This is a genomic window from Celeribacter baekdonensis (assembly GCF_900102315.1).
Classification (GTDB): Bacteria; Pseudomonadota; Alphaproteobacteria; order Rhodobacterales; family Rhodobacteraceae; genus Celeribacter; species Celeribacter baekdonensis.
In genome coordinates this window covers 1-57671 of sequence record NZ_FNBL01000018.1, presented here as the reverse complement: position 1 = coordinate 57671, position 57671 = coordinate 1, and the positions used below count along the sequence as shown (strand labels likewise).

Here is a 57671-nt window from a genome sequence, read left to right as displayed (position 1 = left end):
AGGGAGTTCGTTTGAAAGAAGTGTATGCGGTACCTAAGATGTTTCGTACAGCGTCCCTATCTGCGCCGAATTCGATATCAACAACTCCTCTGAGCGGCAGGAATTCAAAGATCATAATTTAGCAGTATCCTCCAGTTCATCCGTATAATCCTTCATGCCTTGGATTGCATCATCATATTTGTCTCCAAATTTCTCCTGCAGATCATCTATATCCATCTGTTGCGCAGCTCTGAAATCGCCGCCTTCAATTAGCTCCCTCTGAGCCTCTCTATACTGTCTGGCTTCTCGAGAGCTACCCCAGCTGGCAGTCTCAGAGTGATCAGGCTTTTCCATTTGTATGCCTGGCCCAGAACCGTCACTAAGAGGGGACGCTGAGTTTGATGAGCAATGATGGCATTCAATCCCCCTTGCTTCATTACCCCCTCCTCGAAGCGTGCTAATTTTTCCACCTAAAAATTCAGAGGCTTCATCTGCATTTTTCCCAAGCAAATCGCTGGCAGCATTTTTAGCCGCTTTTGCATCACGCAATGAGACAGGCGATACAACTTCGCTTACCAAGGATACCGTAGCTGCAGCGCGCCGCCCTAAAGATACACTTTTCCCTGTAGCGGTTTTAAAGTCTGCAACCGCTCCGGCAAAAGTTGCCGCAATGTCGCCGCCTTTGATCGCGAGCTTCACAAGCTTTGACGCAAGCCCCCAAGCATTCCCACTCGGATCGCGCAAATTCACCGGATCATTTGCGGAATAGGCGAACCTGTTCAGCCCCACGCCTTGCTGAGTTGGGTCGAGCCAGTCGGGCTGGATGAACATGCCTAGGCGGGGGTCATAGTAGCGGGCGTTGAGGTATTGCAGGCCTGCGTCGGCATCAAAGCGTTCGCGGGTGTTGCCCTTGGTCTCGTCGGCACGGGTCAGGCTGAGCATTTCGTCCGTGGCTTCGCCGAAGGGCGCGTAGGTCGAGCGTTTGACCAGTGTGCCGTCTGCTGCGGTGATCAGTTTGACCGAGCCAAGTTGGTCCTTGTGCAGGTATTCAACCGCCCCGTTCACCCGGCGCGCGTTGGGGTGTTGGTAGGTGAGGATGGTTTCGCCTTCGCCCCAGCCGCATTAAAAACCACCGATTTCCCCAAACTGATCGTTCGAGTAACTCCGCACCCTCGTTTGAGGTTGGAATTGTGCAAACCTCTTAACCCCCCATTGCTCCATCTCTTTGTGGAAATCGGTGATATATTGTCCTTCTCTTAGACCGTTTTCTGTAGGCCCTAGGCCATGAGTACATGCTGTATGGACAGTTAAACTGCTTAGCCCGCTTGGTCTGACATAGATACCAATATCCGTGGCGCAAGCTTTCCCTCTCTGTTCAGGAAAACGGCAAACCACATGGCTCTCCCGTTCAATGCAAGTGCCGCCAATTTCAGGCATTTCTTCAAGAAGAGAAGCTCGCCCGTAACCATATATTTTATCTGCTTCCCCAGAACTATCAAAAATGATCCGTGAGTGAAGATCAGACCGCGCCAAGCACCCAGTTAAAAAGAATAGAAAGAGCGCACCAGAAATCCTAGTCAAACCCATCAATCTGCCCTCTAAAAGCCTCAAGGCTGTGATTTGCAAGTGGATTCCAGCCGGAAACACTTTCATAATAAATATGACGGCCTGGGGAAACCATAGCTGGCAATTTTGACGACATGATCGAAGCACCATTCAAAGCCCCCAAAGGATCGCCATGAACCCTATGTGTTACAATGTTCGTATTTTTTCCCGCGAGGCCGCCATATACTATCGATTTAAAATTTGAAGACAAATGCAATCCTGCTGGGTCAAATGCATGAGCGTATCTGCGGTCTTTGCTTGGAAAGGACAGTGCTGCAGCTGTTGCTAAGCCGCCACCCAAGGAATGACCTGCAAAGGAAAGCCCCTCAGCCCGACTTGCTACTCCTCCGGATGCAGCAACGGCCTGAGCAAGTGCGATCGCTTGATCATATTGTGAGGACCTCCCCACCAAACCTTGGCCCACATTGTCATCCATGTCTGTACCGTCGAAATCATCAGTGCCACGGTAGCCTAATATAATTTCGCCAGTTTTAACATCGAGATACGCTCGTGCGTAAAAACCTGTCTTAGGGTCATCCCAAACTAGACCTTCCCCAAAACGTTCCTTTCTTTCCTCTTCAGTGAGCCTTTTTATGTGATTAGGCAGTTCATGGTTGTCATGATCTTCACTATAGGAATCAGCCGAAACTTTAGCACCGACTCCAGCTGACGCATTCCCACTCGGATCGCGCAAATTCACCGGATCATTTGCGGAATAGGCGAACCTGTTCAGCCCGACGCCCGGCTGAGTAGGATCAAGCCAATCGGGCTGGATGAACAACCCCAACCTCGGGTCATAGTAGCGGGCGTTGAGGTATTGCAGGCCTGCGTCGGCGTCGAAGCGTGCGGGGTGTGACCTGCCCCCCGCTGGTCCCTCATTCGTAACGAGAGTCTGCGGGTTTGGTTTTGATAGTCATAGGTTTCGGTTTGGGCAAGCGGCTAAAGGCACCGTGTCTGTCAGTCGGCTATTCTGCTAAGGATTCGATCAATAAGCCCTGCTGGTTCGGGAGGAATTGCAGCGTCTAGGATATTGAACTCAGGAACATCATCTAACTGACTTCCGAGTGCATACTGGCACCATACCCTGTAGTCAGTACGCCCAAGAATAATTTGAAATCTTGCCGACAGGTTATCTGTCGCGCAGCTCAGGTGGAAATAGACTTGATCAAGTTCAGGTTTGTTAGGGCTTGCGCTTATTATTTGCTCATCAATATAAGTGTGCGAAAAACATATTCCAATTGCTAACGGTGTATCATCTATCGGCGATTGTCCTGTTTCGTCCGTTAATCCTGATGGATCGCACTTGGGTAAATTTCCAGTCTCTACCCAACTTTCAACCATCAGTCGTTGTTGATCTGGAAACCGAGAGATCTGGAGATATGAAACAGCTGTATCGGTTGCAAGCAGGGCAGCCAGAATAAATCCGATACTGTATAATAACTTCATACGTGTCATATTGCTCAATAATTCCCCCAAGCGCGGAAGCTATAACTTCTGTTTGTTTCAGTAATGATGTTTGCGTCATTGTACATAGATGTTGGACCATTTGCCCACAGTCCGTTAGGACCTTGTTCGTTTGGCCGACCAGCAGCTACGCCAATTGCGAAGTTGACAGCTCGCTGCCTGAACTTGTCCTTCCGGCCCCTTCCTCCCAGGGCATCACGTGCAAACTCGTATCGCTGTCCGACAACTGATGCCGTAGCGTCTTCTATGGAATACCCACCGTTTCCATCAACCGATACTGTGCCTGTGACATCAACGAGAAAATCTCCATAAATTCTTCCAGCTTCTGTAAACACCTTATTTGGCAAGCTCACACCAATTCCCAATCCCTTGATAGTAAAAGCGGCTGGTTTGCCTGAAAGGTTTGCCTCTTGCATAGCGCGGTTTAGATCGCTTATTTGGTAGGCGTCCCCGTTTGCAGAGATATAGCTTTGTAAAGCGCTGCCGATATTAAGAAGCTCATCGAGCTTTAGATCTTTGGGATCCAGAACATAGGTATCTCTACCGTCATAAATAGAAGCGTCGGCAACTCCATCCTCGGACTGTCGGGCGTCCGCAGTTTTGCTTGGGTTGTCCCAATCACCTTCGCAGTTGGAATCATTTGTACAATTCCCATTCGGGTCGCTGAGGTTCACCGGATCATTAAAGCTGTAGCTGTACCGATTTGTGCCGACGCCTTGCTGTGTTGGATTGAGCCAGTCGGGCTGGATGAACAGGCCGAGGCGGGGGTCATAGTAGCGGGCATTGAGGTATTGCAGCCCTGCGTCGGCGTCGAAACGCTCGCCGATGAAGCCCTTGGTCTCGTCGGCACGGGTGAGGCTGAGCATCTCGTCAAAAGCCTCACCAAAGGGCGCGTAGGTGGAGGTTTTGACCAGCGTGCCATCCGCTGCGGTGATCAGTTTGATCGAGCCGAGTTGGTCCTTGTGCAGGTATTCCACCGCCCCGTTCACCCGGCGCGCGTTGGGGTGTTGGTAGGTGAGGATGGTTTCGCCTGTGCCGGTGCCAAAATCACGGATTTCGACCGGGCCGAAGTAGACGGTTTTGGCCTCTGTCGGCGCGCCGCTGTCTTCGGTTTTGAACGCGCGCGATCCATCGGGCCAGTAGCCATAGGCCGTGGTCTGCCCCGAGGCGGTGACGCTCAGCGGGCGGTTTTCACCGTCATAGGCCATGGTGCGCCCATCGAACGAGGTGAGCATATTGCCGTTGGCGTCACACTCAATGTCTCGACAGAAAACACTCTATCTTAGAAAAGCCTGTTCAGAAATGAAGTCCAAAATGCCTTTCCCTTGAATTTCAACCAGTTCACCATCGGGATTAAAATAGAACACTTTCTCATCGCCCAATTTATTAAACATATACCATCCACCACTTTGGTCATCGTTAAACACTAGGAAGCCTGACGGCAGAATCTGAGCCCACTTCTGGTTTTGCTTAACTAAACTGTACTCACTGGCCGCATCTGCTGAGAAAAACTCAGAAGCACCGAATTCTCCACCACCAAATTGCGATAAGAAAAACTTATAACTATCAGGAAGTACTGCAGAAAGTTCGCTTTCGACGCGTGAGATATTTTCGTCATCAGCGAATTCATCGGATGACCTCATTTCCAACATCATCGGCTTTCTCTCAAAAAAGTCTGTCGCTGCTTTGATAAACTCACTTCTTTGCATCTGCTTCCCCCTAGTCATCGTAAACTTCATCCGGATACTTTTCGTCCGCGTCTTTTTCCCTCGCTCTGTACCAACAGTGCGTTTTTCTGTCACTGTCTCTCATTTGTGGTGTGACACCTTGATTGTTTCTATTCCTATGAGCATCTCGTCAAAAGCCTCATCAAACGGCGCGTAGCTGGAGGTTTTGACCAGGCTGCCGTCTGCTGCGGTGATCAGTTTTATTGTGTTGTTTCTATCCGTAGTTGATTGGCGTTAATCAGCAAATTCCCAAAAAGAACGCGTTCCGCCATGCTCTTCGCAAACACTCAGCAATTCCGCCTCAATTTGAGAAATTGCGTCAGCGGTCATTGGTAGAACTATGTCATAACGATAATATACCGTCTTTTGTGGTTCAGTGTGTGTAACGCTTCCGTGGAAGGCTTTTCTTTTGAATTGGCACCGCATCTCAGAAGAACACTTAAAAACATCGTCTTTTGATGGCATTTCAATAAAAAATGCGACTTCTTTTTCAGACGATATGTCAACACCATCCGCCGCAAATCTTGCCAAGACAGCTGCATTTTCTGGTTGGAGACGCTTCTTTAGCTCAACGATCCTGTTCTTCATATTTTTTCCCCCCGGTGAGTTTATGCGATTATGATTATCTTCGTTCTCTTTTCCCCCATCCGCTTCAAGGCGTTCATGTTCATCCTTAAAGGCTTCAAAGGCTTCAAAGGCTTCAAAGGCTTCTCGATGGCTATCCGCAGAGGTCCAGTCGATATCAGCTTCAGCGACCTCATAACCGTGTTCACGGGCTGACTGTTTCGCGCGACTATAATCACCTTTCCCATGGTGGCGAGTGCCATCCGGGAATCTCAAAGTATAACTAAGGTAGCCAGCCGTCCTTGGCCTCCAAGTGAAAGGCAAACTTCTGTATGTTCGTCATTTGGGTTTGCCCTCAATTCCCTTCATCATCCGAACTACGCTCACTTTGACGTCTGGAATTCTCTTCCGAAGTTTTTTCTGTGGAGTGCAGTCACAGGAGTTGGTGATTGTGCCTTGTGACGCTTGCGGTGGGGCGGGCAAAGGTTGCGGTTAGAGCCATTGAGATCTATGAGCTAAATTTCTACAAAAGCATGCCCGCGTGAAGTGTCCACTACGCTGTTCGACTTTTATTTCTTTTGGAAATTCGCTCCCAAACATATTCCGACAAGAGTGACGAACAAAGACCGCCCCACACAAGGGGAGCACCAACAAAAATCGAAGTCCTGACCCAAACCAGAACATCAAAATCAGCTTCGATAAGCTCCACGTGAACAAAGAGACCTAGCCACGAAATGAAAGTGCCCAAACGAACAACGGCCCTTCGCCTTACATTCAGTTTGCGAGATAACAAAATCGTAATGATGGATATGATGCCGTAGAGAGCGAATAAGTATGCCAGGAGCACCAAAGCACAGGAGTATTTGTAATAGTGCCAAACTCCATCGCCCGGGGGAATGTCGTTTGAAAATGGATCCGAGATATTAAAGCCAAAGATAAAAATGATTGCAATGAACGGCGCCAAAAAGATATCGACCAAAGCTAAAGTCAATAATCGCTGTAAAAACCGCCATAGTCCTCTCAACGACATCTTCGTTTTTTTACTTTGTTCTCTCATTTAGTCACTGCCTCAGATTGTCTTTTCTGGCGTCTCGGGCAGCCCTTCTGGCCTCACGATCAGATTGTCGCGCGAAATCACTATCGCGCCCAAGTTCGTCACGCACTTTGCCAAAGTCTCCAAATATTGCCTGTCACGGCGAGAAAACTCCCAACAAGTTTCCCCATGCCTCCTGCAATATTCATTTTAGCATTCAATTTGTCTACAAGTGCTTGAGCGCCGACAGGATCTTTTGCAAATAGGCTGTCCAAGTGTTTTTGAACGTAATTCTGTTCCATCCGGATCATTTTTGAATCAAGCTTTGGGCAGGACAATGTTTCCATGCCATTCAGAATATCAGAGAAAGCCGCCGAATTTTTCTGTTCAAGCCCCGCACTTATACTTTCCATAAAGTCATAGTCGCTCCTATTAATCGATGAATAACCCAAGTGCAGTGGTTTCATTCTGGTGTTGTAGGTGGCGAATACCCTTTCGAAACCCAAACAGTTTCAAGCGGACAGTCTGGGTATACCCATGATGACCAATTTTCTTTCAGCCAATCAGAACTGATCCAATGCTCACCAGCTTCAACTGGCAAATTCACTAGAATTAAGCCTCCTTTATGGCCAGTCGTCACCATGAGCGACATTCCTCCATTTTCTTGGAAAGTCTCAGCAACCATTAGATCTACATATTCTTCATGAGGCCAAACGCCCTTAAGGCGAATGATTGTACCATGGGCTAAGCGTGCAGATGGCTCAAGGTGAAGCAAGGGTTCAAAGCTCAAACTCATCATTCAGTCCTTATGTCATGCCTACCGCTTTATCCGTTTTCTCTTGCGGCGGTAGTGGAGTGTCAACCTCATCGACATGTCTTTCACGCTTGTCTAACATCTTTAGTCTACCATGCTGGCTATGCAGCCGACGGACAGCGGCCACGAGGACACCGTTAGCCGTTTGCGTAACCGGGCCAGCCCCGCGCGCATAGGTGAGCTACTCCCCATCGGTTGGACAGGATCTGTCGTAAATTAAGCCATGATTTGCAGTCTGCTGATCTTCGACGAGAAGGAGATCAGAGATGTCGAAACGCAAACAACATGCGCCCGAGTTCAAGGCCAAGCTCGTGCTGGAATCCCTGAAGAGTGAGGAGACCGCGATTGAAACGTCACAGTTCCGATACTTTGGATTTAAGAAAAGCTTCACAATTTTTGAGCAGTTTTTTAGAGGCAAAAATAAATATGAAGACATAAGTTATCGCCATAAGGCAGGAGCAAACAAGCATAAGAAGGCTATCCGACCACAAACCTCCTTCAACCTTCACCATAATTGCGGCACAGGTCCAACCAACGATAAAGTATAGCATCACCTCTGCAAAATAGGCTGTCGGCTGTACGCGTAGTTCAGGATTTTCTTCATCCGTTATATAGGCAGTGTGCCGGCTCATACGGAGAAGAAACATTTCAAATGAAACTGAGTGGATGTGCTGGCGCAATATATGATTGAGTTGCACGTTGCCCACCCCCAACAACCGTGGGTCAATATTCCTCAGAGGTTTTGAGTACCTTCCCAAGATACGATTTACTTTGCACTTAACCCGCAAGAAACGACTTCTCATTTATCGATCTCACTCATCATCTTGCTTCTGCTCTTCTGCGACTCTTCTACTCACCTGCTCTTGTCGCTTCAAGCCAGTCGGGCTGGATGAACAGCCCCAACCTCGGATCGTAATACCGCGCGTTGAGGTTGAAGCAGGATCAGAAAAGGCTGCACGGTGACATTGGTTGCGAAACGCGCTTGGGGCTCACACAAACGCTAGTCATTTCCATCATTGATGGACCATCCGGCTTCTAGCCTTGCTTGGCGCACCTTTTTTTTAAACTCTTCAAGCTCGTCTGCGCTTGAATAAGTTTCGTTGTGAAAGACCAAATCTTCGACAAAATGGGTAAAGCTATCCGACAATGCATGGATTGCGTGGCGAAGCGGCTCCGAGCTTTCATGTTCGACATCTTCTGGCTGGAAAACGCTAACGCCTTTTGTCTTCAAATCCAAAAGGAGTAAGCTACCAGTCGAAGTGTCTGCAAAAACAAAGTATCTATCAAGGCTCATAGAAAACTCATCTAAGTCATAATACTTAGAAAGTCTGAAGCCTTCTTGTAATCGCGCATGCTCTGGACCTTGATGCAACCCCAGCATGTGATGAACGTCGCCATCTACGTCCGGCTCGCTTTTTGACACAAAATCCCTGCGAGAAAATTTTCCACCATTATGGTGAAGCAAGTAGTGACGGTAATCATCAGGAAGCACGAAGCGATTTAGCTTCTCAAACGCTAACACGTTTTCAAGGGTTACAGCTCCGTAAGGATTAGAGTTAACAACAAAATTTTTACTCATTTTACCAGGTCCTGTTGACGTTCATCGGAGCTGAATGATTGTTGCCGCGAGTGAGATGAAAGCGGCGAAGCTCTGATCTGTTTTACATGACCGCATGGCGATGCCCCTGTACTCTTTGAGCTTCCATGTTGCGACTAAGCACGCACCCAATACTCGTTTATCTTCCGCGTCAATTTGGTCGTCAATTATAAAAAGAATGCTTCGCCCCCCGAGTATAAACCATTTTACTTTATGGCGAAGGCTTGGGATGCAAAGCGACAACTCACATTCATCTAATGCTTGGCCACCCCGGAAACGCTCAAATGCGAGCGCGACAGCCCTTTCGCTACGATGGTCAAGTGGGCCAAAACCGTCTTCTTCTAAAATATCTAGATCATTTTCTACTGCAAAATAATTCATCTAACTTCGCCCGCTCGACTGATATGATCGTTTTCACGTTGCGCAAAATTTCGAAGTGCATCGGCAGCCTGTTCCAGAGTCGCATCATCCATCTTTCTGGCCATTGCCTCACCTCCCGCGATTGCGGTCAGGCTGTCGTCTTGATAAGCTGATTGTGCAGAAAGATTTGCATTGCCGTTGAGGTGGGTGGCCGCCCCCTCAGCAGTTTTTCTTTGGTCGGATTGCCCCGTGGATGGGTTTGACAAACAGCGACCAAGCCTTTGATGTTTGGCAGCCGGTTTGACATTTTGTTCTGAGTTAACTTCGTGAAAAATCTTATTTAGTTCTGGATTAAAAATCCTCGTGTCGGTGGTTCCTTGCAGCCCTTGGGCACCAAACACGTTTCCTTGAAAACGTGCAGACCGTCCCCGAAATTGGCCCATGGCCTTTGGGCGCGTTCGACCTTAGTTGGATCGGGTGCACCATTTAAATCCCATAGCATCTCAGAACTCGGGCAGCACAGGCGTGTCATCCGGCACCTCCACCACAATTCAGCTTTGCGCGTCTTTGTTGCCAAGTCGCGCAAAAAGACATGTTTTGCGGTGGGATCAGCGTTAACCCCATTGAAACACTCCCAGAAATAGACGAGTCTGAGAGGGTATTTCTTAAACAGTCACCGGCAGGCACCACATGTACGCGTATGACGAGACACTGACGGTTCACGGTATAAAAGTGGCCTTTGTCACCGACATCATCACCCCAACGATCGAAAAACCCATGCGAAAGGGCAAATACGAAAAGGGGGAGGTTGAGATCATGCGGGCCATTTTGCAGCCCGGAGATCGGCTTTTGGAACTTGGTGCCGGTGTCGGAGTGGTGTCAAGCGCGGCGGCCTCTGTTAAGGGGGTCGAGGCGGTTTTGTCGATTGAGGCCGACCCGAACCTTGTGCCGATGATCAAAGAAACCTGGCGGCTTAATGGCATTGAAATCGCTGAGCTGCGCAATGGCGTGGCGATGGCAAAGGCCGGCGATCCGGTGAAATTTTACATCCGCGACAATTATTGGGCCAGTTCAATGGAGCCGGATTCGCGGCCTTATTCGCGCATCGCAGACGTGCCCTCAGCGGGTATGGACGAGCTGTTCCAAGAGTTCCGCCCCACCGTATTGTCCTGTGACATCGAAGGCGGGGAACTTGGGCTTTTGGATGAGGTGGACCTGTCCGGGCTGCGCCATATCGTGATGGAAGTGCATCCAAAGGTCTATGGCCAAGAGGGGCTGCGCAAGATCGTTGAAATGCTTGGAGCCAAAGGGTTTTTACCCTCTCCCGACACCAAACCCGACTCGTCGGTCAAACGCTTTGATCGCGTCTTGGTCGAGGGGCAAATGATCGCAGGAGCGGCCCTGCCTCGGCGGCCATACCGGCCTTGGGGGGCTGAGGCCCCGCGCATTCTGATCCCGACCTGCATGAAAAACGAAGGCCCCTTTATCCTTGAATGGATCGCGTGGCATCGCGCCGTTGGGGTCACGGATTTTCTGGTGTTCACCAATGATTGCACCGATGGTACGGACAAGTTGCTCGACCGGCTCGATGACATGGGGATTGTGCGGCATATGGCCAACCCGGCTCTGGGATCGGATACGGCGAATTTCCAACCCGTGGCCCTGCGCTATTTGCCTTACACCCGCGAAATGCGGGAGGCCGATTACGTTATCTCCATGGATGTGGACGAGTTTATCAACATCCGTGTGGGTGAGGGTCGCTTAGAGGATTTGTTTGCTGCCGCCGGGGAATTCGACGTGTTGTCGATGTCCGAAATCAATCACGGCTCCAACAACAAGCTGGCCTACGAACGCAAATGGGTGACCGAAGCCTATCCGGGTCATCAGTCCACCACACCGGGCAAACAAAAAGCGCACCGCGGCGTCAAAAGCATCACCCGCCTCAGCCCCCGCGTCAATGCGATCCGCAATCACCGCCCGGACATTTCACAAAACTTGGGTCAGGCAATTTGGCGCGATGGGTCGGGACGCGCGCGCCCTGGCTTTCTCAAAGACCCGGAGATGAACGGGTGGGATTGTCGCGGGGCCTATGATCTTGTGTCCCTGGATCATTTCCCGCTGCGCTCACTGGAGTGTTTTCTGGTTAAAATGCATCGTGGGGACGTGGTTGTGGCCGACAAAAGCGTCTCCAACCGCTATTGGCGCACACGCAACTATCATGGCGAAACCAGCTCTGATCTCACCCGGTTTGGTGCGCTGGCCCGCAAGGAATATGACCGCCTCCTGTCTGATCCTGCATTGGCAAGCCTGCACGAAGCCTGCTGCACGGCGCATGAAGCACGGATCGCTTCACTCGCGGGTGTTAAGGAATTTGAAGATCGCAAAAAATGGATTTTCAGCGAGGCGTGGGACGCAGAGGTCCCCGAAGCCTATCGTCAACCGACCGCAGACGCCGCCGAGTAAGCCACAGTTCAGAAGAGATGCGCGCGGGGGCCCCAAGCGACTTGAACCGGACTGCTTTGCTGGGCATAATGGAGTCAACGACCGGAAACCGGCGGTAACGAAAGAGGCAGTATGAGCACCCGACTCCCCCGAGCGATGTCGCCGATGGCTGAAGACCTGCGCGAAAAAATTATTTCCGATCCGGATATGATTTTAGACGATCTGGACGTGATGCGCGCGCTCATCGCCGCCAATGAACGCACCTCGGGTGACAATATCGTGGATTTGCGCGGCATCGCCATGGAGCGGCTTGAGGATCGGCTGGATCGCTTAGAGGATACGCATCGCGGGGTGATTGCCGCCGCTTATGAAAACCTTGCCGGCACCAACCAAATCCACCGCGCCGTGTTGCGCCTGTTGGAACCTGCTGATTTCAAATCATTTCTCACCGCATTGTCGGGCGATGTCGCCAACACACTACGCGTCGATGCGGTGCGGCTTTTGTTGGAAACCAAGGTCGAAGACGCCGATCCCGCCGTCAAAAAACTGGGCAATGTGTTGATCACCGCCGAACCGGGGTTCATCGACACCTATGTCACCTTTGGCCGCAACATCCCCGTGCGGCCCGTCACCTTGCGGCAGGTCTCGCCCGAGGCGGACCTGATTTACGGCACCTCGGCGGGCTATATCCATTGCGAAGCCTTGATGAAACTCGACCTTGGTGCGGGCCGCCTGCCCGGCCTGTTGATTTTCGGCTCCGAAGACCCGCATATGTTCCGCCCGGCGCAGGGCACGGATTTGTTAAACTTTTTCTCGGGCGTATTCGAACGCATGATGCGCCGCTGGCTCGGATGAGTCTCGCACTCACAGACGGGATGCGGGAGACGCTCTCCGACTGGCTTGATCGCGAACGCGCGCTCAAAAATGCCTCTGAGCACACGATCACCGCCTATACCCATGACGTCACCGGCTGGCTTGCCTTTCTGGCCAATCATCTGGGCGGAGGGTTTGGTCCCACCCGTCTCAGCACACTGACATTGACCGATATGCGCGCGTGGATGGCACATGAACGCGGGCGCGGCGTCGCCCCTCGCTCGCTGGCCCGTGCGCTGTCTGCGGTGAAAACCTTCACCCGCTTTTTGGCCGAACGCGACGGGTTTGATGCCACCGCGATTCTGTCCACCCGCTCACCGAAATTCCAACGCAAACTGCCCCGCCCCTTGACCGTTGAGGCGGCGCAGTCGTTGCTCTCGACGGTCGAATTGCAATCAGATGAACCATGGATCACGGCGCGCGATGTGGCGGTGATGACTTTGCTTTACGGCTGTGGCTTGCGGATTTCCGAGGCGCTGTCGCTCACCGGCGCAGATGTGCCAATGGGCGAGGTGATCCGCATCATCGGGAAAGGCAACAAAGAACGGATTGTGCCGGTCTTGCCCATAGCGCGGCGTGCCGTTGCGGAATACATCCGAGTGTGCCCACACGAACTGGCGGCGAAAGCCCCCCTGTTTCGCGGCAAACGCGGCGGGCCACTCAATCCGCGTTTGATTTCAAAGGTCACCGAGGCCGCGCGGATGCAGCTTGGCCTGCCCTCAAGCGTGACACCCCACGCGATGCGCCATTCTTTTGCCACCCATTTGCTGAGCGCAGGCGGGGATTTACGGGCGATTCAGGAGCTTTTGGGCCATGCCTCCCTATCCACAACTCAGGCCTACACGGCTGTGGATACGGCGCGTCTGTTGCAAGTGTACGAGGCCGCCCATCCGCGCGCAAAAATCGACTTATCTTGAACCTCCTCCACCTTTTGTTCATCTTCCCTGCTTTAGACTGAGGGACAGTTCAGCCCAAGACTGTCACAGCGAAAAGGGGATGGTACATGACAGACAAAGTGTCGACGTTTTTCTCCCAAAGCCCCGACGGATCGTCCGCACCGCCTTTGACAAAGAGCGGCCCGGAGTTGCGCGAAGTGGCCGTGATCAGCCGCATCACCCAAGAGGATTTCTTGGCGCAACTGTCGCGGGCTTTGGCCGATTATGACAAGGACAGGGATGGGCTTTTGACCGAGGAAGAATGGCGCTGGGTTGAGGACGGGTTGAAAGACGCGGGATGACCGCCCTTAAATCCCCATCAAAGAGTGCACGGGCGAGCGCATTCTTGAACGACACCACCTTGGCACAACAAAAAGGGCACCCAATCGAGTGCCCTTTTAAACAATTTAGATCAACGCCTTAGGTTATCCCAGCGCCTCATCACAACGCGCACAAACACCCGCATGGCTGTGCGTGCCAACGTCAGGCAGGATTTTCCAGCAACGTTGACATTTCTCGCCCTCAGCCTTTTCAAACACAACCCCAACCCCCTCGACCTCACCAAGGCGGAACGCCTCAGACGGAGCAGCATCTTGGGTCAGCGTCAGCGCGGAGGTGATGCAAAGATCGGCAAAATCAATGGATTTGAGCGCGGCAAGTATGCCCGCATCCTCAACATGCACGGTGGGCGCCGCCTCCAAAGATGCCCCGATCATCTTGTCCTGACGTTGGATTTCCAAGGCGGCGGTGACGACACGGCGCGCTTTGCGGATGTCGGCCCATTTCGCCGCCAAATCGCCATCCAACCAGCCAGAAGTGGTTTCCGGGAAATCGACCATATGCACCGAACTGTCCGCGCCCGGGAAGCGTTCCAACCAGACCTCTTCCATGGTGAAGGTCAGGATCGGAGCGAGCCATGTGGTCAGGCGGTGATAGAGAATGTCCAACACGGTACGCGCAGCGCGGCGGCGCGCAGTGTCGCCATCGCAATAGAGCGCATCTTTGCGAATGTCGAAATAGAAGGCCGAGAGATCGACGGTGGCAAAGTTGAACACCGCGGTCCAAACACCGGAGAAATCAAACGTCCGATAGCCTTCGCGCACGGTCTGATCGAGCTGAGCCAAACGGTGCAACACCCAACGCTCAAGCTCGGGCATATCCGCCACATCGACACGATCCGCCTCGGTGAAATCATTCAGCGAGCCCAACATATACCGCATGGTGTTGCGCAAACGGCGGTAGCTGTCGGCCACACCTTTCAGGATTTCCGGCCCAATGCGTTGGTCCGCGGTGTAATCCGCCTGCGCCACCCAAAGGCGCAAAATATCGGCACCATATTGTTTGACGATGGTCTCGGGCACAATGGTATTACCCAAGGATTTGGACATTTTCATGCCCTTCTCATCCAAGGTAAACCCATGTGTTACAACGTTTTTATAGGGCGCACGGCCCTTGGTGCCACAGGCCTGCAACAAGGACGAATGGAACCACCCACGGTGTTGGTCAGTGCCCTCCATATAGACATCCGCGATGCCATCGGGCGTGCCGTCTTCGCGGTCGCGCAGCACAAACGCATGGGTTGAGCCAGAATCAAACCACACGTCCAACACGTCGAACACTTGGTCATAGGCGTCCGGGTCGGCGATGCCATCGAGCATCTTCTCCTTGAACCCATCCTCATACCAAACATCCGCGCCGTTTGCGTCGAACGCGGCTTTGATGCGGGCGTTCAGATCGGCGTTTTTCAACAAGAAATCGGGGTCGGTCGGCAGCGCATCTTTTTTGGTGAAACAGGTCAGCGGCACACCCCACGCGCGTTGACGCGAGAGCACCCAATCCGGGCGGCTTTCGATCATCGAATAGAGCCGGTTGCGGCCGCTTACAGGCGTCCATTTGACCAGTTCGTCGATGGAGCGCAGCGCACGTTCGCGGATGGTGTCGCCATATTCGCCCATGCCATCGTCGAGTTTGCGATCCACAGCGGCAAACCATTGCGGCGTATTGCGGAAAATGATCGGGGCTTTCGAGCGCCACGAATGCGGGTAAGAGTGGGTCACCCGCCCGCGCGCGATGATGCCACCCGCCTCAACGAGTTTCGCGATCACGGCCCCGTTGGCTTTGCCCTCTTTGCCCTTTTGATCGAACACGGTCAGCCCGGCGAAGAACGGCACATGCGGCAGGAACTCGGATTCTTCGCCCACGTTATGGGTCATCCGGTCGATCCAGTTGCGTTTGACGAAACAGTCGTAGTCGTCGGCACCGTGGCTCGGCGCGGTGTGGACAAAGCCCGTACCGGCATCCGCCGTGACATGATCACCGTCAATCATCGGGACGTCATAGTCCCAGAAGCCGTCCGCGCCTTCGATCCCCGCGAAAGGATGCGCCAAAGTCAGCCCGCCAAGCTCTTCGGAGGTGACATCGCGCACACGGGTGAACTCGGTCACACGGGATTTGCCCAACGCGTCCTCTGCCAAAGCATCGGCAAAGACATAAAGCTCGCCGGGGGCGGTCCAGCTTTCGTCCTCAGTGGCTTTCACCTCGTAGAGGCCGTAGTTGATTTTCGGGTTATAGGCGACGGCCTTGTTCGACGGGATGGTCCAAGGGGTCGTGGTCCAGATGACGACGCGGGCCGATAGCAAGTCCGTGTTCATGCACGCCCCTGTATTTGCAAATTCGTCAGCGGATCGAACAGCAAACGGCACCCAAATCGTATGCGACTTGTGATCGTGATACTCGATCTCAGCCTCCGCCAGCGCGGTTTTCTCCACCGGCGACCACATCACGGGCTTGGAGCCCTGATACAACGTGCCGTTCATCAAGAATTTCATGAACTCGTCGGCAATCACCGCCTCGGCATGGAAATTCATCGTCAAATAGGGATCGTCCCAGTTGCCATAAACGCCCAGGCGTTTGAATTCTTCGCGCTGGATGTTCACCCACTCGTCGGCAAAAGCGCGGCATTCCTGGCGGAAATCAATCACAGGCACGTCGTCTTTATTCTTGCCTTTTTGGCGGTATTTTTCCTCGATCTTCCATTCAATCGGCAGGCCGTGACAATCCCAACCCGGCACATAGCGCGCGTCAAAGCCCATCATTTGGTGCGAGCGCGTGATGATGTCTTTGATGGTTTTGTTCAACGCATGGCCGATGTGCAAATGACCGTTGGCATAGGGAGGGCCATCGTGCAGCACGAAAGAGGGGCGGCCCTCGGCTTTGCCCTTTTCACGCAGGCGTTGGTAGAGGCCCATCTCCTCCCAGCGCGCCAACCAATCGGGTTCGCGTTTGGGCAATCCCGCGCGCATCGGAAAGTCGGTTTTGGGCAGATTGAGCGTGTCTTTATACTCGGGCGTGGTCGTCTCGGAACACATATCGGAAGTCCTTGGGGAATGGCATGGATCATTGGGATCATTGGGGCGATCGAAGGGCGGCGCGGGTCACCATACGCCTTGTCCCGGCGGCTCAGTGGATCAGAGCGCCGGGCTGCTAATTCGAATAATCAGGGCAGCCATGAATGTCATATCCGCCTTATAGGCGGGGGGCGGCGCTTGGGCAAGCACACTTGCCTGCGCCTTTGCCGCATTGCAGCTCACTTAAAATCCGCGCAAGATCGGCGGGCTTATACTCAGAGGTTCAGATGTCCAACCGCACAGATGAAACACGCTCCGCCCTGCCCCCGAAATTCGACATCTCGCATGACGATATGGACCGCGTTTTGACCCGGTTTTACGCCAATGTGCGCCGCCACCCTGAACTGGGCGCGGTGTTTGGTGCTCATGTCAAAGACTGGCCTGCGCATGAGGAGAAAATCGGTCGGTTTTGGCGCAATGCGATCCTGCATGAACGGAAATATGACGGGTTTCCTCAACGGGTGCATTTGATGGCCCCGGAGGTAAAAGAACATCATTTCGCCCTGTGGCTCGGCCTGTTTGACGAGGCGCTCACCGCAGAGCTTGACACAGAAACAGCGGCGAAATGGTCAGAAATTGCCCACCGCATCGGCCGGGCGTTTCGTATGGGGATCGTGCAACGCGACCAAGCCAAAGACGCGCCACCGAAATTGTTCTAACCCTCTTTGTTGAACAACCCGGTCAAAGCGCGTTTGACCGTGCCGGAGACGGAGGGCTTGGTACCTTTGGTGAACGGCAGCGGGCGACAGACCTCAATCGCGGCAACGCCGACGCGGGCGGTCAGCGCGCCGTTGACCACGCCCTCGCCAAAGCGGCGCGAGACTTTCGACAAAACGCCGCCCCCCGCCATGGTGCCGATCAAATCATCGCCCACAGCCACGGCCCCGGTCGCAACCAAATGGGTCAAAACGGATTTCGTCACCCGCCAAGACCCCAAGGTGCCCGAGCGCCCGCCGTAAATCTCCGCGATCCGCCGGATCATCCGCAGGTTTGAGGTGAGCGCAGCGAAGACGTCCGCCAACGCGAGCGGCACAAGCGCCGTAACGGTCGCCACCTGGCGCGCGGCGACTTCGACCTCGCGGCGGGCGGCGGCGTCCAAAGGCGCAAGAAGTTCAACTTCCGCCAAGCCCAAAAGCCCATCCGCATCAAAGACTTCGCCTTTGCGTTCATTAAAACGATCTTTGCCCCAATTGATCTCGGGGCGGTGGGCATAAAGCGTTAAAAGCCGATCCGTGACCGCCTTGGCCGCCTGTAAATCATGACGGGTGGCCGCCTCTGCGGCGGCTTTGTGCAGCGTGTCGATGCGTTTGAGCCGGGCAAAGGCGGCCAGTTCTTTCAACGCGATCGCGGCCAAGACCGCCACAAACGCCCCGGTCAACGCCAAGGCGACATAGCCCAAAATTGCGTTGCGTTCGATCAGGCGCAGAATGAAATCATAGGCGGCGAATGAGATCACAAAGGTGAACAGTGCCGCGAACAACCGCCAAAACCACCGCGCCAAAGCCGAAGGCCGGCGCGTGGCCAAAACGGCCATCCGCTCCATCGCCGCCGGGCGCGCAAGCGGGGCAAGGTCCGGCACCGGATCGGCGGTGGACGGCGTGTGCGCGGGCGCATCGTCAATCTCGATCATGACCGGGCCTTTGCGCGAATGTGAGGCGGGGGCCTCTGTCATAACTTATCTCCAATCAAGAAATCAGCGGCGCGATCAAGCCGGATATGCGGCGGGCCTTCGCCGGGGCGCAGGGTCAGGCGCGCGGGTTGAAATCGCATGATTTCATATTCGCCATCCAACCAATTTTGCGCCCCTTGGCGCGCGGGGGCAAGAATATGGCTTGGGTCTTCGGGCAGTTCTCCGGGGTAAAACGCCGCCTGTTTTCCGCTTTCCGTCAGGCCGCGCACACAATCCAAAGGCTTGCCGTCGTGGGTGACGGTTTCCTCAACCGTGGCGCGCAATGCGGCAATGGACATGGCCATCGTGCCCGCCCCGGCATAATCTGCCCGGTCGCGGGCATCGCGCACCAGCGCCTCCATGATCGCGGTCAGGCGCGGGTGTTGCGCATGATGGATGTGGTCGGCCTTCGTGGCGGCAAACAGGATTCTACTGACCCGTTTTTGCCCCAAAAGCGACAGGATACGCCCAACACGACCGGGACGAAACGCGGCCAGAATATCCGCCAATGTCCGGCGCAGGTCTTCGACCGCTTTCGGGCCGGAATGGATCGCGCCCAACGCATCGACCAATACGATCTGACGATCAATTTTGGCGAAATGGTCGCGGAAAAACGGTTTCACCACCTCGCGTTTATAGGCCTCAAACCGACGCTCAAATTCCCGCGACATTGATCCGCGCGGGGCCTCGCCCATGGGCAGCGGCGCAAAGGTCAAAACCGGTGATCCGTCCAATTCACCGGGCAATAAAAACCGCCCCGGCGTGCAATCGGAATACCCCGCCGCCCGCGCCGCTTGCAGATAGGCGGTGAAACTTTGCGCCAGTTTTTTGGCCTCCGGTTCTGCATGTTTTGTGGTTGGGTCAAATGCCGCCAAGGCCTCGGCAAACCCCGCGCCCTCTGGACGCGCAGTGGCGGCGGTCAACGCCTCGGCGGACCACTCGGCAAAGCTCTTTTCCATCAGACCAAGATCCAAAAGCCACTCGCCGGGATAATCGACAATATCGAGATGCACGGTGCGTGGGCCAGACAGAGAGCCCAAAAGCCCAGCTGGGCGCACTTTGAACGACAGGCGCAGCTCGGAGATGGCGCGGGTGCTTTCGGGCCACTGCGGCACAGGCGCCGTGAGGGCGGCAAGATGGGTTTCATAGTCAAACCGCGGCACGGTGTCGTCGGGTTGCGGTTGCAAATAAGCGGCGGTGATTGCGGTGCCCGGACCAAATTGCGGCATCCGGCCCCGGTCCAAAAGATTGGCGACGAGCGAGGTGATGAACACGGTCTTGCCCGCCCGCGACAGGCCGGTGACGCCCAGCCGCACCACGGGCTCAAACAGCGCCTCATGAACGCCGTCCTGAACCGTTTCAACGCCCCGGAAAATCCGGTCTGCAATATCGTTCAGGATCAAATCCCGCCCCTTCTCATATGTTTATGGCATTAAGATAAGCATGAGCGGTCAGGGTTAAAAGGGAGAAAGGCTGGACGCCTTCCCCGTGCCGGGGTAAACGCGCGTTATGCCCAGATATGCCCTCTTGATCGAATACAACGGCGCGCCTTTTTCCGGCTGGCAGCGTCAAAAGGAACACCCCTCGGTTCAGCAGGCGGTGGAAGAGGCGTTGCGCAAATTGGAAGCCGACTGTCCGGGGATCGGCGCGGCGGGGCGCACGGATGCGGGGGTTCATGCCTCGGGTCAGGTCGCGCATTGCGATATGACGAAAGAATGGGACCCGTTTCGATTGTCAGAAGCACTCAATCATCACCTCAAACCCGCGCCTGTGGCGATTTTGCAAGCCGCACGGGTCGATGATGACTGGCATGCCCGGTTTTCGGCTCATGAGCGGCGCTATATGTTTCGGCTGATTTCCCGGCGCGCGCCCTTGGTGCATGAGGCGGGCAAGGCCTGGCACATCAACCATCCGCTCGACCGTGATCTGATGCAGGCGGGGGCGGATCGTCTGATTGGCCTGCATGATTTCACCACCTTTCGCTCGACCATGTGTCAGGCTGATAGCCCTGTGAAAACATTGGATGAATTTCGGGTCGAAGAGCATGTGATCCCCTATGGGACCGAGTATCGGTTTTACCTGCGGGCGCGCTCCTTTTTGCACAATCAAGTGCGGTCTTTTGTCGGGACATTGGAACGCGTTGGCGCGGGATCGTGGACGCCTGAGGATGTCACGACGGCGCTTGAGGCCCGTGACCGCGCCGCCTGTGGGCCGGTCTGTCCGCCACAGGGATTGTATCTGATGGGGGTCGGTTACGCGGATGATCCGTTTGCATCCTCCGCCACGCCCACCTAAGCGACGTCGAAAAGCCGCCCCAACCCTGCCCCATTTCGGCCCGATTCACCTGTCAGCACGTTTTTTGTCGTCTTGTCGTATGAAGGAGCCTTGTCATGGATATCACCGCCATCACCTTTGATCAGTTGGCTTTGGCTATTATGACCACGATCGCGATCCGCGAAGTGATGATCGTGGCATTGCCGGACCGGATTGCTGGGCCGGGTGGCTGGTTGATCGACACGCTCATCGGGGACCGCGTTTAAGGCAAAATATCCCCAAAACGGGTCGGAATTTACCGAAACCGTTTCGTTCGCCGCATTTTTAGGCGAATTTTCAACATCCCCACGCAAAGCGCTCCGTTTTTGTTCAGGAAACTGTCGCTTTGGCCTCTGCTGCATTGAACCTACGCAAGTGGTTTGATCTACCCCAAGGAAAGCAAACAGAGAAGGGGACGCCCATGGCCAAACCGTCTTCGCAATTCAGTACGCGCCTGTGCGGACTTATTGAACAAATCTATCCCGATCTCGATGCGAAAGCGTTGAGCCAACAGATCACTGCGGCCTTTTGGCCCGAAGGCTCCGGGTATCGCTCACGCGCCCGCGCGCCGGGACACAACCTGTGGAATGAGACCGACACATTGGTCATCACCTACGGCAACACATTGGTCGATGGACAACACAAACCATTGGATTTGTTGCGTGATTTCCTAAACCGCTATCTGCGCGGTGTGATCAAGGGCGTGCACATCCTGCCGTTTTTCCCCTTCACCTCTGACGATGGCTTTGCGGTCACCGACTACCGTTTGGTCAACAGTCAACTGGGCGATTGGACCGATATTCAGCGGATCGGCGAAGAATTTCGTTTGATGTCCGATCTGGTGCTCAACCATGTCTCCTCGCTCTCGACCTGGTTTTCAGAGTACCGTCAGGGCCACGCGCCCTATGACACGTTTTTCGTTGAGGCCTCGCCGGACGATGATCTCTCCGAGGTGGTGCGCCCGCGCACCTCGCCATTGCTGCGCGAAGTGATGACGGCGAATGGTCCCAAACATGTCTGGTGCACCTTCAGCCACGACCAGATCGACGTGGATTTCCACAATCCCGAGGTCTTGTTGGAATTTCTACGGATCATGCGGCTGCACATAGACAATGGGGTGCGGATCATTCGGTTGGACGCGGTGGCCTTTGTTTGGAAAGAGCTCGGCACCAATTGTATCCACCTGCCGCAAACCCACGCCATCGTGCGGTTGATGCGACTGCTGTGCGATTATGCCGAAGAGCGCGTGGTTTTGATGACAGAAACCAATGTGCCCAATGCGGAAAACCTGAGCTATTTCGGCAACCGCAACGAAGCGCATATGATCTATAACTTCTCGCTGCCGCCGCTGCTGTTGCATGCGCTGTTGTCGGGCAACTCATTACACCTCAACCAATGGCTGATGCGGATGCCGCCGGCGCAATTGGGCTGTGCCTATCTCAACTTCTCGGCGTCGCATGACGGGATCGGCGTGCGCGGGGCGGAGGGGCTTTTGTCCAATGACGAATTGGATCAGATGATCCAATGTGTGCGCGATGCGGGTGGCTTGGTGTCGATGCGGGCTTTGGCCGATGGATCGCAAAAGCCCTATGAGTTGAACATCACTTATTTCGATGCGCTTAAAGGCACGATTGAGGCGGGTGAGGACGGGCTTCAGGTGGCGCGGTTTATCTGTTCGCAGAGCATCGTGATGGCGCTTGAGGGTGTGCCAGCCTTTTACATTCATTCGCTTTTGGCGACCCATAATGACCACGCGGGCGTCGAGAAAACCGGGGTCAACCGGGCGATCAACCGCCACCGCTGGGATTACCCGGAGCTGCGCGCCCTGCTTGATGATCCCGAAAGCCTCAACGCCCAAGTTCTGGCCGCGCTCAAGGACCGGATCAGTATTCGCACCGCACAAAAGGCGTTTCACCCGAATGCGACACAGTTCACCATGCAGCTTGGCGATGCGTTCTTTGGCATCTGGCGGCAATCCCCGGCCCGCGATCAATCCATTTTCGCCATCAACAACCTGACCAGCCATGATGCCGAAATTCCGCATATTTCGATCAACCTGATCGAGGGCGAGGATTGGTATGATTTGCTTTCTGGCGAAAAGATTGACCTCTCCGTGCCAAATATCCGTTTTGCACCCTATCAAAGCCGTTGGATTTCCAACCTCAAGTGAGGGCGCAAGACAATGAACCAACAAAAGGCCGGACGCATCAGCGCCCGGCCTTTTCAAACACTCACGGTCCGCTGTGCGGTGTCAGTGACCTGTGCGGTTGAGAACCACAGCAAAGGTTTTCCATGTCAATTTCACGTCGGTCGCAAAGCTCAAATCGCGCTCATAGCCCTCATCAAAAGCAACGCGGTCGGCAAAAGTGGTTTCACCACGCCCCGACACTTGCCAAGGCCCAGAGAGACCCGGACGCATGTTAAAATAGGCTTTGCCTTTCGCCGAGGTATAGATCGACATTTGCGACGGCATGAACGGACGCGGACCGATCAGGCTCATATCCCCCCGGAACACGTTCAAAAGCTGTGGCAACTCATCCAGGCTTGTGGCGCGGATGATATGACCGATCCGGGTGATCCGGGGGTCATTGGTGAGCTTTTGAAAGGTGGTCCATTCTTCGGCCACGGCAGGGTCTTCGCGACACAGCCGCTCAAGCACCTCTTCAGCGTCCACACGCATGCTGCGCAGCTTGTAGCATTTAAACACTTTACCATTCATACCCACCCGCTTTTGCGTAAAAAACGCTGGGCCACCGTCGCGTTTGACCAAGAGAGCCAAAACCAAGACCACGGGCACAATGATCGGCGCCGCGATCAAAAGCAGCAGCATATCAAAGATGCGTTTGCCATATTTTCGATAGAATATTCTTGTGGGTTGCGCGGTCTCCTGAGAGATGTAGTGATCCGCTCTCGTCGCGGTGGCTGCGAGCACGGGTGAGCGCAGAGAACTGTTTGACGTATCCAACATAATATTTACGGACCCTTGAACGGCGAAACGCTCGCCGCCTCGAATCCCCCCAAATGGCTGACCATTTCTTCATACATTATTAAGGACGTCATTTCCGTGAAACTTGCTTAGAATTGTTTGGGACTCAAATTTATCCTTTAAAAACGAGCCTTTTCTGCACTTGCACAATAAGCTGCGCGTATTTTTCAAGCAGAGTACGAACAAAAATATTTCAAAACTACGTAAAACCTTACCCGAATCAAAAGCGTAAAAAGTCAACCTTAATTTGTGAATGTAACGTGACGTAAAAATGACACAAACGACTTAGCCTAAGCGGATTTCGTCAACACCACATGCCTGCGTTTGACCAAGGCCACAGCCTTTCTCTACGGTGCGCTACCCAACGCGGCGCAAACCATCGACCCAGACCGTGGCAATATTGGCGCGCGAGGTGGAATAAAGCAGCTTTTCCAACACCAGATCACCGTCGTAACCGGGCCAAAGCCGGATCGTACCCTTGGCGGCTTTCGGGTCAATGGCAATGGCATCAAACTTCATCCCCGGCTCAAAACTCCCAACCGGCAGGCCAAGCGCCTTGGCCCCGCCGCGTGTCGCCAGATAAAAGGCGGTGCGAAAATCAATCCGCGCCGCGCCCCGGCCCCGCGCCTCAGGCACAACAGCGGCGTCCACACCGCTTTCCAACAGTCTAGATGACGCAATCGCCATCCGCGCCGTCTCCCAGATCGAGGCCACAGGCCCGCCGGACATATCCGAGCCAAGCCCGACATTGAGACCGCGTTCCAAGGCGGCGCGCAGCGGAAAGACCGCCCCGGAGAAATAGGCATTGGACAGCGGACAATGGGCCACCCCCGCCTGATGCGCAATCATCAGGTCCATGTCAGAGGAGGACAAATGCGTGCCATGGGCAAAGACCGAATGTGGCACCATAAGACCATGGTCCGCCAGCGCCTCTACATCAGAGCGCCCTGTTCGGGCACGGACATAGTCATGTTCCCAATCGCTTTCTGACACATGGCTTTGCACCCGCGTGCCGGTCTCCTGCGCCAAAGCGCCAAGGCCCGAAAGACACGCATCGGTACAAGACGGCACAAAGCGCGGCGTCACCACCGGATGCACCATCCCGTCATTGCCGGGCATGGCGTTGATATACTCAATCACCGCGCGCGTGCCCGCAATCGCGTCTTCGGCGGAGGGATCGCGATACTCAGGCGGGCATTGATCCGGGTCATCCATCGCCACTTTGCCAATCAACGCGCGCTGTCCTTTGGCCAGACAAAGATCGGCCAAAAGCGTGGTGGCGGGGACATGAACGGTGGCAAAATGCAGCGCGGTGGTGGTGCCAAGGGCAAGCATATCGTCAATCAGAGCGCTGTAGACCTCTTTGGCAAACGCGAGATCGGAAAACCGCGCCTCAAGCGGGAAAGTGTAGGTTTGCAGCCACTCTTCGAGCGGCACATCAAGGGCGGTGCCAAGTTGCGCGTATTGCGGCGCGTGGACATGCAGATCGACAAAGCCCGGCAGGATCAACCAGCCCGAGGGCAGGATCGTCGCCCCGGTCGGATCGCCGTCCGGCTCAAAACCCACAATGCGCCCCGCGTCATCCAATGTCAGAACGGCGTTTTCAAAGCCCTCAACTGTGCCTTGGTTCGGCGCATGATAGCCCGAGACCAAAACCTTTTGTCCGCGCAGATCCTTCATGCCGCAGTGACGGTAAATGTATCCGCCGGCCCCAAAGTTGTACCGTAAACACAGCCCTTTTCTTTCAACCAACGCCGATAAGCGATGGAGGAGGCATCGGCGCGGGTTGGGGTCTCAAACCGCGGCTCTAACGGCAACAGGCGCGGGCGTTGGTTTTCCAAAATGATCCGGTCTTGCAGAAAGATCACCTGTTGAAACCCGATCAGATCGGCATCCGTGCTGGTCTCATCCAGCAAGAACATCACCGGATGTGCGCGACACAGGCCCGGCTCCATCGGTTGCACGAACAGGCAAATCACATCCCAGCGCGTTTCAGACATTGGACAGGTTTTATACAGCAACACGGTAAACGGCGTGGTGATACGGTAGATATAATCGGTGCGGATCGCGCCGCTTGCGGATTTGGCAGCCTGCGGTTGGGTAAAGACGCAATCGGTGGCCCAGACCTCATCCACATCGCGGCGGATTTCGCATTTGTATGTCTCGACCTCCGAATGTTCTTCGGACCCAAGAATGTCGGTATGCACAAAGGGAAAATGCGCCATATCCAGAAAATTCTCGATCACACGCGGGGCCGAGGATTTCACCTTCACCGCGCCGCAAGGGACATAGCGGCGATCCAGTTCATCCGCCTCTGAGATATGCGGCACATCGGTGTTGGGCGCGCCCAATGTGACCCAAAGATAGCCGTATCGCAGTCGCACGGGCAATTCCCTATCCCCACAGCGCGCCATCGCAGCCGCCCCGCCGGTGATGAAAATATCCTGACCCAAAAGCCGGGTCGTCAGCCCGGAGGGCGGGATTTCGGCCAGATTTTGAATGCAATACCATTGATCGAGCGTGGCGGGGTCCAGCACCGACCCATCTGTCTCTGTCGCCATTTTATGCATCCTTTAAAATTTGGGCTCAGGCGTAAATACGATCCATCGTTGCGGCATGATCGGCCAAAGCGGCCGCCACGTCCAGACGCGTGAAGGCACCTTGGTCAATGATCTGCACCCCATTGATGAAGGAATGATCAACCTCAAACGGACCGCACATCACAAGGGCAGCCAAAGGATCGCGCTGGGTGCCCGCAAGGCCAAGCCGCGTGCGTTTGATTGCGATGATATCGGCGGATTTGCCGGGGGCCAATTGCCCAATGTCGTCGCGCCCCAAAAGTTTCGCCCCCGCCCGCGTCGCCATCCAAAGCGCCTCGCGCGCCGACAGTGCCCCCGGTGTGCCGCCAAATCCGCCCCGCCCACCGGGGGCCTCGGACAGGTAGCGGTCCGGCGCGACCCGTTGCAAATATTGCGCCATGCGCGCCTCCATGAACATGTTGGAGGTGTCATTTGAGGCCGACCCGTCGACGCCCAAACCCACCGTCACGCCCGCGTCCAACATCTCGCGCGCCCGCATGATGCCAAGGCCGCAGCGCATATGGGCGGAGGGACAAAAGGTGGCTCCGGTGCCGGTCTCGGCAAAGGTTTTGATCTCGGCGTCATTGAGGAAAATCGCATGGGCAAACCACACATCGGGACCGAGCCACTCACAGCTTTCGGCATAGGCGACCGAACGCATGCCGTAGGTGGCGATGCAATATTCCTCTTCGCTCAGCACCTCGGCGATATGCGAATGCAGCTGCACACCGGGATGCATCCGTGCCAATCGCGCCGCGTCTTTCATCAAGCCTTGGGTGACGGAAAAGGCCGAACAGGGCGCCAAAACAATCCGCGTCATCGCGTAATCCGACATGTCGTGATAGCGGTGGATCAGGCGTTCGGCATCCATCAGGATCGCCTCTTCCTCCTCCACGCAACTGTCGGGCGGCAGACCGCCTTTACTCTCGCCCCGACTCATCGCGCCCCGCGCCGCATGAAAGCGCAGACCCATCTCTTGGGCCACCCGAATGGGCGTGTCCAAGGTGCAATCATTGGGCATGATATATTGGTGATCCGAAGAGGTGGTACAGCCGCTTATGATCAACTCGGCCATGGCCATGCGCGAAGCGGTTTCCATCGCCCGATCATCGAGTTTTGCCCAGATCGGATAGAGGGTTTTGAGCCAGACGAAGAGTTCGTCATCCTGAACCATCACCCGCGTGAGGTTTTGGTAGAAATGATGATGGGTATTGATCATCCCCGGCATCACCACATGGTCGGACAGATCCAACACCCGGTCCGCCACCACATCGACAAACTCCGACATCGGCCCGACCGCGACGATCACATTGTCCCGGATCAGCACGCCGCCATCCGTCATTTCGCGCCCGACCTCGCCATACCCGTCATCAAACGTGGCCAGATAGGAGATGTTTTTAAGGAAGGTTGTGCTCATCTTTGATCTCGGAAATAGGGGGTGGTGAGGCCTTCGGGTGCGGCCATCAGGCGGCGCATCCGTTGCCATGCCAGAACAGGCACGATCATCAATGCCATGGTGCCCAGATAGGGCAACATCGAGAGGATGGAGGACGCAATCGGCCAATTATGCGCCTGGCCGACAAAGCCCAAGGCGGTGACAAAACCGAACAATAGCCCGGCCAGCACGGCGTTGATCGGGCGAAATCCGGCGAAAATCACCAAGGCGACGGCGATCCAGCCGCGCCCTGCGACAACGCCCTCGGACCAGCTTGGGACAAAGACCAAGGTCAGATAGCCTCCTGCCCCTGCCGCCAAAGCCGCGCCGAAAGAGACATACCAAAATCGCATTTTCATCACCGAAATCCCCGCCGCATCTGCCGCCGCCGGGTTTTCGCCCACGGCGCGCATGTTGAGGCCATGACGGGTGTGAAACATCAAAACCTGCAGAGCCACAGGCAACACGAGGAAGATCAGATAGACCAAAAGCGAATGGCTAAAGAACGCGCGGCCAAAAAACGGCAGATCGGACAGGATCGGGATATGGATGTCCTGAAAGGTCGCGGGTGCGGGCGAGCCAGAAATCGGTTTGCCCAAGGTGGCGGCCAAGCCCATCCCCATATAGGTGAGTGCCAAGCCGCACAGAACCTGATTGGCGCGGATGATCACCGTGGCGGTGGCAAAAATCATCCCCGCAATCAACCCCACGCCCATGGCAACCAAAAAGCCCAACCAAGGGTGCGGCGTGACCACCACCGTGGCCACCGCTGACATCGCGCCCAATGCAATCAGGCCTTCGACGCCAAGGTTCACCACGCCAACACGTTCGGCCAAAACCTCGCCCAATGCGGCCAGCGCCAAGACGCCCCCGGCCAAAAAGGCGGTTTGGATCAGACCTGCGAGAATATCCATGTCAGCGCGCTCCTTTGGGTGTGACTTTTCCAGTCGTGGGGATCAACCTATAGCGCGCGACCTCGTCGGCGATGGCGGCGTAAAACAGGATCAGCCCGGTGACGGCCAAAACCGTATGCGTGGTAAGGCCCTGAGATTGCAAAACGATCCCGCCATTCAGGATCACCGCCATGAAAAACGCCGTGGCAATCACACCCAAAGGGGCGGCGCGGGCCAGAACCGCGACCATAATGCCCAGATAGCCGTAATTGTTGGAAATCCCGCCCTGAAGCCGCCCGACCGTTCCGGCCACTTCCATCATACCACCAAGCCCGGCGATGGCGCCCGACATCAACATGACGATGATCACATGACGCTGTACCGGCATCCCGGCATAGGCGGCAGCACCCGGATTGCCCCCCCCGATGCGCACCTCATAGCCCCAGCGCGTATAGGCAAACATCACGGCCAAACCGATCGCGAGCATCAGCGCCACAGGCAGCCCCCAATGCACGATCCCCCAGACATAGGGCACCGAAACAGACAGCCGCGCTGTGGTCGCCAAAGCCATGCCCGACGGATCAAGCCAAGGGCCGGTGGCGACCCAATAGACCAACAAAAGTGCGACGAAATTCATCAACAGCGTGGTGATCAACTCAGACACATCCGCATAGGCTTTGGCCAATGTCGGGATCAGGATCCAAAGCGCTCCGCCCGCCATGCCAGTGAGCGCCATCAAAGGCACCAAAAGCCAGGTCGGGCCCGGCACGAACAGTGCCACACCTGTGGCGGCAAAGGCCCCAAGGTTGAATTGCCCCTCCGCCCCAATGTTCCACGCACCGATGCGCAGGCCGACCGCGACCGCGAGACCACAATAGAGCAATGGCGAAAACAACAGGCTCAAATCCTCAAGTCCAAAACTTGACCCGAAGGTCGACGACAACACCTTGCCGCCCAGCGCCACCGGGTCTTTGCCGGACAGGGCCAACACGACGGCGGCGGTCAAAAGCGCCAAGATCACCGACAGCACCCGCGCGGCGAACAACACGCTTGGGGCCGCGACCGGCATACGTTGCAAACGGTAGCTCATGCGGCCTGTCCCTGTTGTCTTTGTCCGCCCATCATCAGGCCGATCTGTTCGATATCTGCGCCTTGGGCCGCAACCACGCCCATAATCTCGCCATGAAACATCACCGCAATCCGATCGGCGAGGTTCAGCACTTCTTCCAGCTCCTCGGAGATCAACACCACGGCGACGCCACGGTCCCGCATCTCAACGAAATAGCGCATCATCGTGTTGATCGCGCCGACATCAAGCCCGCGTGACGGGTAGGCCGCGATCAGCACCTTATCGGCAATGCGCATTTCGCGCCGCGCGACCAGGCGCTGTTGGTTGCCGCCCGACAGGTTGCGCGCAGGCATGGCAAAATCCGGCACCATCACCCCGGCAATCTTGGCGATCTCGCACGCCAAGGCGAGGGCACGACGCGGCGCATACCACGGCCCGTTTGACAGCGGCGGCATCGTATATTCGCGCAGCACCGCATTGTCGGTGATCGACAGGGTTGGTGCCATCCCGGCATAAAGCCGATCTTCGGGAATATGACCCACGCCCTTTTGCGCAAAGGCCCGCGCGCCAGCGCGTCCGACATCTTCGCCATCCAGTGTAACCGTGCCCTTGGAGGGCGCGACAAGCCCGCTCAACACATAGGTCAATTCGCGCTGACCATTGCCCGCAACCCCAGCGATGCCAAGGATTTCTCCGGCGCGCACCGAGAGCGAGACGTTTTTCAACACTGTGCCATACTCAGAGCTCAGCGTGACATCTTCAAGCGTCACCATCGGCACGCCAATCTTGCGTGCGCCGCCATCGCCGCGCATGTCGTTAAAGACGATTTCGCGCCCAACCATCAATTGCGCCAATGATTTTTCGGAACAGTCCGTCGTCCATTCGGTCGCGACCTTGCGACCCGCGCGCAAAATGCTCACCCGGTTGGAAATCTCCATCACCTCGTCGAGTTTATGCGAGATGAAAATCACCGCATTGCCCCGCGCCACAAAGGCCCTAAGCGCCGCAAACAGGTCGCGTGCCTCCGAGGGGGTCAACACGGCGGTGGGTTCATCAAGGATCAGGACTTTGGCATCGCGCGCCAACACCCGCAGGATTTCGACCCGTTGTTGTTCGCCCGTTGACAGATCGGCAACAACCGCCCCCGGCTTGACCGCAAGGCCAAGCGTGTCGGCCAAATTCATGGTCCGCTCTTCCAGCGCCTTGCGCGAAATCCGCGCCGGGGTGGCGTTCCAACCAAGGTGAATGTTTTCGGCCACGGTGAAGGCTTTGACCAATTTGAAATGCTGATGCACCATGCCAATCCCGGCGGCGATGGCATCAAGCGGCGAGGCAAAGCGGCGGCTTTCCCCGTCCATGATGATCTCGCCCGCATCCATGTGATAGATGCCGGTCAACATATTCATCAGCGTCGATTTCCCGGCACCGTTTTCGCCCAAAAGCGCGTGGATCTCGCCGGGGTACACCGCAAGATCCACGTCCTCATTGGCGACCACGCCGGGGAAATATTTGGACACGCCTTTGAGGGCGACCAAAGGGGGCGTCCCGGAGGCAAGCCCGAGACGCTGTTGGATCGAATCCTCGCTCATGGATCAGCTGTCCAGACCGGAAACCCCTTCGATCGACCAATTCCAATGGTAAAGCTCTTCCTCCGTCATGGTCTGACCTGCGGCGACTTTGATGGTGCCTTTGGAGTCTTTGATCTCGCCCATGAACGGGTTGAACGACCCATCCAGGATCGAGGCCTTGACCGCATCCGCCTTGGCCGCGACATCGGCCGGAACGGTTTCGCCCCAAGCATCCACATCCACACCGGCCCCAAAGGGCAAGAGGTCATAGGTCGGCGTCCATTCGCCCGCCAAACGGCGACGCACCTGTTCGACATACCATGGGCCAAAATCGACCATGATCGAGGAGATATAGGCATTTGGACCATAGCGCCGCAGATCGGTGTTCCACATCACGGCCTTGGCACCCCGTTCTTCGGCGACCTGAAGGTAACCGGCCTCATCCATGATCCCAAACAACACATCACAACCCGCATCAATCAGCGCCACACCGGCTTGGGTCGCGGCCTGCGGATCAAACCAGCTGTTGATGACGATGGATTGCAGCGTGGCCTCCGGGTTGACCGTGCGCGCGCCCATGAGGAACGCATTGGTGCCGGAATAGACCGAGGGCACCGGGAAGGAGGCAACATAGCCCAGCTTGCCGGTTTTCGACATCGCCCCTGCCGCGATCCCGGCGACATAGGACGGATACCAATGGGCGACATAATAGGTGCCCAAATTGTCCATCGGATTGCGGCCATCGCATTCGTAAAACGCCACGTCGGGGGCGCGTTTGGCAACGTCGTACAAGAAATCACCATAGTTCGAGGTGGCAAAGACCATGCAGGCATCGTCAGCGACGAATTGGCGGAAAATCCGGGTGGCATCGGCCGAATAGGGGATCGACTCGACATAGGAGGTGCGCAGCGCCGGGAAGGCGGCTTCGACCGCTTTCATCCCTTGGTCATGCGCCCAGGTCCAGCCTTCGTCGGACGTCGGCCCAGTGTGACCGAATGCGATATGCGCGTCAGCTTCGGCCACGGGTGCCAAAGGGCCAGCCGCATAGGCGGGTTTGATCACCCCGGTTTTCGGCAGGATCAAACTGGCCCCGGCAGCGGCGCCCATATTGAGAAACCCACGGCGGGACAGGGATTTGGTGGAGATCATCTAAGAGGTCCTCTTGGCTGTTTGAACGCTTTTGAAATGTCCCATCCGGCTTTGGCCAGGGACACGCTATGAAAGGTGCGCGGCGCTTCGCCCTCTGCGGGGAGAGAGCGCCTGAACCGCCTTGCGCCCGGACGATCCGTCGCCAAGGTCACGAATGTGGGGCGGCCACATCGCATGTGCAGGGCCACGTTTCCAGAGTGCTGTAACCGTGAATAGTCGTAAAATTTCGATACATATGTTGCGTGTAGCACAACACTTGACGGCCTAAATTTTCCACGCCTAACTGCGGCGAACACCCCCGCCAAGATCGCCATTTTTCTTATAAAAAGGGGTTTTATCGAATGATGAAAGCACAGAGACATGCAGATTGACCGCGTGACATTCACCTTTACGGGACAGATTCCACGCGAGAGTTTTGCCGAGTTTGCGCAACACCGTGCCTCAAGATTGTCCATCACCCTCTCAACTGTGATGCAAAATGATGCAGTTGCGAAATTGCGGGTGATTGGACAGCGCGATTTGGTGGATGCGTTTGAAATGGCGCTCAGCCTCGGGCCACAGGATTGCATCGTCCACGAGGTCACACGACAGGCGGACAACCCCGCCAAAGGAGAAGAGACATGAGTGAAACTGGATGGGTGCCGATCGCCCTGTCACGCTGTATTGCCCCCGGCACATCGGCGGGCACGGCGGTGCATGGCGCGGAGATCGTGGTTTGGCGCGACACCGGCGGCAAAGCGCACGCGTGGGAGGACCGTTGTCCCCATCGCGGCATGAAAATGAGCTTTGGCTTTGTGCGCGGCGATCACATCGCCTGCCTCTATCACGGCTGGGAATATGACGAGACTGGCACCTGCCGCTACATTCCGGCGCATCCGGATTTGGAGGTGCCACCGTCAATCTGCGTCACCCGCTATGCGGTGGCGGAGGCGGGCGGCATGATCTGGACCGCATTGCCTTTGGGCGAGATGCCCGAGGTCGGACCAAACGCGCCCGAGATGGACGGGCTGCGCAGCCTCTATATCGACGCGCCTCTGGATGCGGTCTTGGCCGGGTTGCACACCTTGGCCTTACAGGTCACGCAGACCGGATCGCTGATCACCGCCACGTTGGGAGAGACCCGGCCGACCCTCGGCCTGCACAGCATAGACGCCGACCATTCGGCGCTGCACATCACCCTGCCCTCAGACACGCCCACCGCGATCCGCCTCAGCCTGCTCGACCAACTCGCCACCCTGCGCCGCGATGTAGAAGCCCCCCTCAAAGAGACCGCCCAATGACCCAGCTTGTCTTGCACAATTATGATCTGGATGACGCCTGCTACCGCGTGCGGCTTGTGGCCTCCTGTTGCGACCTTTCGGTGGAATTGCGCAATGTCGATATGTTCCCCGGCATGGAACAGGTCTCCCCGCCCTATCTGACGCTGAACCCTTTGGGGCGCTTGCCGATCTTGGAAACGGCGGAGGCAACCCTGCGCCAAACCGGGGCGATTTTGCTCTATTTGGCGGGATTGGACCCGCAAAAGCGGCTTTTGCCGACGGATACGTCCGAACTGGCACAGATGACGGATTGGCTGTTTTTCGCAGAACATGACCTGTCGGTTGCCACCACCGCCCGCGCGATTTCGATCATGGATGTGCCCGGTGATGGCCCCGCAACCCTTGCCCAGACCCGCGCTTTGCTGCGGATCATGGAGGATCACATGAGCGCGCAGGACGTCAAAGGTCTGGGCTTTTTCGCCGGGGCAGAGATCACGCTGGCCGATCTTGCGCTATTCCCCGCCTTTGCGCTCAGCCGCGATTGCAATATTGACCATGACGCTTTTCCCGCCCTGCGGCTTTGGGCACGGCGGGTGCGCGCCACACCGGGCTTTATCGTCATGCCCGGCATCCCGGATTACCACTGATGGATCTGCACCGGCTCGGCCTCGTGTCCTCGCGCGTCCACCACTTTATGTTGGTGGCGCGGCTGGGGTCGATCCGGCAGGCGGCGCTGTCGCTCAATGTGGCGCCCTCCTCGATCTCGCGCACCATCAAACAGCTCGAAGAGGACCTCGACACACCGCTGTTTGAACGCACCAAACAACGGCTGAAACTGACCTCAGCGGGCGAACTTTTGGCCTATCACATCGGCCAATCGACCGGCGAAATGAACCGGGCGCTGACCGAGATCAACGACCTGCATGGGTTGCGCCGGGGCACCGTGACCCTGGCGGTGATCGAAAGTGCCGCACGCGGGCTTTTGCCCGAAGTGTTGGCCGGATTTTGGGTGCGCCATCCCGAAATCAGCGTCGATGTCCGTGTCACCGGCTCACAGGAGGCCGTGGATTTGGTCAATCAGGGCGAGGCGGATTTGGCCTTGGCCTTTGACGTGCGGGTGCCGCGCAATGCCCGCCGTTTGGGCTCTGTTGCCCTGCCCTTGGGGGTGTTGGTGCCACCCGGAAGTGCCCTGACCAAAGAAAATCGGCCCATAAAAGCCTATGAATTGGCCGGTGAGCGGGTGATCCTCTCGGACGCCTCTTTGACGCTCGGCAGTTCGGTCGAACAGATGTTTTCCGGCTCTTTCGTGGAATTTTCCCGCCGCGCCCGGACCAATTCCATCGGCCTGATGATTGATCTGGCCATTCGCGGGCTGGGCACGATCCTTCAGACCCGGCTTGGCGTGCAAAATGAGATCACCCGCGGCCATCTTGTCTTCATCCCGCTCGCGGATGCGGGCCTTGGCCTGCGCCGCCTGTCGCTCATTGCCCGCCCCAAAGGCGAAGCCTCTGAGGCCGCCTTGGCGCTCTCCGCCTCGCTCACCTCCACCATGGAGGGACTCAAATCCTAAGTGTTGCGTTCAGACGAACATCTCGTTGAGAAATCATCGTCTTTTCGGAACATAGCCACTCTGACAAGTTGAGTGTGACGCGTGATATTTGGAGGTTCGACATGCAGCAAAGCGCCGTAGATGCGGTGATCCGAGGGCTCAAACGGGCGGGTGTGAGCATCGTATGTTACCTGCCGGATTCGCTGTTCAAAGAACTCTATCCGGCGCTCGATGCCGACCCGGATATTCGCACCATCCAAGTCACCAACGAAGGAGAAGGTGCTGCCATTTGCGGCGGTGTGTTCCTGTCGGGCAAACGCGCGGCCTTGGTGATGGAAAACTCCGGTCTGCGCGCCTCTGTTGAACCGCTTGCGCGGATGGGATTGGGCGCGGGCATCCCGGTTGTGATGCTGATGAGCTATCGCGGCGATATGGGCGAAAACAATTGGTGGGCGGTGCCGCATGGCGTGACCATGGAACCGGTGCTGCAAGCGCTGCGCATCCCCTATGTGGTCGAACGCGAAGAGGAGCGGATCGAACAGGCGATTTTTGACGCCTATGAGCTGGCCTATTCGTCTTATTACCACACCGCCGTGGCGCTCTCGGGGAGTATCGTGCGATGAAACGCTTTGAGTGTATGACAAAATTGGCCGCCCGCCTCTCCGACGAATTGGTGGTGCTCTCACTCGGTGCCTCTGTTGACGAATGGTACAATGCCGCACCGCATATGCGCAGCGCCTCGCTGTTTCAGCAACAATTGGGCTGTGTCACGCCGCAGGCTTTTGGACTGGCGGCGGGACTGCCGGAGCGTCAAATCATCTCGCTCGACACCGATGGCGGGCTGTTGTTCAACCTCGGCATTCTGGCCACTTTGGGCAATGAAAAACCGAAAAACCTGTTTGTCGTGGTCTGGGACAATGAGATGTACCAATCCATCGGCGGGCCAAAAACCCACACCGCCTCGGGCACCGTCGATCTGGCCGCCATTGCGCGCGGCGCGGGGGTGACACACGCCTACACCGCCCGCACTTTGGACGAATTCGACGCCCATTGCGAAGCGGGTTTGGCCAGTGATGACCCCTATATTGTCGTCGCCAAGGTCGCGGGCACCGTTCAGCCCGAGATCAAGCGCAAACATTCGGACGGGCGCGAGGACAAATACATTTTTGTGCGCCATGTCGAAGCCACCGAAGGGATCACCATCATGGGCCCTTCTGAACATAACTGACCCACGGGAAGACAATGAAAACCGCCTTTGATTACATCGTGATCGGCTCTGGTTCAGGCGGCTCTGCCGTGGCGCGCCGGCTGCATGATGCGGGCGCGGATGTGGCGGTGATCGAGGCGGGAAAATCCACCTTTGGCGTAGCGGAGATCGAAGACCCGAGCGCGTGGTTTGGCCTGCAATCCGGCGCATGGGATTGGGGGCATCACTACACCCCCACTGAGCGGGTTTTGAATCGCGACATCCCAATCCCGCGCGGCAAAGGCTTGGGCGGATCTTCGGCCACCAATGCGATGATGTGGTATCGCGGGGTGCCCGCCGATTATGCCCGATGGGACGCCGTTGCGCCGGGATGGTCGTGGGACGACTGCCTGCCGAGCTTTAAAGCCTGCGAAACGTGGCAGGGTGGAGAAACCGCCTTGCGCGGCGGCGATGGCCCGTTACAGATCACCCGCCCGGACCCCGATCATCCCCTGGCCCAAGCCATGCTCAAAGGCGGGGCCGACATGGGCCTACCCGTGGTTGAGGACCCAAACGGACCGGAGCCGATAGGCGTCAGCCTTGCCAATTTCAACATCTCGCCCGAGGGTCTGCGCTGGACCTCAGCGATGGGTTATCTTGGCCCTATCATGGCGTCAGAGCGTTTGACGATCCTCTGCGAGACCCGTGCTTTGGCTCTGACGTTTTCCGGCGATCACGCGAGCGGTGTCCGTGTGTATAAAGACGGTGCGGAGCATCTACTGACCGCACGCTCTGGTGTGATCCTCGCCGCCGGAGCTTTGGAAACCCCGCGCTTGATGATGCTTTCAGGCATCGGCGATGAGGCGGAACTGTCTCGTCTTGGCCTCAAAACCCGCCTCCACGCCCCCGAAATCGGTCGCAATCTTCAGGATCATCCGCTGCTGCGCGCTCTCAATTTCCGCGCCTCATCACCGCTTGGCCCGATGAAAGGCAATGGCGGCGGCACGCTGTCGATTTGGAAATCCGCGCCCGAGTTGGACCAAGCCGATCTCTTGGCTTTCCCCATTCAAACCCGCTCTGCCGTGCCCGCGCTTTCGGATCATTACGATCTCGACGGCGATGTCTTTGCCATCGGGCTTGGTGTCATGCGTTCCTATTCCAAAGGCTGGATCACCCTCACCGGGACCGCCCCGGATGACCCGCTCAACATTCAGCCAAACCTCTTGTCGGACCCGCGCGATCTGAAGGCGCTCGTGGCCGGGGTCGAGTTCCTGTTGGACATGGTGCTCACCCCCGGCTTTTCACACCTCTTCGCGGATTTCGTCGCCCCGGACCGGAGGGTTTCGGGCGAGGACGCCGTCACTTTCGTGCGCCGCGCCTGTTCGACCTTTTTCCACTGTTGCGGCACCGCCCAAATGGGCACGCACATCGACGCCCCCGTTTCCCCTCGGTTGGGCGTCAAAGGCGTTCGCGACCTCTGGGTCGCGGACGCCTCCGTCATTCCCGACATCCCCGCCTGTCACACCCACGCCCCCGTCACCATGATCGGTGAACGGGCGGCGCAATTTATATTGGAGGACGCATGTCTGACCTGATCCTAAGTGCCGAAGCCGTTATCACCATGGACAAGGACCTGACCGTGATCCCCCATGGTGCGGTCTTGGTGCGCGGTGATACGATTGTGGCCACGGGCACCGCACGCGACCTCATCGCGGCGCACCCGGAGGCCACGGTGAAAGACATGGGGCGGGCGGTGTTGATGCCCGGTCTGATCAATGCCCATGCCCATTCCGGCTTTCTGCGCGGCACCGCCGAACACCTGCCGGTTTGGGATTGGCTGACCCAACATATCAACCCGATGCACCGCGTGCTTTTGCCCGAAGAGGCAGAGGCCGCAAGCTATCTGTGCTATGCCGAAAGCCTCTTGGCGGGCACCACCACGGTGGTCGACATGTGGCGTTATATGGAGGGCTCGGCCCGCGCCGCTCAGATCCTTGGCAACCGGATTGTCGCCGTGCCTTATGTTGGCGCGCATCCCGATTACGACTATTTCGACACGCTCGATATGAACGAGGCGCTGATTGAGCGTTGGCATGGCAAAGCTGAGGGCCGGGTCAATGTCTGGGTCGGGTTGGAGCATCTGTTTTATGCCGATGAAGCCGGGCAACAGCGCGCCATCGACATGGCGAAAAAGCACAACACCGGCTTTCACACCCATTGTTCCGAAGCTGAGATTGAGCTGGCCGAATTTAAAACCCGCTACGGCAAAAAGCCGATGGAGGTGTTTCGCGATCTGGGGTTCTTTGAAACCCCGATGGCGATGTTTGCCCATGCCGTGTGGTTTTCTCCCGAAGAGATCGACCTGATCTCAAACCACAACGTCTCGGTCGCCCATAACCCGGTGTCGAACATGAAACTGGCCTCCGGCATCGCGCCAATTTCCGACATGTTGGCGGCGGGCATACCCGTGGGCATTGGCACGGATGGAGAGAAAGAGAACAACAATTTCGACATGTTCGAAGAGATGAAACTCGCCTCCCTCAAGGGCAAATTGCGCCACCGCGACGCCGCCGCGATGGACAGTTGGGACGTGTTGCGCATGGCGACCTCATTGGGGGCCGAAGCGGTGGGGCTGGGTGATGTCACCGGGTCTTTGGAGCCGGGCAAAAAGGCCGACATCATCGCCCTGCGCGGCGACACACCCCGGATGACGCCGTTTCACGCCGACGGGCGTTGGTTCAACATTCACCACAATCTGGTCCATGCGGTGCGCGGCTCTGACGTCATCATGACCATGGTCAATGGCCAGATATGCGTCGAGGACGGCAAGCTGGTGACCGGGGATGTGACCGAGATCATCGACCGGCTGAACCGCCTCACACCGGGGCATTTCTCCCGCCGCCAGGTCTGGCTTGACGCCAATGGCGGCGGCACGGCGCAATGGACCGATTGAGGAGTAAGCTGATGCCGACATCCCATCAAGGCACCAAAGATCCCGTCGCGCTCAACCAATGGTATGCAGTCGCCACGCTCACCGATTTGGACCGGGTGGAGGAAACAAAACTCTTGGGTCACCCGATCACCATCGGTCCGGGGAAATCCGTGGTGCATAAGGGTAAACCCCTGCCCATTCAGGAGAAATTCGAGTGTCTTTGGACCACGCTCGGCGCGCCAAATACCGACGTTTTCGAAATCGAAGAGCGGTTTGAGCCCGAGCGGCGGGTTGTGCCCTGTGGCTGGGTGACGATGCGGGCCTCTGGTCTGCGCGTGGTCGAAAACTTCCTCGACATGGCGCATTTTCCCTTTGTCCACACCGATATTTTGGGCTCTGAACCGCACACCGAAGTGCCGGTTTACAAATCCGAAATCCGCCGTGATGTGGACGAAGTATGGGCCACCAATTGCACCTTTTTTCAACCGCAAATGACCACAACCCGCCCCGAGGGTGAATTCGCCCAACTGACCTACCGCGTGCCGACCCCCTTTGTCGTCATGCTCTACCGTGACGCCCCCGATCAACCCGGTCGCCGCGACGCCATCGCCCTGTTCATCCACCCAATCGAAGAGGGGCTGTGTCGCGCGCAACCGGTGATGTATCTGCTCGATCAAACCTCCAGCCATACCCAGCTTTTGCGCTTTGAACAGGTGATTTTCCTGCAAGACCGGATCATCGTCGAAAACCAGCGCCCGCTGTTGTTGCCGCTTGAGGCGCGCAGCGAAATCCCGACCCGCGCCGACAGTTCCTCGGTCGCCTATCGCCGCTGGTTGAAAGAAAAGGGGCTGACCTTTGGCACGACCACGCCGGAGGCCCTATGAGGATCAGCCACCCCAGCACATTGGCCGAGGCTGAGGCCCTGATCGCCACAGGCGCGCAGGCCGTAGTCGGCGGCACGGGGCATCAGTTTCGTTGGTCCCAAGGACAGATACGGCCCGATCACCTCGTCAACATCGGTTCTCTTTTGCCAAATGGAATCAACGACTTGACCATCGGTGCGGGCACCTCCCTTGAGGACATCCGCCACGCCGGATTGCCGCTTTTATCACGGGCGTGTGGGGATGTCGGCGCGCCCAACATTCGCCGTCTCGCCACCCTTGGCGGCAATATCGGTTTTGGCGCGGGCTGTCTGATCCCCGCGCTTTTGGCGCTGGATGCCCAGCTTGGCACCACCCTCGGTCCGCGCCCTTTACGCGACCATCTGCGTGATCCAAAAGGCCTCATCCTCTCCGTTACACTCCGCCCGCTGGCGCGTTCAATATGGCGCAAGGTCGGGCTGCGCGCGGCGTTTAGCCCCGCGATGATCGTCAGCACCGGAACCTTTTCAACCGAGGACACTCGGATCACCGATCTGCGCCTCTCGGTGGGCGGTGGTGCGGTGCTGCCTCAGCGCCTCAGCGAGGTCGAAACATGGCTCATGGGGCAGGTTCTGACGCAGGTTGATCCTGCCGATCTTGAGGCTCGGATCATCGCCACCGTAAACGCGCCGTCTTGTGCCTTTCGCACTGCCAGCTACCGCAAACGTGTCGCCGCCAAAGCGATCTCACATGGCCTGCTCGGACAAAGCCCCAAAACCCATAGTTCAAAGACCCTGCGCCCCAGTCCAACCCCGCCGCCGGCCCTCACCGCAGTCTCGCGGCAGGACGGCGGTGAACGGTGGCACACCCGCCCGGATATGCCGCGAAAAACCCGCGGAGCCCTGCCCTATCTGACCGATGCGCGCGCCCCCGGCATGTTGGTCGGGCGTATCCTGCGTGCCGCCTATCCTCATGCCAACATCCGCCACATCGACACGCGCCGGGCCGAGGCACTGCCAGGAGTGCATGCCGTGATCACCCACCGCGATATCACCGGGTTCAATGGCTTTGGTATCGTCTTCCAAGACCAACCGGCGCTTTGTGCCGACAAAGTACGTTATAGCGGCGATCCGGTCGCCGCCGTCGCCGCGATTGACGCGCAAGTGGCGGAGGCGGCGCTGGCGCTGATCGAGGTCGATTATGCGCCTTTGCCCGTTGCCACCGACCCGGAAATGGCGCTGATGCCCAGTGCCACGCGGGTGCATGACAATGGCAATCTTGTTTCTGAGATCACCCATGCCAAGGGCGATCTGACCGAAGGTTGGGCCAAGGCCGTGCATGTGATCGAAGACACCTATGTCACCCCGCGCCAGATGCACGGGTTTATGGAAACCGAAGGCGGTTGGGCCGCACCCGATGGGCCTCAGAACGACGGGATTTTGGTTTGTGCCGGGGGTCAGCATGGCGCGCGCGATCGGTTGCAACTGTCGCGTATTCTCGACATGCCCAAAGAGAAAATCCGCGTGATCTCTTCTCCCACAGGCGGGGCGTTTGGCGGCAAGGACGAATTGACGGTCCAGCCCGTTTTAGCGCTTTTGGCGCGTAAATCCGGGCGTGCCGTGCGGCTTCACCTCAGCCGCGCGGAGAGTGTTCAGGCCGGGACCAAGCGCAATCCGATGCGCATACGGATGAAAACCGGCTGTGATGCAACGGGGCGGTTGGTGGCGCAGGAGGTCGATGTCATCTCAGATTGCGGTGCCTATGCGTCTTTGTCACCCGGTGTTTTAGAAACCGCGATGGAACATGCCGCCGGACCTTATGTGATTGAAAACATTCAAACACGCGGGCGGCTCGCCTATACCAACAACGGCACATGCGGCGCGTTTCGTGGCTTTGGTGCCAATCAGATGAGCTATGCGATTGAATGTCAGATGGACCGTCTGGCGGCAAAAGCGGGGCTTGATCCGATCAAAATCCGCAGGTTGAACATGCGCGTGCCCGGCAGTCCCGGCTATCTGGGCCAAAGGGTTGCACCCTCTGAGCGGCTGCTTGAAATGCTCGACGCCGCCTCAAGCTCGCCGCTTTGGAATGCACGGGAGACCAATCCCGACGAGATCATCGGCACCGGCATGGCGCTGAATTATCAGGGCAACGGACTTGGCACTTTGCCCGAAGATGAGGCGGAATTTGCGCTGCGCTTGAAGGGTGGTAAAATCGAAGCGCTCTGTGGTCTGGATGAGATGGGTCAGGGCTTAATCGCCTCGCTTCATGCCGAAACCTCCACCCGTTTAGGCGTAGCGCGCGACGACATTCGTACTGTGTATGGCGACACCGGAACCGCCCCCGACAGCGGTTCGACCACCGCCTCGCGCGGCGGCTATGTGGTCTGGCGCGGGATCAAGGAGACGGCACCGGCGTTTGAGACCGAACTCCTGTCACAGGCCGGTGCCAAACTTGGCCTACCCCCAGCGGAACTGCGACTTGTCCCCGGCGGGATTGGCGCGCGCGGGGCCAATACGCCCACGCCGCTGTTGCGATTTGACGCCATGGCCGATAGCGCCACGTTCACCACGCAGTTCTCTTTTCCAAAGTCGGATTACACCAAAGGCAACGCCCGTTTCATTTTCGCCTTTGCCGCGACGCTGGCGCGGGTGGCGGTGAACCGGGTCAGCGGGCAGGTCCGCACTCTTGACCTTGAGATGCATACCGCAGCCGGACCTGTGATCGACATGGCGTCCTATTTGGGCCAGATGGAGGGCGGGTTGATCCAAGGCCTGGGCTTCACCTTGACCGAAGATGTATTGATGCAGAATGGCCGTCCGGTGACCACGAATTTCGACAGCTATATGATGCCAACGCTGCGCGATGTGCCCAACACCATGCGGATCACCGCCCTTGAAGAGCTTGATCCGGGCGATCCCCATGGGCCGCGCGGAGCGGGGGAATTGGGCATTGGCGCGGTGACGCCCGCGATTGCCAATGCGGTGTTTGATGCGATTGGACGCTGGCCCGTGGTGACGCCATTTGCGCCAGAGAGCCTTTTGGATGTGATCGCGTCTTCGGAAAGCGAAGCGCGGTCATGATCGGGTTTACACTCAATGGTCAGGCCGCCGAGATTGCCCCGGATGAGAGCCTGTTGTCGGCCCTGCGCGAACAATTGGGCCAGACCGGGACCAAACAGGCCTGCGACATTGGCCGCTGTGGGGCTTGTACCGTTTTGCTCGATGGTCACGCGATCAACGCCTGTTTGCTGATGGGATGGCAAGTGGCGGGCAAAGCCGTGACCACAATCGAGGCGCTTGAAACCTTGGCCGAGGGCCGGGCTTTGGTGCGCGCGATGGAGGAGGAAAACGGCTTTCAATGCGGCTATTGTGCCCCCGGCGTGATGATGAGCCTCGTTGGCCTCTTCACCCACACGCCCGATGCCACGGACGAGATGATCCGCACCGCCCTTGAGGGCAACCTGTGCCGCTGCACCGGCTATCATTCGATTTTGCGCGGGGCGTTTCGCGCCCGTGCGCTTATAAAGGACAGGATATGACATTCACCTTGACCCCACATGCGCCCAAAACCGACGGCGCGCTGGCGTTTTTGGCCCGGCCCGCGCAACCGATTTGGATTGGCGGGGAATGGCAGATATTGCCCGATCAGTTTGACAGCCATGACCCGGCCACGGGTGATCTTTTGACCCGTCTATCACGCGCAGGCGCGGCAGAGGCCGATGCGGCGGTGGCGGCGGCGCAAGAGGCGCTGGCATCAAACGCATGGCGCGGGATGCTGCCCGCCGCGCGTCAGGCCTTGTTGTGGAACATCGCTGATCTGATCGAGGCCCATGCCGATGAATTGGCCGAATTGGAAAGCCTCGATCAGGGCAAAACCTTTGCCACCGCCCGGTTCGGCGAAATCCCCGGCACAGTCGCCCAGTTTCGTTATTACGCCGGGTTTGCGACCAAATTGACCGGGGACAGTTTTACCCCCTCAATCGGCTATGCCCCACCGGGCAAACAGGTCATGGCCTATACCCGACGCGAACCTGTGGGGGTTGTGGCCGCGATCACGCCCTGGAATTCGCCCCTTTTGATGGCGGCAATGAAACTGGCGCCTGCGCTCTGCGCGGGCTGCACCGTGATTTTGAAACCTGCCGAGGAAACATCGCTGACCGCGATCCGGCTTTGCGAATTGATCGAAGAGGCGGGGATGCCAAAAGGCGTGGTCAACCTGTTGACTGGCTTTGGGTATGAGGTCGGCGAAGCCTTGGCCACACATGCGGGTGTCGCCAAAGTGGCCTTTACCGGATCGACCGAAATCGGACGGCATTTGTTGGGTTCGGCCAAGGGCAATCTCAAAAAACTGACACTGGAACTCGGCGGCAAATCCCCGGCGATTGTGATGGCGGATGCCGATCTTGATCTGGCGGTGCCGGGTGTTGCGCGCGGGATTTTTGCCAATTCGGGACAGGTCTGCGTGGCCGGGTCGCGGATCTATGTTCAGCGCGCACTCTATGATCAATTTGCCGAACGGCTGGTGCAGGCCGCACTTGCGTTGCGCCTTGGGCACGGGTTGGCACCGGACAGCGATCTTGGCCCTCTGATCAACGCCACACATGCCGCGCGGGTCGCGGGGATTGTCGACCGAGGCCGCGCCGAGGGGGCCGAAATTTTGACCGGCGGCGGGCAAATCGACGAAGCACCGGCATTTTTCCGCCCCACCATCCTGACCGGCGTGCGTCCCGACATGGCGTTGATGCGCGATGAGATTTTCGGCCCGGTGACGGCACTCACCCCGTTTGACACGCCAGAGGAGGCATTGGACCTCGCCAATGACACCGAATACGGCTTGGCGGCCTCGGTCTGGACCGAAAACCTCAGCCACGCGCACAGACTGGCGGCGGCGATCCATGCGGGCACGGTCTGGGTCAATTGCCACAGCTATTTTTCGCCGGAACTGCCGAAAGGCGGGATGAAAGCCTCAGGTTGGGGCGTGGAAAACGGCGCGCAAGGCTTGGACAATTACCTTGAGAATAAAACCGTCTGCATGGTGATTTAGGGCCGCAAGATACGGCTTGGTGCCAAAAGTCGCCGGTTTGCAGATAAGAAAATGGCCCGCAGCATTGCTTGAAAACTACCCGACCCGCGCCACAGGGGACTTTGCCAATTGCCATTTGATCCGGGCAAAGCCCATTTGCACCGCCAAACCGACGAACACATAGGCCATGTCAAAGATCCACGGATCATAGATCAGAGCCGCTTTGATCGACTGGCCGAGGATCGACAAAACCGTGCCAAGCGCAAAACAGCCAAGACCAAACCGCCCCATCAATTGGATTGGCCAAACCCAACGGCTGGCAGAGAGGCGTGTCACCCAATTTTGCGTGGACAGTAAATAAACCAGTGCCAACACATGGATCAGACGCGGGGCGGCAAGGAAGGTTTTGTCGAAATTGGTGATGTAAAACGGCACCCCAAGACTACGCAAAACGCCCAAACCCGCGCTGCCCACCTCGCGGATCGCGTCGATTTTCATCCAGCCCAGAATGAGCACCAAGATCGCCAATGACAGCCATTTGGCCCATGCCACATTTGGCACCAACCGCTGCCCCGCCTTCAACCGCATCCCACAGGCAAGCCCGATGGCAAAGAGGAATTGCCACGCGAACGGGTTGAAAAACCAGCCGCCGGGATTGGGATAGGCGGGCACGTTGAGGCGGGTTTCGCCGGTGAAAATCCAAAGCGCGAATGACCCGCCCAACATGATCCAGATATTGCGTTGCCCGACCAGGATCATCAGCGGCGTCATCAGCAACAAGGCCGCATACATTGGCAAGATGTTCAGATAGCCAAACTGATGGCCCAATGAGGCGATCCCAATCGTCGCCTGCACCGGGGCTTTCATCCACGGACCGACATTATTGACCTTCCACATCTTGTCGGCGCCAAACCAATAGGCCGCGCCCAGCATGATCGCCAAAGAGATCACGGAAATCACCAAATGCACGGAATAAAGCGTCCAGGCCCGGCCCCAACATTTCGCCACAGCCCGCCACAACGGCAAGCGCACAAAAGCCAAAGGATAAGCCAGCCCCGCCGCCATCCCCGACATGAAAACGAAGCCTTCGGCCGCATCCGAGAAGCCGAAATTGCGATTGGTGAGCACCTCAAGCGGGTTGCCGGGCACATGGTTGATGAAAATCATCACCAAGGCGAGGCCCCGGAAAAAGTCGAGCCTGGGATCACGTGAATTTGGGCCGCGCGAAGACGCGGGCACGCCAATCGACACAGGGGATGACGGTTTGGTTTGGGACATATCAGGCAGGGATTTCAGCCACTTGGGCATTGGGCACGGAGACACTTGGGGATGTGTCATCCCAAAGTGCGACAATCCGGCGATGATCGGTGATGACCTGCGGCAGGGCGGTTTCTTCCGGCGTCAGAAACACCGGCGGGTGAGAGGGCTTTGACGTCATCCAGATCACCAAAGGGGCCACCACCAAGGGGACGCCAATCGGCAACACCCAAAGCATCAGGTTGGGGGCGAAACTATGGGTGAGGGCCATCACCACGATGCCCCACAGTTGAATCCACCAACCGGCGGCATAGGCCTCGGGAAATGTCAGCCGCCCGTCACCGCGCGTTTGCGCCGGCCAGCCGCCATCACGCCCCATCACCACCTGCATCACCGCCCGCGTTTGCCACATCAACATGATCGGCGCGTTGATTGAGGATTGGATGAGTTCGGTTATCATGCTGCGCAGGGCCGTGACTGTGCCGCCAAACTCCGCCACTCGCCCACGCGCGATGGCATCGAGCAAGATCAACACTTTGGGAAAGACCAAAAGGCCAAAGACACCCACCGCAACCCCCACCGCTTTCGAGGTTTGATCGGACGGGAAGACCGGGAACAATTGGAACGGCTCAGGAAAGAAATCCGGTTCCGGCGCCGTGGCGGTTGCGTAGAGGTTTGAGGCCAGAAACATCACCCAAAACAGCGGTGCGACATAGCTTAGGATGCCTTGAAAAAACACAAAGCGCGACCAACCTTTGAGGCCCGGTGCGGAAATCACGCGGATATGTTGCAGATTGCCCTGACACCAGCGTCGATCCCGCTTGGCGAAATCAATCATGTTTTCAGGGCCTTCCTCGTAAGACCCCGCCAAATCTGGATCAAGGCGCACCCCCCATCCGGCGCGCGCCAAAAGGGCGGCTTCGACGTAATCATGGCTGAGGATATGACCGCCAAAGGGCGGCGGACCAGAGAGTTCGGGCAAGGCGCAGCTTTCCGCAAAGGCGCGCACCCGCACCATTGCGTTGTGGCCCCAAAACGGGCCAGTGACGCCTTGCATCGCTGCCTGACCCTGGGCAAAGACCGGCGAATAGAACCCGGCGGCAAATTGCATGGCACGGCCAAATCGCGAGCGCGCGCCGGTGATGCGCGGCAGGGTTTGCAACAGGCCAAGCTCGGGGGCCGCCTGCATCCGGTGCACCATTTCAACGATGGTTTCGCCTTCCATCAAACTGTCGGCGTCCAGGATCAACGCAAAATCATACTGCGCGCCCGAGGTCTCAAAAAAATCCTGAATATTGCCGGCTTTGCGGCCAATGTTGCGCGCCCGTCTGCGATAAAAAAACCGGGGGGCTTTCCCTGAGGCGACCCGCGCGTCTTGGCCACGATCCTCCCATAGACGCACAAACCACCGCTCTTCTTCGGTCCCCACTCGGTCATTTTGCGTGTCAGACAGGATAGCAAAATCAAACTGTTCGGCCACACCAAGCCGGGTGAGCGAGACGTCCATCGCCGCCACGCGGGCAAAAACCACCGCAGGATCTTCGTTATAGACGGGCATCAAAATCGCGGTGCGGGTGGTGAGTGGCATGTTCAGAGATGCCGGAGCGCGCCGACTTGACATCAGCCCCTCCACCGATTGCATCGCGCCCCAAGCCAGCCAAAACGTGGTGATAAACACGAGCGCGGCGCGCACACCATCCACCATCTGATAACCGTCCGCCGCACCGAATTGCAAAAACAATGCCGCAGCGCCAATCCCAAGGCCAACACTGATCAGCAACGCCAAAGCGCGCGCAGAACGCGCGCCGCTGGGGGACGTTGATTGGCTCATTTGTTATCTGCCACGCGCAGTGCGACCGATACCGGAGGCGAGCCCCCCGATGAGGCGCGACAAAAGCGGCGTGTTTGCAACGACATCCGCAAGGGACCGTTCGATCACTTGCCGGGGCATCGCCAAAGGCGCATGAGGCAGGCGCGCCGCACGCAAAATCTCCGCGTGACGCGTGTCGACGGCCCGCGCTTGCGCGTCCTGCGCCGCATCAGAAAGAGACCCGTGCATCATCATGTGCGTACCCATTGATAAATCCATGTTTCCGTCAGTTTCCGTCCAAAGCCCGCGACATGGGCCACAAGTTCAACCAGCCGCTCATTGCCGCCATCGACATCAATCACCAGACGCCAGCGCGTGGTGTTTTCGATTTTGGAGAGGGCGATATGTTGGATTTTGCCGTGCGACAGGGTCACGACCGGCTCCATCTCAGCATCCGCAGGCAGTCCTGCCATCAACCCGCCGTCAAAATCAATGACGAATTTGCGCAGCGAAACCTTGGTGCCGGAGACGCCAGAGGTGCCGCCATGGCCCGCCAAAGTATTGACAATCCATGCGCGATCCCCGTCGCGGTCGGTGCCAAGCGCCCCCCACCGCAGACGATACGCATATTCGCGCGCCTCGCCGGCTTTCGGTTTCTCGCTCGGCACCCAGAAGCTGACGATATTGTCGTTGCCTTCCAGATCGGACGGGATTTCGACCAAACGGATTGCACCCGGACCCCAATCGCCTTGCGGTTCGATCAACACAGAGGGGCGGTCCTGATAATGGGCCCCGGCGTCTTGGTAATCCTCAAACGCCCGGTCACGTTGGATCAAGCCAAAGGATTTAAGGTTCGGTTCGCTCAGATACGAGCTTGCCAGACGCGGCGGGTTGTTGAGCGGACGCCAGAGCACATCGCCATCGCGGCGCACCACCATCAAGGCGTTGCTGTCATGGACTTGCGGGCGATAATCGTCAAAGGCGTCGCTATTCTTTTCGTCGAACAGGAACATCGACGTCAGCGCGGCCACACCCAATTGTTCCACATCGCGGCGGAAATGTAGCTTGGCGGTGACATCAATCACCGTTTCCTCGCCCGGACGAATGACAAACCGATACGCGCCAGTGCAAGACGGGCTTTCGAGCGCGGCATAAAACACCACCGTCTCTTGCCCTGCGGCGGGGCGTTCCAACCAAAACTCGGTAAAGCGCGGGAATTCTTCTTCGCCGCCCAGCCCGGTGTTGATGGCAAGCCCCCGTGCCGACAGGCCATAGCTGCTATCGCGCGCCAAGGCGCGGAAATAGGAGGCGCCGACAAAGGCCACCAACTCGTCAAACTTGTCCGCGCGATTGAGCGGCGTGTTCAACCGAAAGCCCGCCACACCGGGCAAGGCAACATGGGGTGACACACGCGCCGCCAAATCTTCATAATAGAGGAAATCGTCGGTGGAAAACGCCATCGGCGTCTGCATCCCGTCCACAACTTCGTGAATCGTCACTGTGTCTTTGTAGAGCCAACCCGGATGGAACGCGTGAACTTGGAACAACACGCCCTCATTCCGCCAGCGCGCGCGCGTGGGGTTAAACTGAATCTTGCGGTAGTCATCGTAATCGAGATCCGTGATCACCTCGGGCGCGGCAACAGGGGCCTGATAGTCGGACTGCGACGCCTGAGCCATGCGCGCGTCCAACCAGTCAAACGAAAACGGCTGTGGCCCGATAGGTTCGGCCACAGGTTCGGGCATGACCTCTGGGACAGGCGCGCTGACTTCTGGTGTGTCCGCCGTTGGGGCCACGTCTTGTGCCCAAGCGGTGCGCGCCAAAGCGACGGCGGCCACAGACCCCGACAACGTGGCAAGAACGGAACGACGGGACAAGCCCGCATCAGATGAGAGTGACTTTACTGACATTGCGCAAACATTGAACCGAACTGGCTTCCCGACTTGGTTTCTCGACCCTGGTTTCCCAGACTCATTTTTCAGACTCACATCATCCCTGCATGCGACTCACTCGCATGACAGTTCCGTGACATCCGTCAAATATGTTTAGTTTCGCTGCACCGCCACATAAATCTGTAGAACCGATTGAGAACTGGCGATTTTTCGCGGGTTTATCAGGGACGGAATCGGGGTTTTTCGCCGGTTTTGTGGAAAAACAAGGTTGCTTCCGCGTAAAGCGGCCTTTTATCTCCCCTCTGCGCGAAACCCCGCGCATCGCCTGCGCCGAACGCGTGGATTGGGCCCCTATTGAATACCCCCCTGTTGAACACCCCCTATTGAACACCGAGAAGCCGGAAGATCACGACGGGGGCTGCGCCGCTTTTCAACACTTGCGCGACAGGGTAGACTGATCAGATGACCGCACTCATCTCTCCCCACCTCCCTGACCCGGATGCGATGTTGGCTTGCCCGGCCTGTGATGCCTTGCTGGTGGATCGCACTGTCTCGGTCGGAGACACGGCCTCTTGCCCGCGCTGTCATACGGTGATCGAAGCGCCGCGGCCCTTGGCGATGACCCGCATCATCATGTTGGCCTTGGCCGCTCTGATCCTGATGATTGCGGCGGTGTTTTTCCCCTTTCTCGAATTGGGCGCGGCGGGCATGGTCCGGCGCAGTTCTTTGTTGGACACGGTGATGGCCTATGCCACCGGATTGACCGCGCCGCTGACGCTGGCCATGGCTGCTTTGATTGTGGTTTTGCCAGTGACCCGGTTTTTGACACTGCTTTATGTACTGGGACCGATGGCCTTTGGTTGGCACCCGGCACGCCATGCGGTTCATGCGTTTCGAGTGGCCGAAGCGCTGCGGCCCTGGGCCATGGCTGAGGTGTTTATCGTTGGCGTTGCGGTGGCGTTGGTGAAAGTCGCGGGGCTGGCGCATGTCTCGCTGGGCCCGGCGTTTTGGGCCTTTGTGGCGCTGGTCATCGTGACCGTGCTGAAAGATAATTTTATGAGTAGAGTGACCGTTTGGAAAACCTTAGAAGCGCGCCGCCGATCCTGACAGCCCGTGATGCGGGTCTGATCGGCTGCACTCATTGTGGCAAGGTGGACCGGCCCGGCGTGGCGCGATGTGCCCGCTGTGGCGCGCGTCTGCGTGCCCGCGATGTCGATGGTTTGCAAAAGGTCTGGGCTTGGCTCATCGCCGGGATCGTCATCTATATTCCGGCCAATCTCTACCCGATGCTCTCCACGGCCAGTCTTGGGAAAACCACGGAAAACACCATTCTCGGTGGGGTGATCGAACTGATGCATCACGGCTCCTATGGCGTGGCGGGTATCGTGTTCTTCGCCTCCATCGTGATCCCGATCGCCAAATTCATTGCGATTATTTACCTTGGCCTGTCGGTGACACGCAAAGTCCACATGCCGATGCATCGCCGTCACACCCTGTTTGAAATTGTCGAATTTATTGGACGCTGGTCGATGATTGATGTGTTTGTGGTTGCGATCCTCTCTTCGCTGGTGCGGTTGGATTTTGCCGCCACGATCACGCCGGGGATTGCGGCGGTCAGCTTTGCACTTTCCGTTGCCTTCACTATGATGGCCGCCTTGAGTTTTGATGAGCGCCTGATCTGGGACGCGCGTAACGAGGACGTAGAATGAGGACAATGCCGTGAGTGATGTGCAGCCAACAGAGATGGTGGTCGAAGGTCCGAAACGCTCGGCATGGCGCAACCTGTCCTATGTCTGGTTGGTGCCATTGGCGGCCTTGGCCGTGACGCTTTTCATTGCCTGGCAAAGCTGGGCCGAACGGGGTCAACGCATTGAAATTCTGTTTGAAAACGCAGCCGGCATCACCGCAAATGAAACCGCTCTGCGCTACCGGGATGTCACCATCGGCCTGGTCGAAGACGTGTCCTTTTCCGCCGATCTGACCTCGGTTGTGATCGGCGCGCGGATTGATCGGACCGTGGCGGAGTCCTTGCCCGACGATGCCGAATTCTGGGTCGTGCGCCCGGAAGTCTCCGCCAGCGGCATTTCCGGCCTCTCTACCGTGCTTTCGGGCGCCTATATTCAGGCCGCGTTCGACCCCGCCCCCGGCGCAGGCACCACCAAATTTGTCGGACGCGATGACACGCCCTTGGTCTTGCCCGGTATGAAAGGCACAAAAATCACCCTGCGCACGGCGTCTGGATCACAACTCACCCCCGGCGCGCCGATTTTTCACAAAGGCATCGAAGTCGGCAAAATCGAAAGCCCGCGCCTGATCGACAATGGCTCGGGCGTGATGGTCGACGCCTTTATCAACGCGCCCTATGACACACGCCTCACCTCCGCCACGCGATTTTGGCAAACCTCTGGTTTCTCAGTCAATTTTGGCCCAAGCGGCCTTAATCTTTCGGTTGACTCGGTCGCCAGTCTTGTGCGCGGCGGGTTGGCCTTTGACACGGTGTTTTCCGGCGGAGGTCCGGTGCGACCCGGGCAGGTTTTTGATCTGTTCGAGGGCGAAGAAGAGGCGCGCGACAGTGTGTTCAGCGAGACCATCGACAATGCTGTCGATTTGACGGTCGAGTTTGATGAATCCGTCAGCGGCCTGTCCGCAGGCTCACCCGTGCTCTATCGCGGCGTGCGCATTGGTGCGGTTTCTGATATTGGCGCTTTCATCGAAGACATGCCCGATGGCCCTGCGGTCAAATTGCGCGCGATGATTTCGATTGATCCGCAGCGCCTCGGTCTGGCTGCCGACGCCCCCGCCGCAGAAACCATCGCGTTTTTCGCCAATGCCGTCAAAGGCGGGCTGCGCGCGCGGCTGGCTTCGCAAAGCCTGTTCAACACCTCGCTGGTGATCGAACTCGCGGATATCCCGGACGCAAGCCCGGCGATTCTTGGGATTTTCTCCGAATCCGCGCCGCTTTTGCCCTCCGTGCCCTCTGATTTACCGGATGTGGGCGCGACTGCCGAGGGGTTGTTGAAACGGGTCAATGACCTGCCGGTCGAGGAGTTGTTGGATCAAACCATCGCCACGCTCGCCGCCGTCGAAAGCCTTGCGGGCGACGAAACCCTGCGCGCCGCACCTGATGCATTTGTCGCGCTGTTGGATGACGCGCGCGGGTTGCTCGGCAGCCCCGACACGCAGGCCCTCCCCGCCGAGTTGAAAGCCGCCGTTTCCGAGTTGCGCGCAGTGTCCGAAGAGTTGCGGCAAGCGGACGCGGTGGGCAAGCTCGTCGCCGCCCTGGACGCTGCCGAAGAAGCCGCGACATCGGTCACAGACGTGGCCGCCGACATCGAAGGCGCCACGGCGGAGTTGCCGCAACTGGTGGCCGATTTACAAAAATTGACCGACAAGGCCAATTCGCTTGAGGTCGAACAATTCCTCGCCTCTGCGGGGGCGTTTTTGGACGGGGCGGATCGGTTGATCGACACGCCGGACGCCCGCGCCCTGCCCGCAAGCCTGACCGCCGCTTTGGATGAAGCGCGCAGCGCCTTGGCCGAATTGCGCGCGGGCGGCGTGGTCGAAAACACCAACGCCACGCTGTCCTCTGCCCGCGATGCCGCATCGGCGATTGAACAGGCGGCGCAGAGCCTGCCGGAACTGTCTGCCCGGATCGAATCCCTTGTGGCCGAGGCCGAAAAGACCCTCGCGGGCTATGGCAGCCAATCCAGTTTCAACCGCGAAACGCTCTCGTCCCTGCGTGACGTGCGCGCAGCGGCACAAGCGCTGAGCAAGCTCGCCCGCGCCATTGAACGCAACCCCAATTCCCTCTTGTTTGGACGGTGACCGATATGTTTCGTTTTCTCCCGCTTGCCCTTTTGCTGTTGACCGCCTGTGGCGGCACCGATCCGCGCTATTTGATCGACACGGCCCCGGCGGAGACCGCAGCGCCGGTGCGGTTGCGGGTTGCAACCCTTGAGGTGCGCGACGTGTCGCTTCCGGCCTATGCTGAGGAGTCGCAGATCCTTTTGGAGAGCGGTGACGGCGCACTGACCCCGGTCAAAGGTGCGGCTTGGGCGGATGAGCCAGTGCGCGCTGTAACGCTGTTGCTGGCCGATACCATTGGTCGAGCCGGATCGGCCACCGTAGCGGCGGAACCTTGGCCCTTGGCCACCCCGGCGCAGGCGGCTGTGGAGGTGCGCGTCTCCGAAATGGTGGCGCGCGCTTCGGGTCAGTTTGACCTCAAAGGCCAATTCGCGATTTCGTCCTATGATCATGTCGTGCGCGAACGGATCGTGCGGTTTGACATCGCCGTCCCGCTTGCCGACACCTCGCCCGCAGGCATTGCCGCCGCCTCTGGCCTTGCTATGCGTCAACTGGCCCAAAAGATCACTCAAGAGCTGTCTCGCTGACCCACAATCCGAGGCATAGGCCTGACTGGAATGGGATGATGCCTTTGGGTTTGAACCCCAAATGGCCATCTGCGCCTTGGCCGGTTTAGGTGTGACCTGTTTGGGTAGCGCAAGTGGAAGCACGTTCTTTCGCTGTGGGCTTTCGTTGTGGGTTGCCCACATCAGAGATGTAAAATTTTAAGAAATCTATCTTTAACGCCCCCATTACAACAATGTCATAGCCACATGCACTCCCCCTGCGCGGAAACATCATAAATCATTGAAAAATAAATATTTTATCACCAAATGAATTATCAACCGGGCCGCAAAGGCGGCCCCTCCCTTGGGCGAACGCTGAATGCATTTTCTCGTGTTGCGAAACGCACATCGATGCACTGATTGTTAAGATGCTCCCCTCATGGTGTTCCCAAACGCCATACAATTCAAGGGGATCGAGATGATTCGCGCTCAGCTGTCAAAACTATCAGTCCGAATCTACGCCATCGTCGTGATTGCCGTCGTTCTGATCGCAGTACTTACAGAAATTCTATTGAATCTCGCCTACAATTCCGCGCTCGCCATGCGTGAACAACACCTAAGTGATGTTGTTGATACCGCCATCGCGACCCTCATTGAGATCGACGATCAGGCGAAAGCCGGCGCTCTCACACACGAGCAAGCCATCACCCTTGGCCAGGAGACCATGATGAAGATGCGCTATGGCGAAAGCGGCTACTTCTTTGTCTTGAATGACCAAAACATCATGATCGCCCATCCGATCAAGCCAGAGCTGAACGGCACCGATCAGACCGACATCAAAGACACCCACGGCACCTATATTTTTCAGGAAATGATCGAAATTGCCACCACCAAAGGTCGCGGTGCGTTGACGTATTACTTCGACAAACCGGACGGCAGCGGCGACGATGAAAAAATCAGTTTTGTGCGCGAATATGAGCCTTGGGGTTGGATCATTGGCACGGGCTCGTACATGTCTGACATCTATGATGATCTTGCTGATATGAGAGCCATCAGCCATGGCGTTCTGGCGGCGGCGCTCATCGCGCTCGGGCTCACCTCCACTTTCCTTGTCCGAAGTGTCACACACCCTCTTGACGCCTTAAAGGCACGTATGTCTGCCATGTCCCAAGGCGACACCCACACTGAAGTGCCGATGACCAACAACAAAAGTGAAATTGGCGAAATGGCCCGCGTCCTTGAAATCTTTAGGGTAGCCCTTGTTGAGCGTGCAGAACTTGCACAGGCTCAAATCGAAAAAGACGCCGCCATGGCGCGCGAACGGGAAGACGCCGCGGAGCGAGAGCATCAGGCCAAACTCCGTGAATCCGCCGTTGCGGAAAGCCGTCGCAAAGAACAAGAAAAGGCCCGCCAGGAGAAAGAGGCGGAGCGTGCCGAAGCCGAAGCCGAACGCGAACGAAACCTCAGAAATCAACAGCGCGTCGTGTCAACGCTTGCGGCGGGCCTCGGCGCTATGTCACGCGGCGATTTGACCGTGCGCATCAAAGAAGACTTTCCGCCTGAATATGTAAAACTGCGCACCGACTTCAATGATGCCGTTGAAAAAATCAGCCGTTTGGCCAGCACCATCGTTGAAGGGGCTGCTACCATCATTGGCGAAACCGACAACCTCAACAGCGCCGCGATAGATCTGAGCCGTCGTACGGAAACTCAGGCCGCCTCCCTTGAAGAAACCGCGGCAGCGATCACCGAACTTGCCGCTTCTGTAGACAGCTCAGCCCGCAGTGCAAAAGATGCTGCCGGCACGGTTGGCCAAACCAAAGACCGCTCAACTGCAGGTCGCCATGTTGTCCAGCGGACAGTCAAAGCCATGAACGATATTGCAGAAAGCTCAACCCAGATTTCCAAGATCACCAGCGTCATTGATGACATCGCGTTCCAAACCAATCTCTTGGCCCTGAACGCTGGCGTTGAAGCCGCGCGAGCTGGCGATTCGGGCCGGGGCTTTGCCGTCGTTGCCTCCGAAGTGAGGGCCCTGGCACAACGCAGCTCTGAGGCGGCAAATGAAATTGCGAAACTGATCGAAACATCGGGGCGTCAAGTCGACGAGGGCGTGCAACTCGTGAATGCATCTGGGGATGCGCTCGCGGAGATTGAAACCCTTGTGGCAAGCTTGGACGGCCTTGTTCAGACCATTTCGACCTCTGCTTCCGAACAAGCTGTCGGTCTCGCGGAAATATCAACAGCCGTCAGCCAACTGGATCAGGTGACACAACACAACGCGGCCATGTTCGAAGAGACCACAGCGGCCTTGCAATCCCTAAAAGCTCAAGCCACCGCCCTTGAGCGTGACAGCTCTGTGCTCAAAACGACAAATGAAGGCGAAGAGGTGAGGCTGGCATCTTAGATGACCTCACAGCTGTGAACTGTACCAAACACGCCTCCCCGCATGTCACACGAGGCATGCGGGGAGGCGCTTTGTGGAAGAATGTAGTCCGAATTGGTCAAACTTCTGCGCGCCATCGTGGCGTCATGGAGGTTTGCCGCCGGATGAAACAATTCCCCTTAAGCGAGTCGATCATCGAGCGGCACATTCCAATGCCGCATCGCAGCGTTCTGGCCCGACACTTAACGGCTGCACCTATGTGGGCGCTCAGCGCCCCAAACATCCGACGTGAGCACTCAATTTCAAGATTTCACTACGCCGCAGAGATAGAAACTAACAATCTGTAAAGTCATGACAATTCAGATTAGTAAAGTTAATTTACACAGATTGACATGTATTCGTGAAATGATTTACAAATAAATCTATGCAATGCAGCAAGTTACGGGCATTTTCACATCAAACTCTGTAAACCTGAGCCAGAGGAAGGGACTCTGCCTTGTGCAGGGTCGCGTCAGAATTTGAGAATTGGGAGGCGACATGTCCGAGGACACCACCACAATGACCGCTCCTTCAGAGGCATTTGCTTCGAAGGCACATATTTCCGCAGACCAATACACCGACATGTACGCGCGCTCGGTGAGCGATCCGGTTTCGTTTTGGGCGGAGCAGGGGAAGATCCTGGATTGGATGGAACCCTACACGCAG

Annotated in this window: 56 protein-coding genes and 1 pseudogene (1 of these 57 running past the window's edge); 27 read left to right on the top strand and 30 right to left on the bottom strand. The window is 57.2% G+C overall.

Translation table 11 applies throughout. The features are described from left to right. The 12 genes and pseudogenes from BLT54_RS20055 to imm45 all read right to left on the bottom strand — a co-directional run. Window positions 1-115 carry the 5' portion of a hypothetical protein gene (locus BLT54_RS20055; RefSeq protein WP_074647209.1) on the bottom strand. Its footprint begins 308 nt before the window's first position, so only the first 115 of its 423 coding nucleotides appear in the window; it begins with the start codon at window positions 113-115; its stop codon lies off the left edge, out of view. Continuing rightward, a complete protein-coding gene (locus BLT54_RS20050; RefSeq protein ID WP_074647207.1) occupies window positions 112-1044 on the bottom strand; it encodes an RHS repeat domain-containing protein in 933 nt (310 codons plus the stop codon). Before BLT54_RS20050 ends, BLT54_RS20055 begins: the two co-directional genes overlap by 4 nt. Window positions 1045-1101: 57 nt before the next feature. Further along, complete coding sequence (locus BLT54_RS22360; RefSeq protein WP_143026894.1) at window positions 1102-1566, bottom strand: hypothetical protein; 465 nt, start codon at window positions 1564-1566, stop codon at window positions 1102-1104. After that, complete coding sequence (locus BLT54_RS20045; RefSeq protein ID WP_483862388.1) at window positions 1553-2284, bottom strand: Tle-like phospholipase domain-containing protein; 732 nt, start codon at window positions 2282-2284, stop codon at window positions 1553-1555. Before BLT54_RS20045 ends, BLT54_RS22360 begins: the two co-directional genes overlap by 14 nt. Continuing rightward, a pseudogene (locus BLT54_RS23190) lies at window positions 2273-2416 on the bottom strand (RHS repeat-associated core domain-containing protein); the annotation flags it as partial. The gene BLT54_RS20045 and the pseudogene BLT54_RS23190, both read right to left, overlap by 12 nt. 125 nt (window positions 2417-2541) lie before the next feature. Further along, the gene (locus tag BLT54_RS22355) at window positions 2542-3039 is read right to left on the bottom strand and encodes a hypothetical protein (protein ID WP_143026893.1); all 498 of its coding nucleotides are present in this window, start codon (window positions 3037-3039) and stop codon (window positions 2542-2544) included. A 5-nt stretch (window positions 3040-3044) separates the two neighbouring features. Next, window positions 3045-4256, bottom strand: a complete 1212-nt coding sequence (locus BLT54_RS20040) for an RHS repeat-associated core domain-containing protein (RefSeq protein ID WP_176832933.1) — start codon at window positions 4254-4256, stop codon at window positions 3045-3047. Between the two features lie 69 nt (window positions 4257-4325). Further along, a complete protein-coding gene (locus BLT54_RS20035; protein ID WP_143026892.1) occupies window positions 4326-4850 on the bottom strand; it encodes an SMI1/KNR4 family protein in 525 nt (174 codons plus the stop codon). A gap of 159 nt (window positions 4851-5009) precedes the next feature. Next, window positions 5010-5615 (bottom strand): ribonuclease E inhibitor RraB, encoded by a 606-nt coding sequence (locus BLT54_RS22350; RefSeq protein ID WP_143026891.1) that lies wholly within the window; start codon window positions 5613-5615, stop codon window positions 5010-5012. 277 nt (window positions 5616-5892) lie between these two features. Continuing rightward, on the bottom strand, window positions 5893-6396 hold the full coding sequence (locus BLT54_RS20020; protein ID WP_074647191.1) for a hypothetical protein: 504 nt from the start codon (window positions 6394-6396) through the stop codon (window positions 5893-5895). A gap of 98 nt (window positions 6397-6494) precedes the next feature. Continuing rightward, entirely contained in the window at window positions 6495-6785 is a 291-nt protein-coding gene (locus tag BLT54_RS20015; RefSeq protein ID WP_218129414.1) for a hypothetical protein, read from the bottom strand. 50 nt (window positions 6786-6835) lie between these two features. Beyond that, window positions 6836-7168: an Imm45 family immunity protein gene (gene imm45 / locus BLT54_RS20010; RefSeq protein ID WP_074647186.1), complete on the bottom strand. Its 333-nt coding sequence runs from the start codon at window positions 7166-7168 to the stop codon at window positions 6836-6838. A 284-nt stretch (window positions 7169-7452) separates the two neighbouring features. Here imm45 and BLT54_RS20005 point away from each other — a divergent pair, with 284 nt between their 5' ends. Then, window positions 7453-7734: a hypothetical protein gene (locus BLT54_RS20005; RefSeq protein WP_074647183.1), complete on the top strand. Its 282-nt coding sequence runs from the start codon at window positions 7453-7455 to the stop codon at window positions 7732-7734. 452 nt (window positions 7735-8186) lie between these two features. On the opposite strand, the gene BLT54_RS20000 is transcribed toward BLT54_RS20005, so the two are convergent. The 3 genes from BLT54_RS20000 to BLT54_RS19990 are packed head-to-tail and all read right to left on the bottom strand — an operon-like array spanning window position 8187 to window position 9544. Then, entirely contained in the window at window positions 8187-8765 is a 579-nt protein-coding gene (locus BLT54_RS20000) for an SMI1/KNR4 family protein (RefSeq protein WP_074647180.1), read from the bottom strand. A gap of 21 nt (window positions 8766-8786) precedes the next feature. Beyond that, the gene (locus BLT54_RS19995) at window positions 8787-9164 is read right to left on the bottom strand and encodes a hypothetical protein (protein WP_074647177.1); all 378 of its coding nucleotides are present in this window, start codon (window positions 9162-9164) and stop codon (window positions 8787-8789) included. After that, window positions 9161-9544: a hypothetical protein gene (locus BLT54_RS19990; protein WP_218129413.1), complete on the bottom strand. Its 384-nt coding sequence runs from the start codon at window positions 9542-9544 to the stop codon at window positions 9161-9163. The genes BLT54_RS19995 and BLT54_RS19990 overlap by 4 nt, the downstream gene beginning before the upstream one ends. A gap of 289 nt (window positions 9545-9833) precedes the next feature. On the opposite strand from BLT54_RS19990, the gene BLT54_RS19985 reads away from it, so the two are divergent. From BLT54_RS19985 to BLT54_RS19970, 4 genes are all read left to right on the top strand, one after another. Continuing rightward, window positions 9834-11606: an FkbM family methyltransferase gene (locus tag BLT54_RS19985; protein WP_074647172.1), complete on the top strand. Its 1773-nt coding sequence runs from the start codon at window positions 9834-9836 to the stop codon at window positions 11604-11606. A 111-nt stretch (window positions 11607-11717) separates the two neighbouring features. After that, window positions 11718-12440, top strand: coding sequence for a DUF484 family protein (locus tag BLT54_RS19980; RefSeq protein ID WP_245708073.1), 723 nt, complete (start codon window positions 11718-11720; stop codon window positions 12438-12440). Beyond that, window positions 12437-13375 (top strand): tyrosine recombinase XerC, encoded by a 939-nt coding sequence (locus BLT54_RS19975; RefSeq protein ID WP_074647168.1) that lies wholly within the window; start codon window positions 12437-12439, stop codon window positions 13373-13375. Before BLT54_RS19980 ends, BLT54_RS19975 begins: the two co-directional genes overlap by 4 nt. 86 nt (window positions 13376-13461) lie before the next feature. Beyond that, complete coding sequence (locus tag BLT54_RS19970) at window positions 13462-13695, top strand: hypothetical protein (protein ID WP_074647166.1); 234 nt, start codon at window positions 13462-13464, stop codon at window positions 13693-13695. Between the two features lie 123 nt (window positions 13696-13818). Here BLT54_RS19970 and ileS read toward each other — a convergent pair whose 3' ends face one another. After that, window positions 13819-16761, bottom strand: a complete 2943-nt coding sequence (ileS, locus tag BLT54_RS19965; RefSeq protein ID WP_074647164.1) for an isoleucine--tRNA ligase — start codon at window positions 16759-16761, stop codon at window positions 13819-13821. A gap of 266 nt (window positions 16762-17027) precedes the next feature. Here ileS and BLT54_RS19960 point away from each other — a divergent pair, with 266 nt between their 5' ends. Next, window positions 17028-17459: a group III truncated hemoglobin gene (locus BLT54_RS19960; RefSeq protein WP_074647162.1), complete on the top strand. Its 432-nt coding sequence runs from the start codon at window positions 17028-17030 to the stop codon at window positions 17457-17459. Here BLT54_RS19960 and BLT54_RS19955 read toward each other — a convergent pair. Both BLT54_RS19955 and BLT54_RS19950 read right to left on the bottom strand, forming a co-directional pair. After that, on the bottom strand, window positions 17456-18472 hold the full coding sequence (locus BLT54_RS19955; RefSeq protein WP_074647160.1) for a YcjF family protein: 1017 nt from the start codon (window positions 18470-18472) through the stop codon (window positions 17456-17458). The genes BLT54_RS19960 and BLT54_RS19955 overlap by 4 nt on opposite strands. Next, the gene (locus BLT54_RS19950) at window positions 18469-19872 is read right to left on the bottom strand and encodes a YcjX family GTP-binding protein (RefSeq protein ID WP_074647157.1); all 1404 of its coding nucleotides are present in this window, start codon (window positions 19870-19872) and stop codon (window positions 18469-18471) included. The genes BLT54_RS19955 and BLT54_RS19950 overlap by 4 nt, the downstream gene beginning before the upstream one ends. Before the next feature lie 106 nt (window positions 19873-19978). Here BLT54_RS19950 and truA point away from each other — a divergent pair, with 106 nt between their 5' ends. From truA to BLT54_RS19940, 3 genes are all read left to right on the top strand, one after another. Beyond that, window positions 19979-20764: a tRNA pseudouridine(38-40) synthase TruA gene (gene truA, locus BLT54_RS19945; RefSeq protein ID WP_074647154.1), complete on the top strand. Its 786-nt coding sequence runs from the start codon at window positions 19979-19981 to the stop codon at window positions 20762-20764. A 95-nt stretch (window positions 20765-20859) separates the two neighbouring features. After that, window positions 20860-21009: a hypothetical protein gene (locus BLT54_RS22690; RefSeq protein WP_176832932.1), complete on the top strand. Its 150-nt coding sequence runs from the start codon at window positions 20860-20862 to the stop codon at window positions 21007-21009. A gap of 194 nt (window positions 21010-21203) precedes the next feature. Beyond that, window positions 21204-22952 carry a sugar phosphorylase gene (locus BLT54_RS19940; RefSeq protein WP_074647152.1) on the top strand — a complete coding sequence of 583 codons (1749 nt, stop codon included), beginning with the start codon at window positions 21204-21206 and terminating at the stop codon, window positions 22950-22952. Between the two features lie 81 nt (window positions 22953-23033). Here the strand turns inward: BLT54_RS19940 and BLT54_RS19935 are convergent, their stop codons facing one another. The 8 genes from BLT54_RS19935 to BLT54_RS19900 all read right to left on the bottom strand — a co-directional run bounded on the left by BLT54_RS19935 (window position 23034) and on the right by BLT54_RS19900 (window position 32461). Continuing rightward, window positions 23034-23750, bottom strand: a complete 717-nt coding sequence (locus BLT54_RS19935; RefSeq protein ID WP_074647150.1) for a sugar transferase — start codon at window positions 23748-23750, stop codon at window positions 23034-23036. A gap of 375 nt (window positions 23751-24125) precedes the next feature. Continuing rightward, on the bottom strand, window positions 24126-25448 hold the full coding sequence (locus BLT54_RS19930; protein ID WP_074647148.1) for an amidohydrolase family protein: 1323 nt from the start codon (window positions 25446-25448) through the stop codon (window positions 24126-24128). Next, on the bottom strand, window positions 25445-26329 hold the full coding sequence (locus BLT54_RS19925; protein ID WP_074647146.1) for an aromatic ring-hydroxylating oxygenase subunit alpha: 885 nt from the start codon (window positions 26327-26329) through the stop codon (window positions 25445-25447). The genes BLT54_RS19930 and BLT54_RS19925 overlap by 4 nt, the downstream gene beginning before the upstream one ends. Window positions 26330-26354: 25 nt before the next feature. Further along, complete coding sequence (locus BLT54_RS19920) at window positions 26355-27764, bottom strand: 8-oxoguanine deaminase (protein ID WP_074647144.1); 1410 nt, start codon at window positions 27762-27764, stop codon at window positions 26355-26357. Next, entirely contained in the window at window positions 27761-28696 is a 936-nt protein-coding gene (locus BLT54_RS19915; RefSeq protein WP_074647142.1) for an ABC transporter permease, read from the bottom strand. Before BLT54_RS19915 ends, BLT54_RS19920 begins: the two co-directional genes overlap by 4 nt. 1 nt (window position 28697) lies before the next feature. Beyond that, complete coding sequence (locus BLT54_RS19910) at window positions 28698-29765, bottom strand: ABC transporter permease (protein WP_074647140.1); 1068 nt, start codon at window positions 29763-29765, stop codon at window positions 28698-28700. Then, the gene (locus tag BLT54_RS19905) at window positions 29762-31333 is read right to left on the bottom strand and encodes an ABC transporter ATP-binding protein (protein ID WP_074647138.1); all 1572 of its coding nucleotides are present in this window, start codon (window positions 31331-31333) and stop codon (window positions 29762-29764) included. Before BLT54_RS19905 ends, BLT54_RS19910 begins: the two co-directional genes overlap by 4 nt. A 3-nt stretch (window positions 31334-31336) precedes the next feature. Continuing rightward, the gene (locus BLT54_RS19900; RefSeq protein WP_074647136.1) at window positions 31337-32461 is read right to left on the bottom strand and encodes a BMP family ABC transporter substrate-binding protein; all 1125 of its coding nucleotides are present in this window, start codon (window positions 32459-32461) and stop codon (window positions 31337-31339) included. 360 nt (window positions 32462-32821) lie between these two features. Between BLT54_RS19900 and BLT54_RS19895 the strand changes: the two genes are divergently transcribed. The 12 genes from BLT54_RS19895 to BLT54_RS19840 all read left to right on the top strand — a co-directional run bounded on the left by BLT54_RS19895 (window position 32822) and on the right by BLT54_RS19840 (window position 45293). Further along, window positions 32822-33085: a hypothetical protein gene (locus tag BLT54_RS19895; RefSeq protein WP_074647134.1), complete on the top strand. Its 264-nt coding sequence runs from the start codon at window positions 32822-32824 to the stop codon at window positions 33083-33085. Further along, window positions 33082-33741, top strand: a complete 660-nt coding sequence (locus BLT54_RS19890; protein ID WP_074647132.1) for a Rieske (2Fe-2S) protein — start codon at window positions 33082-33084, stop codon at window positions 33739-33741. Before BLT54_RS19895 ends, BLT54_RS19890 begins: the two co-directional genes overlap by 4 nt. After that, on the top strand, window positions 33738-34367 hold the full coding sequence (locus tag BLT54_RS19885) for a glutathione S-transferase family protein (RefSeq protein ID WP_074647130.1): 630 nt from the start codon (window positions 33738-33740) through the stop codon (window positions 34365-34367). The genes BLT54_RS19890 and BLT54_RS19885 overlap by 4 nt, the downstream gene beginning before the upstream one ends. Beyond that, entirely contained in the window at window positions 34367-35290 is a 924-nt protein-coding gene (locus BLT54_RS19880) for a LysR family transcriptional regulator (RefSeq protein ID WP_074647128.1), read from the top strand. The genes BLT54_RS19885 and BLT54_RS19880 overlap by 1 nt, the downstream gene beginning before the upstream one ends. A 101-nt stretch (window positions 35291-35391) precedes the next feature. Continuing rightward, window positions 35392-35892 (top strand): thiamine pyrophosphate-binding protein, encoded by a 501-nt coding sequence (locus tag BLT54_RS19875; RefSeq protein WP_009573984.1) that lies wholly within the window; start codon window positions 35392-35394, stop codon window positions 35890-35892. Beyond that, window positions 35889-36497 carry a thiamine pyrophosphate-dependent enzyme gene (locus tag BLT54_RS19870; RefSeq protein WP_074647126.1) on the top strand — a complete coding sequence of 203 codons (609 nt, stop codon included), beginning with the start codon at window positions 35889-35891 and terminating at the stop codon, window positions 36495-36497. The genes BLT54_RS19875 and BLT54_RS19870 overlap by 4 nt, the downstream gene beginning before the upstream one ends. Before the next feature lie 14 nt (window positions 36498-36511). Next, window positions 36512-38050: a GMC family oxidoreductase gene (locus BLT54_RS19865; protein WP_074647124.1), complete on the top strand. Its 1539-nt coding sequence runs from the start codon at window positions 36512-36514 to the stop codon at window positions 38048-38050. Beyond that, complete coding sequence (locus BLT54_RS19860) at window positions 38038-39408, top strand: amidohydrolase family protein (protein ID WP_074647122.1); 1371 nt, start codon at window positions 38038-38040, stop codon at window positions 39406-39408. Before BLT54_RS19865 ends, BLT54_RS19860 begins: the two co-directional genes overlap by 13 nt. 11 nt (window positions 39409-39419) lie before the next feature. Continuing rightward, window positions 39420-40271, top strand: coding sequence for an aromatic ring-hydroxylating oxygenase subunit alpha (locus BLT54_RS19855; RefSeq protein WP_074647120.1), 852 nt, complete (start codon window positions 39420-39422; stop codon window positions 40269-40271). Then, a complete protein-coding gene (locus BLT54_RS19850; RefSeq protein WP_074647118.1) occupies window positions 40268-43330 on the top strand; it encodes a molybdopterin cofactor-binding domain-containing protein in 3063 nt (1020 codons plus the stop codon). The genes BLT54_RS19855 and BLT54_RS19850 overlap by 4 nt, the downstream gene beginning before the upstream one ends. Then, complete coding sequence (locus BLT54_RS19845) at window positions 43327-43788, top strand: (2Fe-2S)-binding protein (protein ID WP_074647115.1); 462 nt, start codon at window positions 43327-43329, stop codon at window positions 43786-43788. Before BLT54_RS19850 ends, BLT54_RS19845 begins: the two co-directional genes overlap by 4 nt. After that, window positions 43785-45293 (top strand): aldehyde dehydrogenase family protein, encoded by a 1509-nt coding sequence (locus BLT54_RS19840; RefSeq protein ID WP_074647112.1) that lies wholly within the window; start codon window positions 43785-43787, stop codon window positions 45291-45293. Before BLT54_RS19845 ends, BLT54_RS19840 begins: the two co-directional genes overlap by 4 nt. Window positions 45294-45368: 75 nt before the next feature. On the opposite strand, the gene BLT54_RS19835 is transcribed toward BLT54_RS19840, so the two are convergent. From BLT54_RS19835 to BLT54_RS19820, 4 genes are read right to left on the bottom strand one after another with little or no spacing between them, the layout of a single operon-like run. Beyond that, window positions 45369-46511, bottom strand: coding sequence for an OpgC family protein (locus BLT54_RS19835; RefSeq protein ID WP_425429341.1), 1143 nt, complete (start codon window positions 46509-46511; stop codon window positions 45369-45371). Between the two features lie 40 nt (window positions 46512-46551). Then, window positions 46552-48360 carry a glucans biosynthesis glucosyltransferase MdoH gene (mdoH, locus tag BLT54_RS19830; protein WP_074647108.1) on the bottom strand — a complete coding sequence of 603 codons (1809 nt, stop codon included), beginning with the start codon at window positions 48358-48360 and terminating at the stop codon, window positions 46552-46554. Window positions 48361-48363: 3 nt separating this feature from the next. Further along, on the bottom strand, window positions 48364-48606 hold the full coding sequence (locus BLT54_RS19825; RefSeq protein WP_143026890.1) for a hypothetical protein: 243 nt from the start codon (window positions 48604-48606) through the stop codon (window positions 48364-48366). Beyond that, the gene (locus BLT54_RS19820) at window positions 48591-50249 is read right to left on the bottom strand and encodes an OpgD/OpgG family glucan biosynthesis protein (protein WP_074647104.1); all 1659 of its coding nucleotides are present in this window, start codon (window positions 50247-50249) and stop codon (window positions 48591-48593) included. Before BLT54_RS19820 ends, BLT54_RS19825 begins: the two co-directional genes overlap by 16 nt. Before the next feature lie 444 nt (window positions 50250-50693). Between BLT54_RS19820 and BLT54_RS19815 the strand changes: the two genes are divergently transcribed. From BLT54_RS19815 to BLT54_RS23150, 6 genes are all read left to right on the top strand, one after another. After that, window positions 50694-51338 (top strand): paraquat-inducible protein A, encoded by a 645-nt coding sequence (locus BLT54_RS19815; protein ID WP_074647102.1) that lies wholly within the window; start codon window positions 50694-50696, stop codon window positions 51336-51338. Next, complete coding sequence (locus tag BLT54_RS19810; protein WP_074647101.1) at window positions 51305-51940, top strand: paraquat-inducible protein A; 636 nt, start codon at window positions 51305-51307, stop codon at window positions 51938-51940. The genes BLT54_RS19815 and BLT54_RS19810 overlap by 34 nt, the downstream gene beginning before the upstream one ends. 10 nt (window positions 51941-51950) lie before the next feature. Continuing rightward, window positions 51951-54056: an MlaD family protein gene (locus BLT54_RS19805; RefSeq protein ID WP_083351914.1), complete on the top strand. Its 2106-nt coding sequence runs from the start codon at window positions 51951-51953 to the stop codon at window positions 54054-54056. Window positions 54057-54061: 5 nt separating this feature from the next. Beyond that, entirely contained in the window at window positions 54062-54622 is a 561-nt protein-coding gene (locus BLT54_RS19800) for a PqiC family protein (protein WP_074647097.1), read from the top strand. Between the two features lie 436 nt (window positions 54623-55058). Next, a complete protein-coding gene (locus tag BLT54_RS19795; protein ID WP_245708072.1) occupies window positions 55059-56987 on the top strand; it encodes a methyl-accepting chemotaxis protein in 1929 nt (642 codons plus the stop codon). Between the two features lie 516 nt (window positions 56988-57503). Next, window positions 57504-57671, top strand: a 168-nt coding sequence (locus BLT54_RS23150; RefSeq protein ID WP_218129415.1) for an acetyl-coenzyme A synthetase N-terminal domain-containing protein, incomplete at its 3' end; no start/stop codon positions are given.

Bases quoted from the DNA above. Each gene is read 5' to 3' on its own strand.
- BLT54_RS22690 (WP_176832932.1), top strand. From the start codon at position 20,860: ATGGATATCACCGCCATCACCTTTGATCAGTTGGCTTTGGCTATTATG.
- BLT54_RS20015 (WP_218129414.1), bottom strand. From the start codon at position 6,785: ATGGAAAGTATAAGTGCGGGGCTTGAACAGAAAAATTCGGCGGCTTTC.
- BLT54_RS19855 (WP_074647120.1), top strand. From the start codon at position 39,420: ATGCCGACATCCCATCAAGGCACCAAAGATCCCGTCGCGCTCAACCAA.
- BLT54_RS19975 (WP_074647168.1), top strand. From the start codon at position 12,437: ATGAGTCTCGCACTCACAGACGGGATGCGGGAGACGCTCTCCGACTGG.
- BLT54_RS19900 (WP_074647136.1), bottom strand. From the start codon at position 32,461: ATGATCTCCACCAAATCCCTGTCCCGCCGTGGGTTTCTCAATATGGGC.
- BLT54_RS19955 (WP_074647160.1), bottom strand. From the start codon at position 18,472: ATGACAGAGGCCCCCGCCTCACATTCGCGCAAAGGCCCGGTCATGATC.
- BLT54_RS20000 (WP_074647180.1), bottom strand. From the start codon at position 8,765: ATGAGTAAAAATTTTGTTGTTAACTCTAATCCTTACGGAGCTGTAACC.
- BLT54_RS19850 (WP_074647118.1), top strand. From the start codon at position 40,268: ATGAGGATCAGCCACCCCAGCACATTGGCCGAGGCTGAGGCCCTGATC.
- BLT54_RS19905 (WP_074647138.1), bottom strand. From the start codon at position 31,333: ATGAGCGAGGATTCGATCCAACAGCGTCTCGGGCTTGCCTCCGGGACG.
- BLT54_RS19865 (WP_074647124.1), top strand. From the start codon at position 36,512: ATGAAAACCGCCTTTGATTACATCGTGATCGGCTCTGGTTCAGGCGGC.
- ileS (WP_074647164.1), bottom strand. From the start codon at position 16,761: ATGTGTTCCGAGACGACCACGCCCGAGTATAAAGACACGCTCAATCTG.
- BLT54_RS19815 (WP_074647102.1), top strand. From the start codon at position 50,694: ATGACCGCACTCATCTCTCCCCACCTCCCTGACCCGGATGCGATGTTG.
- BLT54_RS19795 (WP_245708072.1), top strand. From the start codon at position 55,059: ATGATTCGCGCTCAGCTGTCAAAACTATCAGTCCGAATCTACGCCATC.
- BLT54_RS19825 (WP_143026890.1), bottom strand. From the start codon at position 48,606: ATGGGTACGCACATGATGATGCACGGGTCTCTTTCTGATGCGGCGCAG.
- BLT54_RS19895 (WP_074647134.1), top strand. From the start codon at position 32,822: ATGCAGATTGACCGCGTGACATTCACCTTTACGGGACAGATTCCACGC.
- BLT54_RS22360 (WP_143026894.1), bottom strand. From the start codon at position 1,566: ATGGGTTTGACTAGGATTTCTGGTGCGCTCTTTCTATTCTTTTTAACT.
- BLT54_RS19820 (WP_074647104.1), bottom strand. From the start codon at position 50,249: ATGTCAGTAAAGTCACTCTCATCTGATGCGGGCTTGTCCCGTCGTTCC.
- BLT54_RS19885 (WP_074647130.1), top strand. From the start codon at position 33,738: ATGACCCAGCTTGTCTTGCACAATTATGATCTGGATGACGCCTGCTAC.
- BLT54_RS19840 (WP_074647112.1), top strand. From the start codon at position 43,785: ATGACATTCACCTTGACCCCACATGCGCCCAAAACCGACGGCGCGCTG.
- BLT54_RS19960 (WP_074647162.1), top strand. From the start codon at position 17,028: ATGTCCAACCGCACAGATGAAACACGCTCCGCCCTGCCCCCGAAATTC.
- BLT54_RS19935 (WP_074647150.1), bottom strand. From the start codon at position 23,750: ATGTTGGATACGTCAAACAGTTCTCTGCGCTCACCCGTGCTCGCAGCC.
- BLT54_RS19910 (WP_074647140.1), bottom strand. From the start codon at position 29,765: ATGAGCTACCGTTTGCAACGTATGCCGGTCGCGGCCCCAAGCGTGTTG.
- mdoH (WP_074647108.1), bottom strand. From the start codon at position 48,360: ATGAGCCAATCAACGTCCCCCAGCGGCGCGCGTTCTGCGCGCGCTTTG.
- BLT54_RS19930 (WP_074647148.1), bottom strand. From the start codon at position 25,448: ATGAAGGATCTGCGCGGACAAAAGGTTTTGGTCTCGGGCTATCATGCG.
- BLT54_RS19995 (WP_074647177.1), bottom strand. From the start codon at position 9,164: ATGAATTATTTTGCAGTAGAAAATGATCTAGATATTTTAGAAGAAGAC.
- BLT54_RS19870 (WP_074647126.1), top strand. From the start codon at position 35,889: ATGAAACGCTTTGAGTGTATGACAAAATTGGCCGCCCGCCTCTCCGAC.
- BLT54_RS19985 (WP_074647172.1), top strand. From the start codon at position 9,834: ATGTACGCGTATGACGAGACACTGACGGTTCACGGTATAAAAGTGGCC.
- BLT54_RS19800 (WP_074647097.1), top strand. From the start codon at position 54,062: ATGTTTCGTTTTCTCCCGCTTGCCCTTTTGCTGTTGACCGCCTGTGGC.
- BLT54_RS20020 (WP_074647191.1), bottom strand. From the start codon at position 6,396: ATGAGAGAACAAAGTAAAAAAACGAAGATGTCGTTGAGAGGACTATGG.
- BLT54_RS19920 (WP_074647144.1), bottom strand. From the start codon at position 27,764: ATGAGCACAACCTTCCTTAAAAACATCTCCTATCTGGCCACGTTTGAT.
- truA (WP_074647154.1), top strand. From the start codon at position 19,979: ATGCCCAGATATGCCCTCTTGATCGAATACAACGGCGCGCCTTTTTCC.
- BLT54_RS22355 (WP_143026893.1), bottom strand. From the start codon at position 3,039: ATGACACGTATGAAGTTATTATACAGTATCGGATTTATTCTGGCTGCC.
- BLT54_RS19890 (WP_074647132.1), top strand. From the start codon at position 33,082: ATGAGTGAAACTGGATGGGTGCCGATCGCCCTGTCACGCTGTATTGCC.
- BLT54_RS19860 (WP_074647122.1), top strand. From the start codon at position 38,038: ATGTCTGACCTGATCCTAAGTGCCGAAGCCGTTATCACCATGGACAAG.
- BLT54_RS19845 (WP_074647115.1), top strand. From the start codon at position 43,327: ATGATCGGGTTTACACTCAATGGTCAGGCCGCCGAGATTGCCCCGGAT.
- imm45 (WP_074647186.1), bottom strand. From the start codon at position 7,168: ATGAGTTTGAGCTTTGAACCCTTGCTTCACCTTGAGCCATCTGCACGC.
- BLT54_RS19925 (WP_074647146.1), bottom strand. From the start codon at position 26,329: ATGGCGACAGAGACAGATGGGTCGGTGCTGGACCCCGCCACGCTCGAT.
- BLT54_RS19980 (WP_245708073.1), top strand. From the start codon at position 11,718: ATGAGCACCCGACTCCCCCGAGCGATGTCGCCGATGGCTGAAGACCTG.
- BLT54_RS19880 (WP_074647128.1), top strand. From the start codon at position 34,367: ATGGATCTGCACCGGCTCGGCCTCGTGTCCTCGCGCGTCCACCACTTT.
- BLT54_RS19940 (WP_074647152.1), top strand. From the start codon at position 21,204: ATGGCCAAACCGTCTTCGCAATTCAGTACGCGCCTGTGCGGACTTATT.
- BLT54_RS19970 (WP_074647166.1), top strand. From the start codon at position 13,462: ATGACAGACAAAGTGTCGACGTTTTTCTCCCAAAGCCCCGACGGATCG.
- BLT54_RS20005 (WP_074647183.1), top strand. From the start codon at position 7,453: ATGTCGAAACGCAAACAACATGCGCCCGAGTTCAAGGCCAAGCTCGTG.
- BLT54_RS19915 (WP_074647142.1), bottom strand. From the start codon at position 28,696: ATGGATATTCTCGCAGGTCTGATCCAAACCGCCTTTTTGGCCGGGGGC.
- BLT54_RS20040 (WP_176832933.1), bottom strand. From the start codon at position 4,256: ATGGCCTATGACGGTGAAAACCGCCCGCTGAGCGTCACCGCCTCGGGG.
- BLT54_RS19875 (WP_009573984.1), top strand. From the start codon at position 35,392: ATGCAGCAAAGCGCCGTAGATGCGGTGATCCGAGGGCTCAAACGGGCG.